This window comes from Candidatus Phytoplasma ziziphi (assembly GCF_003640545.1).
GTDB classification, from domain to species: Bacteria; Bacillota_I; Bacilli_A; order Acholeplasmatales; family Acholeplasmataceae; genus Phytoplasma; species Phytoplasma ziziphi.
Map to the genome: position 1 here is coordinate 519,043 of NZ_CP025121.1, position 57,671 is coordinate 576,713.

Here is a 57,671-nt window from a genome sequence, read left to right on the forward strand (position 1 = left end):
ATAAATAAGACATTATTGTCTTTTTTACATTTTCTAATAATTAAAATACAAGTTGCGATACTCGTACCATAAAAAATTTTTTCTGGTAAACCAATAACAGCGTCTATATATCCTTTTTCTAAAATATGTTTCCTAATTAAACCTTCTGCATTCTCTCTAAATAAAATTCCATGTGGTAAAACGACCGCGCAAACCCCTTCGTCTTTTAAACAATAAATCATATGTTGAACAAAAGCCCAATCCGCTTTATTTTTAGGCGCTAATCCTCCGTAACCTGAAAAACGTTCGTCTGTTTGAAAAAGAACACTTTGATTAACAGAGTCTTGACGCCACGTTTGGCTATAAGGAGGATTAGCGACAATAATTGAAAAACCGCCTTCTTTTTCTACAATTTCACGATGAGGATGTTCTTCAGATTGAAAAAAATTAGTCAAAGTATTTCCAAGATATAATTTGATTTCAAAATAATCAATAGCATGCATTAACATATTCATTCGAGCTAAATTATAAGTAGTATCGTTTAGCTCTTGACCACAAATGATAATAGAATTTTTGGCATTTTTAACAATATTATTTTTACTTTTGATTTTTCGAACCACTTGTAACAACAAAGATCCGCTCCCGCAAGTAGGATCATAAATTTTTAAATTACTTGTTGAAGGATTGAGAACTTGATTTGAAGTTACCATTTCAGCCATTAAAGCAGACACAGCTATTGGAGTAAAAAATTCTCCCGCTTTTTTACCTGCTGAAGCCGCAAATTCTCCAATTAAATATTCATAAATATCTCCTAAATAATCACTACAAAAACTTTCATAAGGACACAAATTATCAATTTTTCTCATTAAATTACTTAATAAATCATTTTTATCTGAAGTTGTTTTACCAATTTTATTATTATCTAAATCAATAATAGAGAATAAATTATTAAAAACATCACGATAATTAGTATTTTTAGAAGTTTCTTCAATAGAAGCAAAAGCATTCATTAATAGTTTATAATTAAAATCTTCTTTTTTATTTTGAATGAGGTAGATGAAATGAGACCACAACTCTTCTGGTTTAAGATAAAAACTTAATTTTTCTTTTAATAATTTTTGACAGTCCGAATCTTGATATTCTTTTTCATAATCTTCTATTTCTTCTTCTTTTAAATATTTTTCTAATTTTTCTGATAAAAAACGAAAACATAAAAGTCCTAAAATATAGTCTTTAAATTCAAAAGCGTCCATGTTACCGCGTAAATTACAAGCCATTTTCCATAAAGAAGTTTTTAAATTAATTAATTTATTTGTTTCATTCATAAACGGTTAATTTTCCTTTCAGAGTAATATTTTTTAATAAAATGTTTTATAAAATCATAAATTAAATCTTTTAATTTCATTTTTAATTTATATTTTGGGATATTTAGCAATTGAAGATTATTTTTTCGATAAGCATCTATCGTTTTATTACCTAAAATTTTATGAATATAACGCCTAATAGAACTCTCGTCTGCGCCAAATTGTTGGTATTCGATAATGTCTTTTAATTCTTCTAATGGTAAACCTAATTCATTCGCTTTTTCTTTTAATTCCGATTCTTGAGTTTTTTCGATAAAGTTATAATAATGTTTAATTAATTTATTATTTGATTCTTGTTTTATAGATTGAAAATAATCAAAAAAAGAATCAGAACTAAAATATTTTTGTAATAATTTTTTCTGATTAGACGTGAAATTGCATAATGATATCTGTTCTTCTATTTTAAAGAGAATTTGGGATTTATCGTTAACATCTTTTTTATACGACGATTCGGAAAGTTTAAGTGTATCACGAAGTTTAAATACATTATTAAATAAATTATATAAATTATCTAAATTATCTAAATAATCTAAATCTATAATAAATTCTCTTTCTTTCTCTTCTTCTTCTAATTGGTCTCTTTTTTGTTGATAAAGTTTTAATTCTTCCTCTGACAAAGAAAATTCATTTATATTAAAACTTGGTTTAGGACGCATTATTTCAAGTTGATTATCGATAACATTAACAAGCTTGATAAATATATCTTTGTTTTCATTTTTTAAATCATAAACATCTTCCGGCTTAGGAGTTATTTGACGTAAATCTTCAATAAATTTTCGAAATTTTTCTTTTTTTTCTTCAAAGGTTGTTGATGAGGATGTATTTATTTTTTGATGTTTTCCGTCTTTGATTTTTCTATATTTACTTTGATAATTAAAAAAATCTTCTTCGTTGATATGAAAATTATTATTCTTGACATCTTTATTAAATTCTGGTTGATATGTTTTTAAATTTTTTCTTTTTTTCTTTAAATCATTAAATTTTTTTAAATATTCATTTTCTTTTTTTGAATAACCGATAATTTCTTGATTTACCGTTTGAGGATCAGGAGCGAATTGGCGAAAATCTTCACTTGTTCGATTATATTCTTCTTTTGCTTCAGTATAACTTTTCTTAACGATAATGTTATCTTTATCATTATGGCCATTGGAAGCGAATATTTTTAAAGAATCATCAACATCTTCTTTAGTAGTTTGAAAACAATAAATATTACCATATGGTTTAAATCTATCATTGTCTTTACGAATAGTACGAGAAAAAGCTTGAAATAATTCATGTTTTTGTAAAGGACGATCTACATATAAAGCGTTTAATAAAGGAGAATCAAATCCTGTTAAAAACATACGTACTACAATTAAGATATTAATTTTGTTTTCTTTCATATCTTTTAAAATAATTTGATGATAATTTTTGATATCAGAACTAGGATCGTATTCTTTAATGATTTTGTCTAATTGTTTTTCTGAAATAGATTGTTCTTGATTTGAATTTTCTTTTAAATCAATATTATTGCTAAAAATGGCTGCTATTTTGAAGGAATGAAGATTCGGATCTTCTTTTAATTTTTTTTGAAAAAGTTCATAATATTTTAATAAATGTTTTATATCTTGAGCTATTAATATAGCGTTATATTTGCGGTTTTGTGAAATGTCATTATGATTATCTAAAATATATTGAACTTTAGAATCTAGGTCTTTGTATTTTTTTGGTAAATAACGGATACAAAAAGGTAAAATACATTTACAATTGGTTGTTTCTTTTAAAGCGTTATACATAGTATAACTATGTTTATAATCACCACCAAAAAGTTCTTCTGTACTTTTTTCATTTTTGAGGATATGATCTTTAAATAAAGGAGTTCCTGTAAAGCCAAAAAAACGAGCTTCAGGAAAAGTATTTTTCAAAGTATTATGCATGGAACCAGATTGGGTGCGATGACATTCGTCGATAATAAAAAAAATGTTTTTTTGACGCCATTTTTCTAAAAGTTTTCTATTTTGAGACATTTGAGTTAATTTATACATTTTATGAATCAAAGTAGCAACAATTTTATTAGAAGGTTCTTGAAAATATTGAATTAAAGCTTTTGTAGTTTCAATTTTTTGTATTGACTTTTCGTTAAAACTATAAAATTCTTGGAAAGTTTGGAAATCTAATTCTTTTCGATCAGTTAAAAAAAGACTTGTGCATTTGTTGTTGATTGTAGAATATCACATAAAGCGAAAGAAGTAAAAGTTTTTCCAGAACCGGTAGTATGCCAAATATAACCATTATTTCCTGTGTCTTCGGCTAATTTTAATAACGTTTCTGTAGCATGTATTTGGTGAGGACGCATGATTAATAAACTTTTTTTGTCTTCATGTGAAAAAATATAACGAGCGATAATTTGAGCTAAACGACAAGGTTTTAAAAAATCATCAATAAAAACAATAAGATTATTCATATATTGATAATCAAAATTAGTCCATTGAAAACGATATCTATTTAATAAATTAGATTTTTCTTGAGGTTGATTGGCGAAATATTCAGTTTCATTTCCGTCAGAAATAATTAAAATTTCAATATAACGAAACAAACTTTGAAAATTCGAAGAATAATCTTTAATTTGATTAAAAGCTTCTTTTAGACCTTGCCATTGTTTTTTTAATTCTATTAAGACTAAAGGTAAACCATTAATAAATAAAACTAAATCATAACGAGCGTTGTTTTGATTATTTTGAAGGTCTTCCATGACTACTTGGCGTGCTACTTGAAAAAGATTTTTACACCAATCTTTTTTATTAAATAATTCTAATAAAAAACCTTTTTTAGAATCACGCATTTTGACATTATGTTTTTCTCGAAGCGGCTCAAAAGTGTCTAAAACATTTTTTATTTTGTTATCATTAAAAAGAATATATTCTAAATCATCAAACCAATTTTTATGTAATTGATTGATATTAGTAAAATTTGAATCGATTTGATTATCTAAATTATATTTTAAAAATTGGTTTTGAAAATTCTTTGTTAAATCTTCTCGATTTTTAATTATAACTTCTTCATAACCTAAAGATATCAATTTTTGAAAAGCTTTATCTTCTAATTTTTTTTCGTATAACATTGAGATATCCTCTTTTTTAAATTTTTTTATTATTAAATTATTTTTAAGTTTATTATTATTTTTTTAATTTATAGTAATTGTTTTCAAATAAAATATTCCATTATTATTCAAATAAATTTCTTCCCGTAAATTGATAAAAAAAATACTTATAAAAATCATAATATATAATGATAATTTGTTTACCACATTTACATTTAAAATCTTTTGAATCAATTTATTTATAATATACAATTATAAAACAAAAAAAACAAAAAACAATTTTAACGTTTATTCGGAAATTTTTGAAATATTATTGAAATAAAGATAACTAAATAATATTCTTATTTTATCTCGATTTTTATTTTTTGAAAATACATGTATATTTGACAAAATAAGATATATTTTATAATTATGGCAATGACCCAAAATAAAAGTCTTTTTTTATTTCAGTCAAAAAAAGAAAAAACATCTTATAATATGAAACATGATCCAAAAGTCTAAAATTAATATTGTGAAAAAAATAATCAAAATTCTTTTTTTAATTTAGATAATTCAAATAAAATAAGATCTTAAGAAAATGAAATGCTTATTCAATTTAAATTATTTTTTTCTTAATATAATTAAGATATTTAAAATAAAAAGTATCTTTTCCATTATTGAAATCATTTTATTTTTTATGATATTTTTTTGATTATTAATTGAGGATTTCGAGTTTACAAAAAAAAGTTAAACTCATATTATAAAATATTTATAAACAAAGCTTCATTAGGGCAACTTTAACATAAAAAAAATATTTTTTTAATTAATGATAAAATAATATTTATATTAAAAAAAATAAATTTAGATTATTATTGTAACTTTATTCGTCAATACAATTGAAAATAAAATGATTCCAAGAATGATGAAAATTATAAAAATATTTTTTTACAAACAAATGCTCTTATTTATTCTTTGATTTTTGGAGAAAGTTAAAAAAATAAATTCTGGTTTGAGAATAACAATATCCGTCCTTAATAAGACGTATAAACTGTTAATTAAAAAACCCGAATATTTTTATTTAATATAAAAAAACAAGCTAATTTTCAAAAAGAGAAAGGTTTAACGAGAAATAAAGTTGGTTAAAGAAAGAAGAAAAGATATGCAAGTTAATTAAAAAAATAGTTTGTAATCGAATTATGATGGGTTTCTCTTTTTTGATGTACAAACTTAATTTCTTTTATAAATAAAAAAAATTAAAATTAAGTTGTTTTTTTGTAGAAAAAATGTGTTTTTTTATTGACATTACCAACCATAATCATCGTCAAATGAAATATAAGTCTAAAAAAATAATAACTAAATTATAACAAAAGGAGTTAAAAAAATGAATTCTTATCCCTTGTCTTTCCAAGAAGTTGTTCCACTTTTTTTAAAAGAAAAAGCTTTATATATTAAAAAATCTTCCGTTTCAATTTATTATTTCAATATTAAAAAACATTTTATCCCTGTTTTTGGTAATTCTTATCATCTTACAGAACAAGAAGTGCAAAATTTTATTTTATTAAAACATCAGAAGGGTTTAAAAAATAAAACATTGAAAGGATCTCATTGTTCTTTTAAAAATGATTTTAAAATTTGCACAAAAAAATTATCATTGGCCATTAATAGAATTTCAATTACATTTTCCTCTTTCTTCTTATAAAACGCGTATTAAAGTTTTACCACGTAAAGACCAAAGAAAATTAATGACTTATTTAAAAAAAAAATTTTACTTTTCAAAATTTAGGACTTTTAATTGTTTTATCTTCAGGAATAAGAATTGGGGAAATTTGTGCTTTAAAATGGAAAGATATTGATTTTAAACGAAAACTTTTTTGTATTTCAAAAACACTTCAAAGATCAATGATTGTTAACCCGCAAAAAGCAAAAACAGAATTAATTTTAAATGAAGCAAAAACCCCTCAATCTCATCGTGAAATCCCTTTATCATCTTTTTTGTTTCATTTATTAACACCTTTAAAAAAAAATTTATGTTCTACTTTTTTTATTCTTTCAAATAATAAAAAGCCAATTGAACCACGTGTATTTCGTAAATATTACGAAAGACTTTTAAAAAAATTAAAAATTCCATTTATTAATTTCCATGGTTTAAGACATAGTTTCGCAACTCGTTTAGTAGAAACTAAAATTGATTATAAAACAATTAGTTCTTTATTAGGGCATCGCGATATCAAAACTACCTTAAATTTATATGTTCATCCGAATTATGAAACTAAAAAAAAATCTTTAGAAAAAATGTTACAAACTTTAATTTAATACATTTTTTTATCTCATATACATTATTTTTATTAACTTAAACTAAATATTAATATGAACGTAGTTATTTTAAAATATTTATAACTTGGAAAAGAATTAAGAGAAAAATAAAATATTCCTGATAAACAATTCCTTAAGTGTCCCCATTTGAGATTTCCAGAGTTTGAAAAAGAATGGGAAGAACAATCTTATTTAAAAGAAGTTACATTAAAAGAGTTAGTTGAAATAAAAACAGGTGAACAGTTAAATCGTACTAAATTTCAAACTCATGGGAAATATTATGTCATGAATGGCGGTAATAAACCATCTGGTTATTATTCTCAATTTAATACTCCCATGAATACAATTACCATTAGTCAAGGAGGTAATTGTGGTTATGTTCACTATCATCAAGTTCCTTTTTGGTGTGGCGCTCATGCTTTTAAATTAATTAAATGTCTTCAAAAGATAAATTATAGTTATTTATTTCATTATTTAAAAAAAAATGAATTTTGTTTAAAAAAATTAGGTTATGGAACAGGATTAAAAAATATTTCTAAAAAATCTTTAGAAAGTTTTTCTATTCTGTATCCATTATCCCTTCAAGAACAAAACAAAATAGCTTCTTTTCTTTCTTTATTAGATGAAAGAATTAAAATACAAAGTGAAATTATTAAGGATATAGAATTACACCAAAAATATTATTTAAATCAATTAATAGAAAGACAATTAAGATTTCCAGAGTTTGAAAAAAAAGAATATCATTGTTATAAATTAAAAGAGTTAGTTGAAATAAAAAGAGGAAAACGTCTTCTTAAAAAACAATTATCAACACAATTGAATGAAATAAATCAATATCCAGTTATTAGTGGTGGTCAAAAACCCTTGGGATTTTATCATCAATATAATGCTGGTAAAAATACTATTACTATTATTTGTTTCGGTAGTATTGGTTATGTTTTTTATCATAATAGACCTTTTTGGTGTAGTGATAGTTCTTTTTTAATTAATATAAAAAATGAATTAAAATCCAAAAATAATACATTATTTCTTTTTTATTATTTAAAAAAATTAGAAAATCAAATTAAAAATTATAAAATAGGAACAGCAAATCCAGGTTTACAAACAAATTTTAGTGAAAAAATATTATTATATTTGCCTTCTCTCTCAGAACAAAACAAAATAGCTTCTTTTCTTTCTTTATTAGATGAAAAACAAAATTTAGAAAAGGATTTATTACAAAACTATCGATTTCGAAAAAAATATTATTTAAATCATTTATTAATTTAAATTAAAAAAATAACTAAAAGAAAACATTTCATATAAAGAAAAATCCTATATGTTTTTTTAAAAAAACATATAGGATAAGAAAAAAATAAAGAGTTTTTTATTTTTTTTCTTTAACTCGAAAAAACGAAATAATTAAAATAAAAACTAAAAATAAAACTCAAAAAACTAAAATTTGAGTTTTATTTTTTTATTGTCCAAACTTAGAAACAAAGGAGACCTAAAATTAAAAATAAATTAACAAACGCAAACATAAAAAACTTTATTTTAGAATACTGGCGAAAATTTTTAAATATACTTTTAGTTTTTAAAATTAGATTATATAAACATTAACAATAATTTTAATATTGATAAAATATATTTTGTATTTATTAAATGTTTGTTTTATAAAAAAACACTAAATTCAAAAGTTAAGGTTTTTTTATTTAAATATAAATATTAAATTATTTTTTTGTTTTAAAAATAAATTTTATAGATTGGGCAAAAATTTAATTAAATTTAAATTTATATTTTTCAAAAAAACTTTTTATTTTTTATATTCTATCAAAAAAATAAAAAATTTAAATTATATTCGAATGAATAATAAAATTTTCAAAAAATTACTAAATAAATTTAATTAAATATTTTAAACAATTGTTAATTTATCTATTTCTTCTTTATTAATAGTTTCTTTTTCTAATAATAAATTAGTTATTTTATCTAATAAAGATTTATTTTCTTTAATAATTTTTCGGCATTCTTGATAACATTCGTCTACTATTTTTTTAATTTCTATATCAATCGTTTTTTTATCAGAAAAATCAGAATCTTGAGAAACACCTAAATCACTCATTCCATATTTAGTCACCATCAAACTAGATATTTTAGTAGCTTGTTTAAAATCCTCACAAGCTCCATTAGAAACATCGTCAAAAACTAATTCTTCAGCTACTCTACCGCCTAAATAAGAAACGATATTTGCTAACATTCTTTTTTTAGAAGAAAAGAAGGTTTCTTTTTCAGGTAACATTAAGTTATAACCGCCTGCTGAACCTCTTGGAATGATAGTTATTTTTTGAACTTTTTGAGCATGTTCTAATTTTAAACCAATGACTGCGTGTCCCGCTTCATGGTAAGCGACCATTTTTCTTTCTTCTTCAGTATATTTAATGGATTTTTTAGCTGGACCCATAAGTACTCTATCAATCGCTTCTTCTAGTTCTTCCATTGTAATCATTTCTTTTTGATTTCTGACTGTTAAAATAGAAGCTTCATTTAAAACAGCTTCTAATTGAGCTCCACTCATATAAGGGGTTTGTTTCGCTAATTGATGAAAATTAATCTCTGGAGCAACTTTTTTATTACGAGCATGTAATTTTAAAATAGATTCTCGCGATTTTACATCAGGTAAACCTACTTTAAAGATTCGATCGAATCTTCCTGGTCTTAACAAAGCCGCATCTAACATATCAGCTCTATTAGTAGCTCCAATAATAATGATTCCTTGATATTGCGAGAACCCATCCATTTCAGTTAATAATTGGTTGAGGGTTTGATTTGTTTCTTGAGGCCCTCCTGAAAAACCACTTCTTTTGCCGCCTAAAACATCTATTTCATCAATAAAGAGCACACAAGGAGCGTTATTCTTAGCTTCTTTAAATAATTTTCTGACACGAGAAGCGCCAACGCCGACAAACATTTCAACAAATTCAGAACCAGATACTGCATAAAAAGGAACTCCCACTTCTCCAGCTAAAGCTTTCGCTAATAAGGTTTTTCCTGTTCCAGGAGGACCTTCTAATAAAATACCTTTAGGTATTTTAGCTCCTACAGCAACATATTTTTGAGGTCTTTTTAAGAAATCAATTAATTCTTTCATTTCCTCTTTTTCTTCTTCATTACCAGCAACATCTTTAAATGTGAATCTAGATTTTTGTTTCGAAGATATAAGAGGGTTAGAATTAAGTTTGTTTGATGTTTTTTTGATATTGTTAATAATATAGAAAATAAAAACACTAGAAGAAAAAATAGGAATAATATCAAATAAAAATCTTAAAAAATTGAAATTATAAAAATAAACAGGTTCGAATTTAATTGAAGGCCTTTCTATTAAAAGACTTATCATCCCTGAATAAAAAGTAAAATCCATTTTAGTCCAAAAAATTTCTTTATTTCTTGTATAAGCTCTTATTTTGATTCTATTTTGATTTAATAATTTATTTCCAGGTTCTTCATGAGTAATCTTTTCAATATTAGAATTTTTAATCATTTGAATAATTTGATTATTTTCGACTTTAGTTCCTTTAGTAAAAAAATCATCAATTAATTCCTTTGCAATAAAGATACTTAAAAGAATCAAAAATAAATAAATCATTAATTTTGTTTTATTTATATTCATAATAATTTTTTGTCTTTTCTTAGAAAAATATTAAAATTTTTAAAATTAATTATGCGTTTTAAGTTCTTGTAATAAGAATTTTTTGTGGTTTAATCAACAAAGGAATGTTGATTAATTCTTGATAGCATTTTTTTTCTAATTCATTAAAAATATTTAATAATTCTTTTTTATAATTGTATTTTTGTTTTAAATTTAAAATTTTGTGTTCTAATTGTTCTATCGTTAATTCATTATTTACACTTTTATCTATTTTTTGCATTGTTTTAATAATTTTTTCGCTACATTTGTCTTTTTTATTTAAAGAAGTGAAAAAAGGTAAATTTGCTATATTATATTTTAAATCATCAACTACAATAATGTTATTATTTTTTGGTAATGATTGTTGCATTGGACTTATTTGTGAATCTTTCAATTCTATTGATATTTTGTCTCCGAAAGCATTTTTTAATTGTTCTTGTAATAATTGAGCTATTTGTTTATAATCATTAACATTTGATTGATTTGGCGAAATAATATTTAATTCAATCTTATTTAAATTTGCAGAATTAAGCGCTTGTTGAAAAAAATTTTTCGCTTTTTCAAGATTATATGTATAACTTTCAACATTATTTTCAACATTTTTCGGAATATTATTCATTATAACATCAGGATGACCAGGTAAAAATAATTTATCTGGTAAAAAAGAAATTGCTTTTTTTTCATAAACAATTGTTTTATCATCATTACATTTGCTTAAATCATAAAATAATTTATCTCTATCGATTGCAAAAAATAAAGCTTTTCTAAAATTTATATTTTTGGAAATATTTTTTTGCGGATCGTTTTCTCCATAATTTAAATAAAGAGCTGTCATACGAAGAAAATCACTAGTATTTTTCAATTCATTTATGTAGTGAATTTGATAATCTTTATTTTGATATTTTTTTAATTTTCCTATTGTATTTGGGGTATCTAACGATAATTCTGTTATTTTTTCTGTATCAAATAATTGTTCTAAATTTTTTTGATTTTCACATATATAAATTTGCAATTTATTATTACTATCATTAATTTTAGAAAATGTATATAGTTGATTATCGACAAAATCATCTATTTTATAAGGTCCGTATGAAATAAAATAATTTTCTTTTGTACCATAAGAAGAAATGCTTAAATTATCACTCAAAGAATTTTTATATTCAGTAATTGGAACTAAAATAAGATTTTCATTTAATAAATTTATAATGTTTTTTAATGTTTTATTTTTTTGAAAAGAAATTTTAAATTTATTTTCATTATGGCAAGTTTTATCTTCAATCGTTAAATCTTGAAATTTACTATTTTTTTTTAATTGTTCTAAACTAAATAATATATGTTTTATAGTAATTAATTCATTATTTATGAATTTCATATTTTTATTTAAAGTAAAAGTGAATTCTGGACTCTCAAAAGAGTCTAAATTTTTTTCATTAATATTATATGTTTGTGCATCTTTTCCTATTACTTCAAGTTTGCACAATCCTTCAGTAATTTTTTGATTATTTTCATAATCAAAGTTAAAGTAGGGTGTTGTAAGATATTTAAAAATTTCTTTTTTTAATGCTTTACTAGAATTTATGTCGAAAGGGTTTAAATTTATATATTGATGTTGTATTGAATTATCTTTAACAACACCTTTTTTAATTATTTTACCATTATTTTCTTTTTCTGAATTATTTTGTATTGTGTCCGGGGCTGATTTTTGGGGACAATATCTTCTATTAATTATTTTTAGTCCTACAAAAACCAATATAACTATAGTAATTACAACGAAAACAATGATTAATATTTTTTTATTTTTGTTATAAAATTCTTTAAAATTCATTAATTAATTTTTTATCCTTTCTTTTTTTATTTGCTATTAATTAATACTAGTTATGCTTATTAAAGTTTAATTAATATTAAATATAATTATAAACAAAAAAAAAAAAAAACAATTTCAATGTTCAATTTTTTTATAAGGTATCGAATTAATTTTTATAATGATAAAATAATCTTTTTTTATAAAAAATATCTTTACCTATAATAATTAAAATTATTAGAATTGAAAGCTATTTATTTATATTTTTGTTTTGTAGCAGAAAGATATATTAATAATAATCCAAAATAACATGATTTAATTTCTATTACACTTTCTCTAAAATTACTTATTTTTAAAACCTTTTTTCGCTAAAAACAAAAAAGATTATTTTGTTTTAATTATTCTTTTTAGTATTAAAAATGCATTTATTTACAAATTTAAACTCATTTTTTATTTATATCTAATGAAAAAATATTTTTCATTAATGTTTGAATTTCTATTTTTTTGTTGATAATTTCTGAATGATAATTTTTAATTTTCTTTTTGTTATTTTGAAAAGTACTTAAGCTAATTTTTTCTTTTTTGGTTTTCATAAAAATTATTGTTAAAATTAAAACTCCTATAACGCTTATGAAAATTGTATTTATTAATTGTTGTTCTATCATAATTTTTTGATCTTTCTTTTTGTTTTTAAAATGATTTATTTTTTAAAACTCCTATTTTTTTATATATCACCATTTTTTAAGAGATGATAAAAATTTTTGTTCCTTTTGGATTTTTTTGTAAATATCTAAAAATATTTTTTGATTTAAGAATAATTTTTTTGTTTTCATATTAAACCTATAATCATATTTATCCATTTTGTCTGTAAATTCAATTTCAAAAGGTAAATTTTCTTTTGATTTTTTTATTTTTTCTAAAAGTTCCCAACATTCATAAACGGAATTATAACTTAAATAAAATGTATTCTTTTCAAAATTAAAATTATTATTATCTTGTTTATGTAATCTCATTTTAAAAATGGAACATGTTTTTAAGATTTTAAAATATTCTTTTAATATATAAATTTTTGTGTTGTCATTTATCAATTTATTTTTTGTTTTTCTACTCCTTTGTTTCTGAGTTTGGACAATAAAAAAAATCAAACTCAATTTTAGTTTTTAAGTTTGATTTTATGGTGTTATTTTGATTATTTTGTTTATTTTGGGCTTATTGGTTTATAAAACAAAATTTATGTTAAAAAATATAAATCATAATATCCAAATATTTTTTTAAAAAATACAATATTAAAACTTATAAATTTAATTTTAACTGAATTTGTTTTTAATATTTAAAAAATAAAAATTCTATTTAAAGTTTACATTTAAATCTAATTTTTTAGGTTTTTCGGGTGGTTTTGTAATATTATAATAATGATTAGTCAAAAATTGTTTAGAAAGTTCAATTTTCGAGTCATCCATCATATATGTTATTAGATTAGATGATTGATATTGTAAACGACATTCATTACCTTCTTCATCATAAACGATGATTTGTCTTTTGGTATTATGTTTTTTGAACTAATTTTTTTTTTTTTTTCCGATTTTACTTTGTATGTATGAAATTGATGGACCAGGTTTACCCTTTTGAATGAGACATTGATCCATCCATTCAATCATTTTATCGCTATATTGTCTACACAAATTTTCTTTATATTCAATATTTGTACAAATAATATGATAAATTTTCTCTTCGGTTTCGAAGATGTTTGTTAATGAAGATGTTTGTTAATTCAAATTTAGTCAAATATAATTCAATTTTATGAGATTTAATGTCTAATTTCTTTGAAATTTTATTTTCTTCATATTTCCCATCATTATTTAATTGATTTTTTCTTTTATATTCGTTAATAACTTCACGAAGGTCAAGATTATCAGTTGATAAATTAATTATTTTGGTGTCTTTTTTTGGAAAGCCTTCTATTTTTATTTCGATTGGTTTTTCGTTACTCAATTTTTGATTTTTTGGTTCGCATTTGAAGATTGTTTCATCTTCTTTTTTTTCTTCATTATTTTCTTTTGTTTTATCTTCGTTATCTTTTTCAGATTTGAATTCTAAATCAGAAGGAGATGACGGTTCTATATTTTCTTTAGTATTATTTGTATATTTATAAAACCAAATTATAGCGGCTATTGCAAAAAAAGGGATGATAAATAGTACTATTTTTTTGAAACAATTATTACTCATAAATTATATTTTCTTTTTAATAATAATAAATAAAAATTTAATATTTGAACTAAATATTTTTTTATTATATAATTTTATAATTTTTTTCTTATTTTATATAGTAATTTTAAATGAAAAAAAAAAAAAAAATTATATATACTTTTTAATTTAATTTTAGGCGATAATTTTCATTATTTCGTTTGTTTTGGGCTCTCCCAGACAATAAAAAAATCAAACTCAATTTTTAGTTTTTGAGTTTGATTTTATGGGGTTATTTTGATTATTTCGTTTATATTGGGGCTGAAGCCAAATAGATGATTTACAAACTTAATTAGCAACAAAAAAACCGAACATATTCAAAAAGTTGAACTTTTATTAAAATTTTCATGGTTTTGTATTTATATGTTTTTAATGCAAGAGACGTTTTGAATTTTTTATGGTTAATAATTTTTAACTTTGCCGTTATTATAGATAAAATAGATATGTTTGAAAAATTAAACAATCCAAATTAAAAAAAGAGAAACAATAATAATTCATATAGATATTAAAAAAATAACTCCTAAAAAAGAATTAGAAATATAAAAGTAAATAACGAAATTACAATAACACTAAATAAGTTAACATGATTTCAAATACCTAAAAATTAAAGATTTTTATTTTAACTTAATTCATGCTTATCATAAAAACCAAACTTAATTTTAATAATTAAGTTTGGTTTTTTTATTGACAGCACATAAAAATTGTTTTTTTTTTTTTTTGGTATACATATATTGTAGTAATTTTTGTTTTTTTAATTACTAATTACCATTAGTATAATAAAAAAATATTGATACTAAAGAAAGGAAATTTAAATTATGGATGAAAATACCGTTATCAAATCTAGTCCTAAACAAAATTCATTAGTGAAAAAACAACTGAATAATCAAAATCATGCTTTTTTTTCACCTATATTAAAATTATTATTATTAAATTTTTTTATTAGTCCATTATTGTTTTTATTAGTGACTTTTTTATGTCATGAAACTATCAATATTTTCTTATCTGCAGACATTATTAAAAATAATGTGATGGCTTCTCCTTTTTACGATCTCTTATTTAAACAAATTTCTTATGTTAGTGACTTTTCGTTATCTAATAACTATATCTTATTTTATAGATGGCTATTTGTAGGATATATGATTTTTGTTGTTTTCTATAATATCGAAGTTTGTGGTCATATCTCTAAATTATCAAAAGAATCTCAAAATTAATTTTTTAATATTACAATCAAAAAATAAAGAAAACTATGTTTAAAAAAATAAAAGAACGTATAAGAGATTAAAAAAATGGAAATACAAAATGTATATTTTGACAGTGACACGAAAATGGAAACAGTCAAAGAATATTTGAAAGATGAATATCAAAAAACAATAAACATTTATTTTATGGGGTATAATTCAGAAAATATTTTTACAGATGGTAAGCACATGACTAAACACCGTTTTCTTCAAATAGATAAAAAGAGTGATAACAATTATACACTCATGGGAGTTTATTTTGAAGGAATAAAAGACCCTATAAGACCGATAAACGAAAATGAAAATCTCACATTAGAAAAACTTAAAAACACAGCGAGTCATTTGGCGAATCCGCCAGAAAAAATGATTATATTTTGGAGAACAAAAAACACTTATAAACAAGTACGTAAAGCCATTTATACTCATGGAGTATTCGCGATATTTCTTGTTTGTTTTTTTAGCACGCTAATAAAATATATATTTAAATTTTGGTTCGGTTCCTTAAATTAAAAAAACGCTTAGGTTATATAAAAAAATAAAAGGCAAATAAGATATCATGGAAACATCAAAAACAATAAAAATAATAACTTATTGTATTACAAGTTTAAGTTTGGTATTAGTTAGCTTTTATTTTATTTATGCACGGCATAATTCAAAAAAAATAAATAATTTAATAACGAATTTAAATATTCAAAATACAAATTTAAATATTCAAAATGAATATTTAAAAAAAATTCTTAAAACAATAAATAAAATTAATAAAAAAATAAAAATTTTTTATTAATTAAAAAAACAAAAATAAAAAGGAAGAATGATATATCATCGAATTATCAATAAAAAAAATTAGAATATGGGCGTGTATCGCTACTAATATTATTATCGGGGTAATTATTTTTAGTATTTGTTATACATGTAATATGAACACTAAAGCTAAAGATTTAGAAAAAGCTGTCAATTCATTAAATGAAAATGTAAAAAAAGGCGGACCAAAACAAATTATTGAAAAAATAAATTTATCAAATGAAAGTGTAAAAAAACCAAGTGACAAAAAAGAAAATCAAGATGAAACAGCAACAAAATCAGATGAAGATTTAAGCGCAAAAATAACAAAATTAATTAAAACAGTAGAAGGCCAAGGCACAACATTAACTAATTTAAATACAACAGTAAACAACCAAGCATCAACATTAAATACATTAAATGCAACAGCAAACGAACAAGGTTCACAAATCAGTTCATTAACTACAAATATAAATAAACAAAACACAACATTTAATGGCGTTATAGAAAAAATAAATGAAAATATAGAAACAGAAAATCAAAATATAAACAACCAAATCAAAAAATTAAATGAAATAGAATCAACAGTGCAAGGTCAAACAACAAAATTAAATACAATAGATGCAATAAATAAAACAGTAAGTAATCAAATAACAAAATTAAATGAAATAGATTTAACAGTAAAAGGGCAAACAACCAAATTAAATGAAATAGATGGAACAGTTAAAGGGCAAGATACAAAAATCGGTTCATTTGGATTTCATTATAAAAAGTATAAAAGACAATATGGAAATAGAAGCATGGAAATAGAAGCATGGAAATAGAAGCATGGAAATAGAAGCATGGAAATAGAAGCATGGAAATAGAAGCATGGAAATAGAAGCATGGAAATAGAAGCAGAAAACACACGAATCCAAAATGATGTACAACAAGAAACAAACAAACGTATAGATTCAGTAGTTGACACGCAAAAAACACAAGAAGAAACACAAACAAACCAAGGCGGACAAATAACTGAAATAAAAGATACATTACAAGACCACAATACTCATTTAGTCAAACTTGAAGAACGAACAGTCTCAATAGGAGGAACACAAGATGATATAAAAAAAACACAAAAACAACAAGGTGAAAAATCACAAGAACAAGATGCAAAAATAGAAAAACAAGGTGAAAAAATAACTGAACAAGGTAAAGAACAAGAAAAAACAAACAAAAAAGTGGATTCAACACAAAAACAATTAAACAACGCAATAGACACAACAAATGCAAATCTAGAACGTCAAGAAGAAATTAATAATGATTTACAAGGACAAATAGTACGCAAATAACAAAAATTTAAATTGATGAATAAAATAAGAAGTTCAAAATATAGATACATTTAAATGTATCTATATTTTGAAACAAATCAAAATAAAGCCTATATAACAAAAAAACGAGACACACGCTCGTTTTAAAAAAAAAAAAAAAACAAAAAATTAAATTAGAACTTAAAACATTTATTATTTTATACAAAAATATAAAAATTTATATAAACAAAGCATAAAAAAATACAAATTAATTATATTTTTATATAAAAAAATAAAACGTAAATAAAAAAATGTATATAAATATAGGTAAAAAAGTAATAAAACACAATTAAACACAAAAATGTTATTAAGTTAATCAAAATTAAAGATTAAACCCAATTTTATGTTTAAAAAAAGAGAAATACATGTAGGAAACAAAAGAACAACTTAAAAATAAATAAAAAAGAAAATGTATAACTTAAATGAAATTATAGATTTTTTTGTTAATAAATTAAAATTTGATGGCGAAACACAAAAAAATATGTGATTCTAATAAAGGAAACAACTACAACGAAACAAAAAAACATATCTTTTTTATAATTATACAGAATACTAATAGGAATCATAGTTATCTACGATAGGTTTTACAATATATAAAAGTATAAAAATAAGTATTTAAATAAAAAAACGGCCAAATATAAAAACAAAACTCAAAAAATAAAAGCAAAACCAAGAGAACAAGCGGACAAAATAAAAATAACAACTGTAAGCAGTAATATAATAAAAATTATTATAAAATATATAACTGACTATATAAAAAAAAGTGGAGGTGCACGTAAGCAAGCTATAGTTCATCATCTTTTTACATTTTCTAAAAATTAAAAATCCACAAAACAAAAAATACTATATTTAAAAAACACAAATATAAGACATTTTTATAATAATAAAAAATAGAAAATTAACATTATAACAATAATAACCCACTCTTTATTTTAAAGGGTTATTTTTTTGTTGTCTAAAAATATAATTTTTTTAAAAAAATATAGATAATAAAAAAAACATTTTAAAAAAATTTTATCAAATTATCTTTTATATTATAAAAAAGGATTTTAAAGGAATGATCGTAATTTTTACTTGATAAAATTCTAACAACATGGTTATTTTGTATAATTAAAATAGACTAAAAAGTGATCCAATTTAGACTAACTACAGTTGATATCATAATTTAATTCTTTGATTTGATTTTTTTATATTTACTTTATTTTAGTTTTTTTAAAAAAAACTTATTCAAGTTAATTTTGTCTTATTGGACCATCATAATTATAATAAGTTGTTCTAATTTTATTTCCAGTAGATGGTTCAAATTCAGAGATGTATTTTTCGCTGCTCTGTTCGACCATCGGATTGAAAATTAGTTGATTTAATTTGTTTTCCCGTAGATGGATTAAATTCACAGATATATTTTATTGTTTGACAATTGGATTGGTAAATTATTTCTGTTTTTTTCGGTTCTTTAATTACTTCTTCTATAGCAGAAGTGTTTGGAGTTTTTGGTTTAGTGAAACGCCAATTTCCTAATATCAAAATAAAAATTAGGGCAAATTATTATAGGAATTGCCCAAAGACATATTTTTTTTGTTTGAGGTTTCATATTTGAGGTTTAATATTTGAGGTTTAATTCCTTTATTAATTTCATTTAAGTTAAAGTTAAAAAAGTTTTTTAACTTTAAAAATAATAATTTTAATCTTTTTTATTATTTCATATAAAAATTGTAGTTAAAAAAATAAATTATATATGTTTATTAAAAAATAATTTTAATTAAAAAAATTAATAAAAAAAAGACTATCAAATATTGATAATCTTTGAAATATTTTTAATAATTTTTAAAGTATTTTAAAATAAAGTGCCATATTTTGAATAAGTCCAAAAATAATAATCTTTTTATATATTTTTAATTGATTTTTAGGTTATTTCAAATAAAAGTTTCATGTTTTGTCTTTATTAGTTTTTTTTATACTCTTTTTTTAGGATATAATTTTTTTCAGATGTTTTTTTGTAAAGGGTATTTTTTTAAAATATCTTCGATATCTTTTAATAATAAAGTTTTTTTAATAAATAATTTTTCAGCAATTTTAGTTAAGGTAGTTTGATTTAATTCAATTAATTTTTGACATTCTTTATGTAAACGATCATAATCTTTTTCTGGTGTAGTAGAATGACTTTGAACTAAAAAACTTACATTAGCGTGGTCACTACCTGAACCCTTACCTACTTTATCTTTGGGAATTTGTTTTCTTTTGGCTAATAGACTTTCAGATGACGTTCCACCAAAAGAAACTAAAGATTCAGCTTGCCAATTTCTTTTTTTAATTTGAAAATCACAATGACCTAAAATAGCTCCATAAGGTTTAATAGTAACCCCTACAAATTCAAAGTATTCAGGATACAAAAGAGTTATAATAGCATGTCCTGATTCATGATAACTTGTAATTTTATCTTCAGATAAATAAATCTCGCCTTCTAAAGAATCCTCAGAATTAATATCGAATAGTTCAGAAAAAAAATTATTAATTAGAACACGATTCTCTGTATATAAAAAAATCGATAAACAAAAATTTATAGCAAATATCCATAAAAGACAGATTAAATAATTTTTATTTTTTATTATAAAATGATTATTCATTAGTAATTTACTCTATATTTGTTCCGGAGAAATATTTATTATTATATTTGGAATCGAAGTATTCATTTAACGACCAACAAAAACTAGCGTATTGAAAATAAGGAAGATACACATCAATATTTATTTGATCGGATGCATAATAAGTTGTATGATTTGAAGGATTTTGTTCATTATTAGGAAATTTCTCTTTAATCAATTTATTTAACCAATCAATAAAATTAAATTTCACTTCAACAAAAGGAAATGATTTTGCATTACTATATTTATAATTTTTAAAAACATCTTTAAATGGTTCAAATGGTTCAAAAGCATTTGTTTCATTAGTAAAATTTTTTTTAAATGAATTAGTTAATGTGTTTTTAAAAGAATTTTGTTTGCCTTCATAATTAATTGTTAAAGAAGCATATTGTTTTTTGTTAATTTCTAATTTTTGTTCTAAATCTATTTTTTCATTTTTTTTATTTCCTTTTTCTTTTTCTAATAAATCAATTAAAGTTAGTAATTTTTTTTGTCTTTCTTTCGCAATTGTCTCTTTTTGTTTTTCTTCTTGTAATTTAGTATTTAAATAATCTTTTTCTTTTGTTTTTTTTTCAATTTCATTAGTTAAAGGATCAATTTGTTTTTGTAATTGAGTTTGTGTATTTTTAACATTTATTTCATTTTGTTCTTTTTCTTTTGTTTTGTTTTGAATTTCATTAGTTAAAGGATCAATTTGTTCTTGTAATTGAGTTTGTGTATTTTTAGCATTTATTTCATTTTGTTCTTTTTCTCGTAATTTAGTATTTAAATCATCTGTTTTGTTTTGAATTTCCTTAGTTAAAGAAGCAATTTGTGTTTGTAATTGAGTTTGTGTATCTTTAGCATTTTTTTCATTTTGTTCTTTTTCTCGTAATTTAGTATTTAAATCATCTTTTTCTTTTGTTTTTTTTTCAATTTCATTAGTTAAAGAAACAATTTGTGTTTGTAATTTAGTTTGTGTATTTTTAGTATTTATTTCATTTTGTTCTTTTTCTTTTGTTTTGTTTTGAATTTCCTTAGTTAAAGGATCAATTTGTTCTTGTAATTGAGTTTGTGTATTTTTAGCATTTATTTCATTTTGTTCTTTTTCTCGTAATTTAGTATTTAAATCATCTGTTTTGTTTTGAATTTCATTAGTTAAAGAAGCAATTTGTTTTTGCAATTGAGTTTGTGTATCTTTAGTATTTATTTCATTTTGTTCTTTTTCTTGTATATTTTGATTCGAATAATATCGAATATTTTGATCTAATTTAGATAAATGTTGTTTGTTTTTTTCAATCTGTATATTAACTTCTCTTATTTGTTTTTCTTCTTTATGTTGATTTTCCACAATATTGATTAATTCTTCCATAGCTTTTTTAAACATTTGTATGTTCGAATCTAATAGATGAGGTTCTCCTATATAGTTAAACAAAATATTTAATTTTTCGTTATTTTCCGGAATTTGAAATTTTAAATAATATAATTGTGATTGTAAAAGTCGTAATTGAGATCGGAGAGAATAATCTTTAAAATTTTGTGTTTCAACTGGTGTATAAATTTTTCGTTCTAATTCATCTTTTTTATTTTTAACTTCTAGTTTCGTCATACCTTGATTAAATTCAAAATTTTTAAATTCTTCTTTTAATTCGGATAATATTTTATTCAATTCAATATTATGATCTTCATTAATATTTTGCGGTTCTTGCATTTCTTGAAAACTTTTTCGAACATAATTTTGACGTTCGTTCGAATATTGTTCTTTTAAATCAGTGCTTTCTTCCAATTTTATATTACAATTCTGATTTCGAAAATTTTCTATTAAAGCTTTTTTATAATTATTTAAAAATTGCCCAATCCATTCAATATTATGCAAAGACCAATTAAAATCTTGTGTGTCTGTACAAGATATACGAGTTAAATGTTTTTCTATTAGGTCACATTGTTCATCTATATTTTTTTTAGTTAATTCTGTTGAAGTCAATGAAAAATTTGTGTTTTGTATAAACGAGTTGCCTATTTCTTGCTCTTCTTTTTTTACATTAACATTATTTTGTTCTATATCTTTTAAAATAGACGTTACTAATCGATAATATTGAATTTGTAAATCACTAATAATATTTAAATATGGATTTAAAATTGTTTCTTCTTTAAATTTAAAATAATCTTTATAAGTTTGAATTCTTGCATCAATGATATTCCAATTATCTATAAACTCAGTCATTTTAGATAAATATATTTTGGTCAAAGTTTCTAAATTGTTTTTAAGAGGATGCGATTTATGATGAGGATTTTCTTTTAATTTTATTTCTAAATTTGTTTTCTGTTGAGTTTTATTTCTAATTTCATGTTGTAATGAAACTCGTTGTTTTTCTGATAATTGAATATTTGAATTTTTTTGTTGTTGTTTTTTATCTTCAATTTCATTAGTTAAAGAATTAATTTGTTCGTTTATTGAATTTTTTTTGTTTGAATCTAATGTGTCTTTATCCGAAACATTAATAAAATCAATTAAATTTTGAGTTTCATCAATAGTTGTTTTTATTTCATCGCCATAAAATTTAAAAGGAGCTTCAATATATTCTTCTACGATTTTATTAAGTTGAAATTGTAGTTGATCTTTTAAATCTTCGGGGTTTTGTAAATAAATAGTTTTTAAATCATCACCTAAAGAGGCTGTATCTAAAAATTGTTTGTTCTCTTGCGACGACGGATTTATAGAAGGATCTGAATATCTATGATCGATATCTTGTGTTTGATAATCTAATTCTTTCTTTAAATGCGACAAGTATTCATTAAGTTCCTCTGATTTTGATTTATATTTCCCTTCATATTTTGTTTTAATGTTTGTTAAAATATTTTTTTCAGACAAACTATCAGAAGTTAAATTTTTTTTTTTATCATTAATAATATAACCTAATTTTTTTTTTTCACTTTCTGTACAAAGACAACTAGAATGAAAAACAAAAACACTATAATCGACATACATTTGATATAAATAGTTTTTTAAGTTACAATCACATTTTAATAAATCCTTATTCATTAATTCATCGTTTCTATGGATTATATGTTCAATTAATTCTTTTTTATTCAAACCGGGACTTAATAAAATATTATTTAAACTTGTTTTAGAAGGAAATTCTTTTGGAAAATCTTGTTTTTTACGACTAGGAGAACTTAACATTTCTTTTAAAAAATTTCTTGTATTTTCTAAATTTTTATCAAAATCATTTATTAATTTTTCTTTACGTTCTACTTTTAATTTTTCATCTATCGGATCTAAATATTTAATAAATTCTTTATTATTTTCAAAAAGATTTGCTAATTTTTCTCGTCTGTTTGGTTCCTTTTCTTTCTTATATTCGTTAACCCATTGATCTATTAAATTTGAAAAATCTTCTTGCAATTTATGTGTTTCATCATGTGTGATAAAATTATATCCAGTATAATATGGGTCAAATTCCTTTAATATTTTATAAAAGTATCTTAAATATTCTATTTTAAATTGTAAATTAGTCACTTCTGGTAGATAACTAAAAAGTTGAGTTCTTTTTTTTAAATTATCCGAATCTATTTGTTCTGGATGACATAATTCATATTCATTTGGACAATCATATTTACGATTTAGTTTTGTATTTAAAATAAAATCAAAATATAAATAATAAAAAAAATTATTATATGTATTACAGTATTTTTTACTTTTATAATTTTGAAATAATCCTAATTCTCTGACATTAGGATCTAAAAAAAAATCTTTTTTTTCTAATAATTTGAAATTTTTTTTTCTTTGTTGTAATGTTTTTATTTCTTCTTCGTTGGATGTTTCGGTACACAAATGATCTATATACGATATTTCATATTCTCGATAATACTCCAAAAACTCATCAAAAATTTCTTTTCTTTGATCTTTAGGTAATTTATCATAATACTCTTTGCCTTTTTCAAAACTTTGTAACATTGGAGTTATATCTTCTTTAAAATCATAAAACATTTCAAAAAGTTTTTCTTTTCTTTGAATTGTTTCTTGAATACAGTTATCTTCTTGTTTTTGATAAAGTTTTTTGTGTGTTTGGTTAAGATCTTCTTGTTCATTTTCTGAACCGTATATCAAATGACAAAAGAAAATTAAAAAAGAAAAAGTAAAAACAAAAAGTAAAAAAGACAACAAAGACTTTTTCAAATATTTTGAAATCTTTTGTTTTTGCATTCATAACTCCTTTTATCAAAATGGACATATCTTTATTGTTTTAGATCCTCAATTTTTTTGTTTTATTGTTTGTAGTTGGATCCTAAAATTTTTTTGTTTGTTTCTCTGTAATTTCATTACAATATGTATTAATTTTTTCAAACTCTAGTTGATTTCCGAAATATTCTCTAAAAGTTTCTTCTAAATCAGTAATTTCTATTTGCATCGGTATTCTTTTATTTTCAAGTACTCCTTTATTTTTACGTTCTACACGACGAACAGCTTTTTCAGCTACATTCAACATCATGGCTTTCATTTTTCGTCCTGAAGTTAAATCATAAAAATATTTTTTAACTTTTTCTAAAGTTTCAATATCATATAAAGGTAATTTTTTATCATTCGCTTCTTTCACTTTTAATTCAAAGTTTTTCCATCCTATTGTGTCTTCAAGGATTGTTTTACATGCGTCTTCTTCATTATTAAATTTATCTAAAGCATTTTGATATAAATCATTAATTTTTATGTTATTGGCTCTAGCATTTTTGAATGCTAAATCTTGTCTTTTTAATTTATCATCTAAAGTTTCTAAATTACCACCAGGATTATCTTGGTTAGATATTCCTTTTATCTCAGTAGTCCCTAAAGCAGGAATATAATAACCATGTTTAATAGCGATAGCGAATAATTCAGGATTTCTTAAAGCTATGTTCATTTTATTAACAAACAAAGGAATATAATAATCACGAGCATATTTTTCTATTTTTAAATTACCCATATCATTGATGACCATTCGAATGTAACCAAGTCTTTGATTTTCTGATTGATTACCAACATATAAAGATTCACAACGAGAACGGATAGCTGAATCAATTTTGTCTAAATGGTTAGTAGCTGCAAGAAAAAAAACCGGTCTTTCTTTATCAGATTTAACCCCTTCAATTTCTTGTAAAAAAGTATCTGTTTTTTTACCATCTCCATCTTCTAATAAATTCGCATTTTTTTCATCTCTGGATTTCAAAATCTCTTCCGCTTCATCTACAAAAATACAAGAAGGGCTATTATTTCTAGCTTTACGCCAAATATCTTCGATTTCTTTTAATGTATGCGCACTAGTAATGGTGTAAAAATTCATTTCCGAATCTTTAGCGAAACCCTCAGCAAGTGTTGTTTTTCCTGTTCCTGGAGGTCCGTAAAAAATAATTCCCTTAGGAAAAGGAAGACCTGATTTTTTTGTAGTAATCTGATTATATTTATCTTTATTTTCCGGTTTCCATCTATGTATATAATCATTTAATCTACCTTTAATTTCGTCGGCGCCAAAAAATTTATCTAGCGAGTCAAACCCATCACTATTAAGTTCTTGAGGAGTAAATAATTCTACTAAAGAACTAACATCGCCTAAATGATTATTATTAGATAAAGGTGTAGAAATCGGTAATGGAGGCATAGATGAAGGATTTGGTAAATTAGCCGTCTCATTTTCTTTATTTGAAGAGTGTAAAAAAACAATAACAGCTAAAATAAATGATAAAGAAGTTAATAAAATTAAACATGCTAAAAAACTTATATTGACTAAACTAAATTTCGAAGATTTATTTTGACTTTGATTCTGAACTGTTTCCATAAATTTTCCTTCTTTTTTTGATTTAAAATTTTCGAATTAAAAATTAATTACAATGTAAAAATTTCTTAATGTAAAAGTTCCTTAATAAGAACTTCGCTTCTTTCTTGTCGGATTAAATTTAATAAAAATTTTGTATAATCTTTACTAATAATATATTTTAATTCTGTTAAATGATTTTTTTCTATTTCTGAAAATGATGACTTAATTAAACGTTCTATTTGTTTAACTCCGTCTAATGTTAGTTCTAATAAAAAAGCATAACCATTTAAATATTGTCTTAATTTAAGGACTTTGTCTTCTCTGTATCGTAAATCGCTTTTATTGAAACGAGTTTTATTTCCTTCTTCTAAATCTAAAATATATTTATCTCTTGTTTCACAAATTTTAAGATATTTACTCATATATTCAGCAAGTGCGTCAAAATTAGCTTTTTCATTACGATCTGATACGCTATTAGATTCATCTGTAAAATACTTTTTATATTTTTCAAAAGTATCTTTGCTTTTTTTATCTTGTTTATTTGTTTTAAAAGTGCTTTGTAATTCTTTAATTTTGTCTTCTATATTATTTAATTCTTTTAAATTACTAGATGGATATCCAATATCATTCAAAAAAAACTTTTGTTCTTTGAATTCTTGTTCAAATTTTTCTAATATTCCTTCTTTGTCTTCATTAACTTCATGTTCGCTTGGAGTATTCAATTTTTCTAATTTTATGTTTTCAATACTTTTTTGTAAATCATTAGATTTTGTTTGTAATTTAAAATAAACAAAAATTAAAATTAAAATCACTATAAAATTAAATATTGAACTGATGACTATAAATAAAAATTTTTTTTCCTTTGACATTATATTTGTTCCTTTCTTGACAAAAAAATTATTTTTAAATTAAATATTAAAGTTTGATATCGGTTAATCTTCATAATGAAGTTTTAGATGACCTTATTTTTATTTTTAATATTAGATTTCATTTCTTATAACAATTCCTGATGTACCAATTAATTCCCATAATTTATTTAATTCCTCTTTATGTTCTTGATAATCATTACTGCCTAAAATTAGGAAGATTGATCGCGATAATTCATTATATCTTTCGTCGCTGTCTAAAATTTTAAAGATTGATTGCGATAATTCATTATGTTGTGGATAATTATTACCGCCTGAAGGTAAATTAAAATAAATATTTTCATTAGTCAATTTATTTATTATTTTGATTCTAGTTATTATTTGGTTTCCGCTGATTTGATACGATAAAATATTTTCGAAATCATAATAATTTGCAATTATATTTTCGAAATATTTATTTTTGTCATGAATGCTTTTTTTTTCATGAATGTTTTCCAAATATTTTTTTTTCAACGATTCTTTTTTTTCAAAGAATTTATTTAAATATTCTTTGTTTTTTTTACTTTTTTCATCTTCTTTTGTAATTTGTCTATTCTTTTTTCGATAAATGAAAAAATCATTCCTATCAAAATCATTTAAAGCTTCAATTGCTAAACGCAAATAATATGAAATTTCATTATAAGCAATTTTTAAATCATGGTTATTTGATAAATCATCATTTTTAAATAATAAATTATTTAATTCAAGATAATTTTGTCTTAATGTTTGGCAAATGAACAAAGTTTCTTTTTGTTTTAATTTTTTTTGTATTTTCTCTTCCTGTTTTTCAATTTCTTTATTTTTTAGATTGATATCATAGATATCTGTATAAAAAGATCTTAAAAAAGGATTTCGTTGAATTGATCGGAGATCATATTCATTTGAAAAATAATTAAAACTTATTAATTCTCGTAATTTACTTAATTCATCTATTAATTTACCTAATTGTCCTGATTTTGTATCGTGATCTGTTTTTTTATCTTTTAAAAGTTTTTGAAATTCTTTTGATTCTTTTGATTCTTTTGGTTCTTGTTCTAATTCAATTATTGAATTTCCCAAATTTATTTGAGATATTTTTAATTCATCATATTGTCCTGATTTTGTATTATTTAAATTATTTAATTTACCTTTAAAATTACCCACTAAATATCTTTGAGATTCTTTTAAATTTTCTAATTTCTTAGCATCAGGTATTTCAGATATTTTTAAACTATATATCTTTTTTAATAATTCATTAAATGATTTAGAATTAAGCGAACATAAATCGGTTATTGTTTTTTCTACATCTATTTCTTCTTGTTCTGGATGTGAGTCGCATTTTTTATAAATTTTTCTATAAATAAAAATACCTAAAATAAAAAATAAAATAAAGGCACATAAAGCGCCAAAACCTAAAATAATTTTTTTCTTTTTTTGTTCCATCGACAAAATATAAACCTCTATGTTCTAGATAATAAAAAGATAAAAAATAAAATCATGCTTAATATAAGTAAAAACTTTATTTTAATTCAAAATAATTACTATTTTTAAATAAATAAGAGTTTTTATAATAAGTGTCTTGACGATAATAAATTCAAAAATAAAATAATAATTCTAAAATTTACTATTGTAATAATTTTAAATTAAAAAAAAAAAAAAACAAATTTTATGTTTCAATTATCTTATTAAAAAAACATGAATTTTAAAAATTATGTTTTCGGATTCGATACTCATAAAAATTGTTTTTTTATTATAAAAAATTTATACATTATTATTATAAAATAAGTTTTAAGATAGTTTTTTTAAAAATTTAAATAAAAATAAAAAATCATTTGTTTTAATAAATTATTATTATTTATATTTTAAACCCTTTTTGAAGAATATATTGTTTTTTTTCTAAGTTTTTTAAATAATAAAATTTATTTTTTTATGTAAAATAAATTAAATAAAGGTTAAAAAATGATAAATAAAAGCAAAAAAATCTAATATTTTGACATCTTGAACTGTGGTAATAATCTCTTTTGGTTTGATCGCTAATTGAGTTGTTAACGTTTCAATTTGACGATCTTGGTTATTAAAGCGTGAATTTAATTCTCGCATTTGCGTATGGATGTGTTCATTTTGAGATTTTAAATCACCGTTTTCGTTTTGTAATTGATCAATTTGGGTAAGTAATGATGGGTCGTTTTTGATAACTTCTTTTATAACTTCAGTTTTGATTTCAGTAGGTTTCGATTCTAATTGTGTTTGTAAAGTGCCTACTTGTCTTGTTAATTCATTTATGTTGTTTACTAATTGAGGATTATTGATGTCTTTTTTGATGTTGTCGACTTGTTGTTTTAACTCGTTAATTTCGTTTGTTAATTTAACTTTGTCATCTTTTAATTGATTGTTTTCTAAATTAACGTTTGTGTTGATGACGTTTTTTTTGATTTTAGTTTCTAAATCAGCGATTTTTGCGTTTAAATTTTGGATTTCAGTTTGTGATTTAGCATTATCAGATACTTGTTGTCTAACGTTAGTTAACTCGTTTTTTAAATAAGTTCGATTTAAAAGAAAAAACTTATTAAAGTTAATTTTCTTTTATTGAATCAACGAGATTGAAATAAATCGTTTTAACAAATACTTCGTTAGATGAATTTATATTCAATGATATAATCTATATTTTGGAAGTCATCTTCGACAATAATTGATTTGATTCACTGTTTTGTTTTTTAATAAAAATATTTTAAAATATTATTTATTAAATAATAAAGATTTATCAACATTAAGTTATTAAAGTGTAATACTATCCAATAAAAAATCAATAAAATAAATTTAATATTAAATGATCAATATTTTCATAAAAAAAGACCTTTTTATTAAGGTCTTTTTTTTATTCAAAATACCAAAAAGCAATGAAATTTAATATTTTATTTTATTTTTTAGCAGAATTAATAATTTTTTGTAAAAGAACCATGTGTTTAGGGTCTGAAATATTTTCTATTTTGAAAAATTTATTAATCGCTGTTATTCCTTCTTGAGTTAATTCTGTAGCTTGAGTATTTGAACCTTTTCTAATAAAATAATCTTTAAATTTTTCTTTCATAAAACGTTCAATTTCTTGTTTTTCTCGACAAATTATTAAAGCGTTTGAAGCACAAGTTCGAATACTATCAAAGTAATTTCGAAGATTCATTCTTGCTTTTTGTAAAATGTCTCCATTTTTGTCAGAATCATTTATGTTATAATTTTCTTGAGCTTGTTCTAAACTTTTTTCCAATTTTTCTAATGTTTGAATTAAAAGAAAATTTTCGTTGTTTCGATACATCAATATTTTATCCAATCCTTCTTGTTTTAATCGAATTTGATTATTTTGGGAATCAATAACGTATTCTTCGTTTAATCGAAAATTTTTAATTATTTTTTGAAGTTCTTCTGCAAGATTTAAAGTAAGTGGTACTCCTTTTTCATCCATTTCTTCGTTATCAATCATTGATTTATAAGATGTTTTCAAATCGTCTATATCCATAGATTTACTTCCATGACAATTTTGTAAAATTTCTGGCGGAGTTTTCTGTTTTTGTTTATTATTTGTTACAAATTGTTCGTAATTTTGTTTTTTTATGTTCGATTCTTTTACATCTTTGTAATAATTTTTTTCATATTCTTTTTTAACTTCAGTTTTTAATTCATTTAACTCTGCTTCTGCTTTATCAATTTTTACTTTGTCTTGATTTTTTTGTTCTTTTAATTGTTCGATTTCTGATTCTTTGTTTCGAATATCAACTTGACTTTTTAAATAATTTAAAACTCTTGTAATTGATTGTTGATTGGCATCGTTAATCATTTTTTCTAAAACACGATAAGCTTTTTTATAATTTTTTTCTGTCGATATCACGTTACCCTTAGCATCATTTTCCGGTGGTAACAAATCTAAAGCTAAATTAATAGTATCTAATAAATATTCTGTTGCTTCTCGAGTGATCGGAGCACGTAATGAATTTAAAATAAAGAATAATTGTCTACGACGTTCATCAAAACGGCCTGGTTTTAATTCGAACTGAATACTAAAACGAGAAAGAATCGCTTTCTCGAAACCTTCTAAGTGATTGGTCGCTCCAACAACAAAAACTGGCTTACGATTAGCTTCTTCTTCGCCGCCTGGATAAACTTCTCTAAGTAAATTATCTGATGGTTCTAATTGGATTTTAAATTCATTAACGACATTGGTAATTTCTGATCCTGATGATAAAGTAGCGATATCAGAAAAAAGATTTTCACACTCATCTAAAAAAATAATCGCTCCTTTTCCGCTTTTCATAGCCGCTTTTCTAGCTAATTTAAATAAATCTTTTACCATTTTCGGAGCGACACCGTAATAAGTTTGTGAGAAAACAGAAGCAGAAGTTTCAATAAAAGGTAAATCAGTTTCTCGAGCTAATGATTTAGCAAATGCAGTTTTACCTGTTCCTCCGACACCATACATTAACAACCCGGTAGAGGATTTTATTTTTCCTTTATTTTCAAATAAATCACGATTTTTGACATATGTAACAAAACTACTTGATGCGCTTTTAGCATCATCTAAACCAACTAATTGTTTAAAAGATAAACCGTTTTCTGGTGGTTGGACCGAAAAATGATCATCCTTTAAATCTGAATAATTACATTTATTTTCTTTTTTATCATCTTCTGTTTTGTCTTTATCTTTTTCTTTATTTTCTTTTTGACCATCTTGTAATATTTTATTTGGTTCTTGATTTTTATTTGGTTCTTGATTCGATTCTTTTTTAAACTCTTGTTTCAAATCCTCTAAAAGATACTCGAGTAGTTCTTTATATTCTTCATCTCCAAAAGGTTTATTTCTTAAATTATTGATATCTTTTCTTAAATTATCAATTTCTGAATTACGTTCTGGAGATTTTTTGATTTTTTTTTCAATCTCTTCCATTTTACTTTTGGATTGCAAAAAAGCAAAAAGACAACTTAATATAACTCCGATAGAAAGAATTAAATTGATAAAATTCCACAAAAATACACTATTATTTCCGTTTGTTGGTATTTCGGGCATATTAAACTTAACAACAATTGGATGATCTTTATTTTTTTTTATCAGTTGTTGTTTTTTTTTAGTTTTTATTGTATTTTTTTGATTTTTTTCAATTTCTTTTTTCAAAAAAAAACCTTCTTCTTTTTTTAAATTAAAAATAATAATTATACAACTTTAGGTTCGTATTCTCTAATACCTCCTTTTAAAGAAAAGTCGGAATTAGAAACAGGTCTCATAGCAATTTTTGTGACTTTAATTTTTTTTTTATTATTTCTTTCAGTTCTTAACATATCTTTCAAAGTTTTTATATCTGTATTTCCAATAGATTTCAAATTTTTATGTTTTCCTCGGTTTTTAGAATAGTCTTTGTCAACTTCACGCTTATTTTCCTCTTCTAATTCTAAATATACTTCATCAGATATTTCTGGACCTTTACTTAGTGGAATATTATCATCAAGGAATTTTTTCGCTTTTTTTTGTTCTTCTTCTGATTGTTGCAAAAATTCCCTTTCAAAACGTTTAAGTGTTTTTTTAATTAATTTTCCGAATGATTCATTTTCTTCTAACTCTTCGTATTCAATTTCATCTATATCCCATTTTTTTGTTAAATGTAAAGAAGAATAAGTATCAGAAATAGTATTGTCATAAATTTTTTTAAGAAAGTAAAGCTTTATCGCAGAAACATTATTATTATCAAATTCTTTTTTAATATTATATTCTTTGTTTTTTTTAAAATCTATATAATTTTTATAATATAATTCATATTCTACTTCTATTTTTTTTGTTTCAGATGTATTATTTATTATTCGTTGCTGTTCTAGTTCTAAAGTTTTATCTTCTCTTTCCATTTCCAGAATATTCGCTTTTACACTTGTTAATTTGTTATCGTTATCTGTTTTTGTACTAGATTTAGTAAACCACGAACTCGAATATGATTCTTTTTTTGATTCTAAAAATTTTTGAAATTCTATAGCTTTTTTATAAGCTTTTAGCCTTAAAGATTTTAAATTTGATTCGAACTTTTTTTCACTTTTGTTTTTCTTATGACAATCCATTAATTCTTGATATGTTTTGTTTTCATATTCAACTTTTTTATTAGAAATAAAGTCCCAAATAAAAAATTTATCATTTTGTTTAAAGACTAGAAAAATAGGATTATCTTCTTTATAAATATCTTTAGATGCGATGTCTTTATTCAAAATATAATCTATTGAATAGATTATATTTTGATTTAAATCTGGGCCTAACCCGAAAATATAAAAAACATCATTTGTTTTAGACATTTTTTGAAAAGATGTCTTTTCATTTTGAAACTTATCAAAACGAGAAATTAAGTCATCTTTTTTAAGTAAATCATCTTTAAGATTAAATAAATAAATAGGATAATTATCTTTGTCAGTAATATCTAATTCACATTTAATTTTAATTTTTTTATCTTGCAATTCTTTATATTTTTTGTAATGGTTAGAATTAGTTTTAACTTCTATTTTGATATCATATTCCCATTCTTTTAAATCTATTAAAGAAAATTTTCTTTTTTGTTCTGGTTTCGATTGCAAATCATACATATCGTTTTTATAAGATTTTGTGATAATTTTGAATTCAACAAAAGGGGCATTTGGTTTGTTTTTATCTCTTTGATAACATTTAATATCGAATAAATCAGTTAAATTTTTATTATCTGAACTTTCATTTAAAATACTTACATCTAAATGATAAAAAAATGATAAATCTTTTAATTCTTTGTTTTCGTTTTTTAATTTTTTCTTTAATTTGTCATCCTTAAAAATCAATTTATAATAATAATTTTTTCCCTCTTCTATTTCTTCTCTACGATATAATTCAAAACTTAATTCAACTGATGGAAGCAATTTATTAGTTGATTCAGGATTTATTGTAAAAGAGGGGATTTTTTTACGAGGTATTTTAATAGTTATAGCTTGAACAAAATATAAAGGGGTAAAACAAAAAAGAATAATTATAAAAATGAAAAAAAAGAGGTTTCGAAATTTTCTTTTAAAAAACATTTCAAAAAAACCTCCTTTTTTTATATGTTATAAATATTTTGTTGATAATTTATTATTCGAAATTAATTAAATATTATGGTCTTGTTATTGTGTTTTTGATTGATCTATCACGTTTAACATTAATACTTCTTTTTGGAGCGGATTTACCTTCACTAGCCTTAGTAGGTCTATCAAGATTCATATTAGGCAACTTAGGACCCTTAGTTTCCGTAGTAAAAGAGTGAAGTTCGCCCGTGTCATCAACTAAATTATAATTAACTTGTACAAATAAAGTCAAATCATGATCATTATCCATAAAATCATCCTTATTTACTCCAGCTTGTTCTGATCCAAAAAAAGATTCATCTAAAGCCATTTCATTCCAAAAATTAATTAAAATAAGAGCTTTTGTTTTGATATAATCATTTGAATTTGTACCCTTTGGACGGATTAATTTTGGATAACATACGTTTGAATTATTTTTGTCATATGGTTTATAAATATAAAATTTTTTTGTATCACTTGAAATATTTTCAAATATATTATCAGGGGTAGGAATTTTGTGTTTTCCTATTATTTTCTGCTGGGGAGCTACCATTTCCACTGAACTTGAAGAATATGCTGAATAAAAATTATTCGCATTCTCACTCAATTCATTTTGTAAAGAAGTAGAGTTTTTTAATTTTTCTGATGTAAAAACATTATCTTTTGGTAGATAATATTGTCTTGATGAATTACTATATAATGCATTAACTTTGACTTTGTCTTCTGAGACTTTGTCTTCTTCTAACCAATTATATTGATATTTAAAACTCGATCCATTCTTTACTTCATTATCAAAAACAACATAAGAACCGAAATATTTTTTCTGATCTTCTGGTTTTCCTGAAAATGTTCCTTGATCATTTGCTACTTCATATGTAAATTCACTGAAATCTAAAAGTTTTGCCCTGTCTGCTTCATCAAATTTTTTTGGATCTTTATCTTGCAATTCCTTCGGAACTAAAAAAAACTTTACTCCGACCTCGACATTAGCTTGTTTTTTGATGTCTTCATGAAAACTACTATTAACATCAATAATTTTGCCATTTTCATATTTATCTTTGACAAATAATTCATGTAAAAATTGAGATATATAGCTTTCCTCTGGTTTTGTTGGATTAGGTATATCATTACTATTTTTAGCTATTAAAACAGATTTATGTAAATCGTGTGATTCTGTCAAATCATTACCATCGATATATTCATCCATAGTCACCGAAAGTTTTAATTTAGAATTTCTTCCTTTTACACCAAACTTTTTCCAAGACAAGAACTGAAAAGGATTCTTATCATTTATTACTGCCACAGTAAAACCAATCAAAGAAGCAGCTACTAAAACTAAAACAAATAAAATTCCTTTTTGCAACTTAGAAAAAGAATTTGATCTTTTTTTTGATTTTTTCAATTTTTTTCACTTCCTCTTTCTTTTTAAAATTCAAATATTAAATATTAAATAATAATATTTTCAAATAATTTAATAATTTTTCTAAAAAGAAATATTTTAAGTCAAAAATTAACTCAAAAAATTAAATTAATTATATAACTTAATATATATTAAAAAAAAAAAAAAAACAACTATTTAGTTACCGCATCAAAATAAAAAAAGAAAACTAACTATGATAATTAGTTTTCCTAATCTAAACAAACTTCAAAAAATTAAATGAACAAGATTTTTATATTATTTTAAAAAATAAATTTTCTTTTTTTATGAAATTAAAAAATCTAATAAAATTCATGACCATATAAAGAAATAAATATTTTCTCATTTAATTAATGAATATTAATATAAAAAATTATTATCATTAATTTAGTAATAAAAAAAGAAACAATAATAAAAATAAATCTTTTACATTTTATAAATAAAAAATCACTTAATAAATTTATTTTATTCATGAATTCACTTTTCAGGAAATAAATCTTTTGATTCAAAAACTTTTAATTCTAAAAAATCCTTAAAATCTTTTAAAAAATAACAAGTATGAAATCAAAAGTTCTTTTTTGAAAATCCATAAGTGTATTTTATTTAATTTCTAAATATTTTTCTAATAAATTTTTTTCTTTTAAAATATAAATATCATTTTAAACAACTTTTTTATATTTAGTTCCATATATAAACAACTCATTAATTTAGGTAAAAAATAGAGTTTAACTTCAAAAGTTAAACTCTTACAAATAAAAAATGTTGAAATTACCTATGACAGTGCGATTTATTAGAAACTTTAGCTTCATAACGAACTGCTTTTTTTATGAAATTTAAAATTATAAAATTTAAAATTATTTAAATTTTCTAGAATTAAAACCCTTTATATCTTTAAATTATTAATCCTTTTTGCAAATTAAATATTTTTCGTGTAAGATTTTCTTTTAGCATTTCTTGATAACATTTATTGATGGTATCAGTTATATATTTTCTAAATCCATTATTTAAAGGATTAAAATAAAAACGGCGTGTATAGTTATCATTTAATTTATTAAATTTGTCGATAAAAGGACATACAAAATAAGGTTCTGGTGTGTCAGCTTTAAAATGAAGGCCTCTTAATATTAAAAGACTATCAAAAACAATATCACAATGGATTTTCCCGTTTAGTTTTTTAAAAATGGCTACTTGTGTAATTGTCATTATTTTTTAATTCCTTTGTTTTATTTCTTTTCTTTTAATGGTTAATTAAATATTAACATTAACAAAATTAACACGATGTTTGAATCATCGGAAAGTATTTTGTTTTAAATCAATTTCCATTTTGATATCTTTTTTATTTCTTTTTTTAGGTTTTTATGAATTTCAATGTTTTTGTTCATTGTCATATTAGTTAATAGTACTTCTTTTTGAAATTCTTTTGAGTCTTGGATCCCAAAAAAATCTTTAATCTCTTTTTTATTCAATTTTGATTCTTTATTTAATGTTTTATTATTTTATTTTAAAGCATTATTAAGATTATCTAATTCCAAAAGTTCTTTATGTGTATTTTGGTTTCGAGTTGTATAAAAATTTAGGTAATGCTTTTCACTGCTTTATTAAATTAATACTTTTTAAAACAATTAATTTTGGAAAACCAAATTATTTATTTTATGTTTTAATGCTAACACAAAAAAATAAAATATCAAATATAAAATAAAAAAATTTTTAATTTTGAAAAAGTTCTAAATTATCAAAGTAGTTACCTTTTGTTAATATTCTAATAAGTGTTTTCGAATCAACAAAATATTCATTTTCAATAATAAATATTATTTTGTCATAAATTAACATCTCTTGAAAAAATTCACTTATTGTTCTTGTGTCTTTTTTTGCCTATTTCTTTTTCGTATTCATGTTGTGATTTCATTATTACGTCCTCCCACGATTGGGTTCGTTCTTTATTGATTGTTATTTTATAATTTGCGTTTTTTTATTATGCGTTTATAAATCTAAAAGGGAGGTCGCTTTCTTTTGATTCCACTCCGTATTTTTTACAATTAACATACGTGTATGTTTATGTATTTTACTTATTTCCTCGTCTTCGCAGTTAAACAATGCTGTTATGTTTTCTATATTCTATTTCTCGGACTTACCTGTTATAATAAAACATTTCTATTTCATTCGATCTTGCGCTTTCCATATTTTCCTTATCTCTTGTTTATTTAATTTATTTTTAACGCGTTTTTTTATTTTCCTACGCATTTTTACTTTTTTTATATATAAAATCTTATTTTTTCATATTTACCCTGGATTTGTACTGGTTTTGTCCCATTTTTTTATAAAAAACCGCTTTTTTTAACTTTTTTTGTCAAAATTTATGTTTTTTTACACTTTTTTATCAAAATTTACATTTTTTTATGTTTTTTTTATATATTTTTGCTTTTTTTATATTTTCTATATATTTTCTATATATTTTTATGTTTTGTATATGTTTTGTTAAAAAAATTAACTTTTTTTATATAAATTTTTATATATTTTTAACTTTTTTTATATAAAATTTTATGTTTCGAATATATTTTTTTACATAATTCATTTTTTTTCTTAATATTTTTTTATTTTCCTACACGTTGTTTATCTTTTTTTAAACATAAAAATAGGTTTAATCTTTGTTTTTAAACAATTTATAAACTTTTTTTGTATTAAATTCTTATTTTTTTGTTATTTTATAAACGTATTTTATACTAAACCTTTAAGTTTTAATAATTTAGGACTTTTTTTATATTAAATATTTATTTTCTTGTTATTTTATAAACATATTTTATGTTAAACCTTTAATTTTTAACAATTTATAAAGATTTTTTATGTTAAAAAGCGTTTTTTTAACAAAAAACCGCTTTTTATTTATGTTTGAGATAAAAACTAGATAAATTTTATATATTTTAACCTTTTTAAAGATTTTTTATGTTAAAAAGCGTTTTTTTAACAAAAAACCGCTTTTTATTTATGTTTGAGATAAAAACTAGATAAATTTTATATATTTTAACCTTTTTTTATAAATCGCCAAAGCCCAAAATAAACGAAATAATCAAAATTACCCCCTAAAATCAAACTCAAAAACTAAAAATTGAGTTTGATTTTTTTTATATCAAAACTCGGAAACAAAAAAGGCCTAAAATTAAAAACAAATTAACAAACGCGAACATAAAAGACTTTATTTTCGAAGACCGATTAAAATTTTAAATATATTTTCAGTTTTTAAAATTAGATTATATAAAGAAACTGAAAATAATTTTAATCTTGATCAAATATATTTTTTGTATTTATTAAACGTTTTTTTTATTAAACGTTTGTTTTATAAAAAAATACTAAATTCAAAAGTTAAGGTTTTTTTATTTAAATTAAACATTAAATTATTTTTTTGTTTTAAAAACAAATTGTATATATAAAATTACGTTTAAAAACTGTAGATTGTTAAAAAAATTAATTGAATTTAAATTTATATCTTTTAAAAGAACTTTTTATTTTTTTACATTTGATCAAAAAACTAAAAAATTTAAATTATATTTGAATGAATAATAAAATTTTCAAAAAAATTACTACATAAATTTAATTAAAAATTTAAAAATATTATCCATATAATAAAAAAAGACTTTAAAAAAGTCTTTTTTTATTATACATTAAACTAATAAATCTATCTCTTCTTTAGTAATGGTTTCTTGTTCTAATAATTTTAAAGCTATTTTATCAAGTAAATCTTTATTTTTTTTCATAATTTTTTGACATTCTTGATAACATTGATCTATTATTTTTTTAATTTCTGTATCAATCGCTTTTTTATCAGAAAAATCAGAATCTTGAGAAACACCTAAATCACTCATTCCATATTTAGTCACCATTAAACTAGCTATTTTAGTAGCTTGTTTAAAATCCTCACAAGCTCCATTAGAAACATCGTCAAAAACTAATTCTTCAGCTACTCTACCGCCTAAATAAGAAATAATATTCGCTAACATTCTTTTTTTAGAAGAAAAGAAAGTTTCTTTTTCAGGTAACATTAAATTATAACCACCAGCTGAACCTCTTGGGATAATAGTAATCTTTTGAACTTTTTGAGCGTGTTCTAATTTTAAACCAATAACGGCGTGTCCAGCTTCATGGTAAGCCACCATTTTTCTTTCTTCTTCTGTATATTTAATTGATTTTTTGGCTGGACCCATTAAAACGCGATCAATCGCTTCTTCTAAATCTTCCATAGTAATCATTTCTTTTTGATTTCTTACTGTTAAAATAGAAGCTTCATTTAAAACTGCTTCTAATTGAGCGCCACTCATACCTGGAGTTTGTTTCGCTAATTGATTAAAATTAATATCAGGAGAAATATTTTTATTACGAACATGAACTTTTAAAATAGCTTCTCTAGCTTTAACATCAGGCAAACCAACTAAAACTTTACGATCGAATCTTCCTGTTCTTAATAAAGCTGAATCTAACATATCCGCTCTATTAGTAGCTCCAACAACAATAATTCCTTTTGATTTAGTAAAACCATCCATTTCAGTTAAAAGTTGGTTAAGAGTTTGATCTGTTTCTTGAGATCCTCCTGAAAAACCACCTCTTTTACTACCTAAAACATCTATTTCATCAATAAAAAGAATGCAAGGAGAATGATCTTTAGCTTCTTTAAATAATTCTCTGACACGAGAAGCACCGACACCGACATATTTTTCAACAAATTCAGAACCTGAAACCGCATAAAAAGGAACTCCTGCTTCTCCAGCTAAAGCTTTCGCTAATAAAGTTTTACCTGTTCCAGGAGGGCCTTCTAATAAAATACCTTTAGGTATTTTAGCTCCTACAGCAACATATTTTTGAGGTCTTTTTAAGAAATCAATTAATTCCTTCATCTCTTCTTTTTCTTCTTCATTACCCGCTACATCTTCGAAAGTAACAATTTTTTTCGAAGAAGTTAAAGAATAAGGTTGTTTTTTGTCTCGTTTCATATTTATAATAATATGACACATAAAAATAACAGAAGAAATATGAGAGATAATATGAAGTAATGGGTTCAAAACAGAAGTAATAGGTTTTAATTTAAATAATTCATAATTAGAAGGATACTCAAATAATTTAGCATTATTATTTTTTTTATCAAAAGTCATAATAAAATTATGATAAACAACTCCATCCATTTGAGAGTACCAAGTATTTTTTTCTTTATCAGTTATAATAATTTTGATATAAGGATCAGATCGTAAAATACTTCCTTGTAAATGAATAATTTGGATAGATTCTAAATTTGTATCATTATTAATTTTATCAAATAATTCCTGATGTCTAAGTTTATTTTTTCCTTCGGACCATTGTTCATTCAATTCATAAAATAAAGCTGTTAATAATATGAACAATAAACCTAAAATAAAAATAATTTTAGGTTTAATTAATGATTTTAATATTTTTTTCATTTACTATCACCTAATAATATTTTATTTTTTTGTTTACGAAGATATCGAAGATAACGACAATAAATTAAACCTATTAACCCCATGGTTAACAAAATGATACCGCTATATAATAAGAAATTCTGAGCAAAGGAAAAAGATTTATTCGAAAGATCTTTAGGTTTAGGAATTTTCATAGCTCTTTCTTGTTGTATTTTTTCTAAAACTGTTTCTAAATCTTTTATTTCTACATTCTCTTTGTCTTTTTTAACCGCTTCTAAAGCTGCGTCATTAACTAAACGTTTATAATCGCTTCCACTTAATTTACTTTCATAACATTTTTGAGCAAAATTTGTTAAAAAATCAGTGTTAATTTGATCATTTGTTTTTAAACTAGGGGTTAATTTAACATTTTTGAGATACATTTCTAAAATTAATTCACTATCTTTTTTATTTGGTAAATCAATTAAAATTTTTTTTTCTAATCTTCCAGAACGGGTTATCGCTTCATCTAATGATTCTAATCTATTGGTAGCTCCAACGACTATAATAGGATTCGGAGATTCTGTAAAACCATCTAATTCTGTTAAAAATTGGTTTACAGCAGATTGGGTTTCAGCTTTTCCCCCTCCTGTATCTTCCTTTAAAGAACCTCTTTTTCCAGCTAAAGAATCAATTTCATCAATAAAAATAATACATGCTGTTTTACAATTCCGAGCTTTTGCAAAAAGTTGTCTTATGTTTGCAGCACTTGAACCTAACGCAGCAGATATATATTCTGGACCTGATCCATAAAAAAAAGGAATACCTAATTCTTGGGTTAATTGTTTAACAAAATAAGTTTTTCCTGTTCCAGGAGGACCATGTAAAATAAAACCTTTTGGCACAGAAGCTCCTATTTTTTGATATTTTTCGTAATTATCAACAAAATCAGCAATATGTTTGAGTTCACTTTTAACCTCATCGTAACCTTTAACATTATTTAAAAAAGGAAGAGGTTCTATACGTTGAACAGTTGCTTCTCCTTTCAATAGAATATTATTCTTTGAAGCAATTATTTTAATTTTATCTGTGCCTTCTAATTTAACTGTTAATCCGTTTAAATCAAAACTAGGATTATTTAAAGCTTTTTGAATAGCTTTTTTTATTTTATTTACATTAGATACATCTTCTGATTTAATAGCTATTTTGATGTTTTCATTGAAAACATTTTTAAGTTCTTTTTGAATTCTATTTTTGGTTTGTTTTCCTTGTTCATCGTAAATTGCATCGAAAGTACCTGTATGATCTACATCAATAATACCTTCTTTATTATAAAATCTGGATGATATTTTTCTTATTTTGTGATCGTATACAATATCAAAAGTAAAACGATGTTTGTAATCGATGTTATGACCATCCGAATGATATTGTCTTGAAATACATTTAATTTGACCGTTATCAAATTCATATATTAATTCTCTTTCTTTTGTTTTTTTAGTTAAATCAGTAAAATATGTTACAAATAATTTTTTTGTTGATTCATATATTTGATTAATTCTATCTTTTGAATTTGTATAATTAGGTTCAATTTCATCTGATATTTGGGATGTAATCATTATTTTTATAATATCACTATTTTTATTCCAAATTATTTTCCAATTTTCAGAAAAATAAACTGTTTTTGTTAATATCCTTCCTTCATTGTCATATGTTTTATCATAAGTGTCGAAACTATCCCATTTAATTGTACCTTCAGAAGTATAAGCTCTTGATGTTAATATATTTCCTTGATTGTCATATGTTCGATCATAAGTGATGAAACTATCCCATTTAATTGTACCTTCAGAAGTATAAGCTCTTGATGTTAATATCCTTCCTTGATTGTCATATGTTCGATCATAAGTGTTGAAACTATCCCATTTAATTGTACCTTCAGAAGTATAAGCTCTTGATGTTAATATATTTCCTTTATCATTATATGTTCGATCATAAGTGTTGAAACTATCCCATTTAATTGTACCTTCAGAAGTATAAGCTCTTGATGTTAATATTTTGCTTTCATCATCATATGTTATATCATAAGTGATGAAACTATCCCATTTAATTGTACCTTCAGAAGTATAAGCTCTTGATGTTAATATCCTTCCTTGATTGTCATATGTTCGATTATAAGTGTTGAAATGATCCCATTTAATTGTACCTTCAGAAGTATAAGCTCTTGATGTTAATATATTTCCTTCATTGTCATATGTTTTATCATAAGTGTCGAAACTATCCCATTTAATTGTACCTTCAGAAGTATAAGCTCTTGATGTTAATATATTTCCTTTATCATTATATGTTCGATTATAAGTGTTGAAATGATCCCATTTAATTGTACCTTCAGAAGTATAAGCTCTTGATGTTAATATATTTCCTTTATCATTATATGTTCGATTATAAGTGTTGAACGCATCCCATTTAATTGTATTTTCAGAAGTATAATCTCTTGATGTTAATATATTTCCTTCATCATCATATGTTATATCATAAGTGTTGAAACTATCCCATTTAATTGTATTTTCAGAAGTATAAGCTCTTGATGTTAATATTTTTCCTTTATCATTATATGTTTGATCGTAAGTGTTGAACGCATCCCATTTAATTGTATTTTCTTGATCTTGATCCGTATTATAAAATCTAGAACTACATTTTATTTCATCATTATTTTTTTCATATATAAATTCTCTTTGTTTTTTTGTTTTCATTTGATCTATAAAATATGTTCTGATTAATCTATTATTTTCTTGAGTTTTGTTTATATTATATTGTATATTTAGGTAATAAAAAAATTCTTGCTGTTCAATTATTTCTTGTGGTATGGTTATATTATCGCCATTTCCTCTAATATTATTTAAAGTAAAATATAAAAACAATACAATACTCAAAATAAAAAATAAATTCTTTCTGTGTATTCGTTTTCTATTCATTTATTTGTTTTGCCTTTCTTTATTTTCTTTATTTGGGTATTTTAATAGTATTATTGAAAAAGAAAAATTACTATTAATTTTAATTATAATACAAAAAAAAAAAAAAAGTATAATAAGGGTATAAAAAAAATAAAAAAAGAAAATAATAAAAAAATTCTTTTTAAAATATTTTATAAAAATATCTTTTATATTAAAATAAAACCGATTTTAAAGGAATACCACTTTTTTTACTTGAAAGCTGTATACGATGCAAGTTGTTTGTATACAGTTCGGACGGAGGCGAATTTGTAAATAAAACAGGACTAGATAGCATTAATAAACGCATTTTATCTATTTGTATTTATATAATAATTTCTTTGAAATAATTAATAAATATAAAAATTGGTTATAAAAACTTGTTTTTAATTTATAAACATAATATAATAGTAAGTAATTAATTAAAAATAAAAGAGGTGCTTTATTATATGAAACAAAACAAAATAACTATTATTGGTGGAGGAAATGTCGGATCAGCGATTGGATTAATTTTATCTCTTAATAAAATTGTTTCCGAAATTGTTATTTTAGATGTTAATCCGACTAAAGCACAAGGCGAAGCTACAGATATCAGTCAAGGTGTTAATTCTTTACATCCTATTCAAATTACAGCTACTAGCGATTACAAAGATACTAAGGATTCTGATATTGTAATTATTACTGCTTCTATTCCATCAAAAAATTTGAATAATCGATTAGATTTAATTAAAAGTAATTTGACGCTTTTTCAAAAAATCATTACTCCTATTACTTTATATAGTCCTGAATCTTTTTTATTAGTTGTTTCAAATCCTTGTGATATTTTGACATATATTGCTTATAAATTATCAGGTTTTCCATCTCATCGAGTATTAGGATCTGGAACAACTTTAGATACAGTTCGTTTAAGATTTTTATTATCACAAGAAATGAATATTGATGCTCGTGATATTGACGGTAATATTATTGGAGAACATGGCGATAGTCAAATAGCGACATGGTCATGTTTAAATGTTCATGGAGTTGCTTTTGAAGAAAATTTTGAAAAATTATTGCCTAAAAAAACTCTCGAAAAACATAACATAAATGATTTTAAAGAAATGATTGCTAATAAAGTTCAAAAATCAGCTTACGAAATTATTAGTCAAAAAGGTTATACTAACTATGGTATCGCAATTTCCGTTTTACATATCGTAGAAGCTATTATTAAAGATGAGAAAAAAGTTTTAAATACTTCATCTTATTTACAAGGTGAATATGGTATTAAAGATATTTATCTAGGTGTTCCTAGTGTTATCGGAAAATCAGGTGTAGAAAAAATTTTAGAAATTTCATTAAATAATAAAGAAAAAGAGCAATTGTTGAGTTCTGCTAAATTATTAAAAGGGATTATCGATGAATCCGCTTTATAATGATGTTTTTTCTGATAAAAAAATTAAATAAAAAAAGATTAACTTTTGTTAATCTTTTTTTATTAATATTCAGGTTGTTTCATAGTTATTTATTTAATGTCCGATTTATTTTTACGATAAAAGTTATAATTACTAAAGATAGAATAAAAAGAAAAGTTCAATATAATAATTGAATAAAATAATAATTAATTTTTTAGATAAATTAAATTTTTTTTAAAAAAGGATATATTACTTATCTTCTCATGAGTTATATTTTTTTATATTAACATATTTATTTAGGTTAAATATAATAAAAGACCTTTTGAAAGGTCTGAAAATTTATATGAAGATAAAATCAATGATTTATTTTATATGTTTCAATAAAATGTTTTAATCTAGCTTCTTTTTGGTTTACACAACTTACTTGTCTATTTATTTTTATAAGTTCTTTGATGTTTTCGGCAAAATTATCGCCTTCAGAAGTTATTATTTGAATAATTAAATTATTACGTATATTAATAAAATTATTCATTCTTTCGTCAATTATACGTCTTTCGCTTAAAACATGAATACGCGTCCTTAGCTCATCAATAGAATTACTATTTAAACGAACTTTGTTATCAAAAGCTTCTGTCATTATTTCGTCATGAAATTCAGGATTTACAACTTTAGCTATAATTTGCGATTGTTCTTCTAATGATTCATTTAATTTTTTATTTAATTCAATAAGTTCATTTAATATATTATCATTATTTTTCATCGCCATAATTTTATGATTAGTAGTAATTAAGAATAATAAATACAAACAAATAAATAAAATAATATTCAATATTTTAAATTGTTTTTTTGATTTAATTATCAATTGATATCACTCCTTTTATTTTATCTCTTGTTTTAAAAAAGATAAAGATTTATTTGTTTTTTTCATAATCATTTTGTAATAAATCTTTTTAATTAAACGACGTTATATAACATAACTTAAAACAAAAAAAGATTTTTAAAATTATAAAAATCTTTTTTTGTTTATCTAAATTATAAATCTTTTTGTAATAAAATTGACAAAAAAATTAAGATAAAAAATATATTAAAAATTATCTTTTGTTTTTATTTTTTTGTTTTTTATAAAAATTTTTTTTATATATTTGAAACACATAATTAAATTATTTAAGATATTTTTTCCATAATTGAATATGTATAAATTTTAAATAATTTAAAGAGATATTAAATTTTTTTTAAAGTAGAATGAGTAATAAGAATTTTTTTTATCCCATGAGGTTTAGGAAAAATTATTGACAAGATATCTTTGTTAACAGCGATAATAAAACCTTTCCCAAATATATCGTGCATAACCTTCTCTCCTGCTTTGTAAGATACTTTATTTGCGACTTTTTTTATGATAATAGGTTCATATTTATTAGGTTCCGATATTATTATATTTTCTTTTGGTTTAGAAAATTTCATTTCTTCTAAAAAAGATACAGGTCTTGCAAATCTATTTTTTTTATTATGAAATAAGAATTTTCTAGAATTTGCGCTTGTAAGAAAAAGTAATTCTTTTGCTCTTGTTATCGCCACATAAGCAATTCTTCTATCTTCTTGGACATTTTTTTTGCCATATTTTTCTGTATCATCTATAAAAATATTATCTTCCCAACCTATAACAAAAACAATTTTAAATTCTAAACCTTTAACTTTATGTATCGAGGATAAAAGAACTTGGCTTTTATCATTATCATCTTTTTCGCTATGCAAAGTTATTGTATTTAATAATTCATTTAATTTTTCTACAAAAGTACCTTTTTGTTTTTTATTTTCTGAATCGAAAAATTTTTGTAAATTATCTAAATTATTTTTGATTTTGTTTTCGTTTTCTTTATTATAATTATTTTTATCTTTTTCTTTTTGATCTAAAATTTCAGAATATTTAATTTCTTCATTGATTAAATGTATACAATTTGATAAATTGCATTTTGATTCATCGTGGAAAATTTTTAAAAGTTTTTGAAATGTTTTTTTTAAATTATTAATTTTTAAATTTATTGTATCTGTTTCGGGAACATAATCCATAGCTTCGAATAAAGAAATTTGTTTTTCATTAGCTATTTGTTCTAATTTATTTATAGTTGTTTTTCCTATTTGACGTGGAGGAGTATTAATAATTCTTTTAAAATCAAAATCATTTTTAGGAAAAAGAAGGACTTTGAGATAAGCTAAAAAATCTTTAATTTCTTTTTTTTGATAGAAAGAAATAGAATTTTTAATTATATAAGGAATGTGTTGAATAATTAAATTGTTTTCTATTTCTTTGTATAATTGATTTATTCTGTATAAAATAGCTATATCTTTATAATTATATTTGGAACTTTTTATTAATTTTTTGATTTTTTTAGCAATAAATTCGGATTCTTTTTTATCATTTTGGAAATTTTTATAAATAATTTCTCCATGATTCATATTACTTTTGAGATCGTTTTTAAAATGATTTTGTTTTTCATCATAATTATATTCAATTAATAAATTAGCTTTATCTAAAATATTTTGAGTAGAACGATAATTTTGATCTAAATACAAAACATCGGCCTGAAAATCTTTTATAAATAAATCATTACATAAAGGATCTGCTCCTCTAAAACTATATATATTTTGGTTCGGATCTCCTACAGCGAAAATAAAATTATTTTGACTTATCATTTTAATCATTTGATATTGAATTAAATCAATATCTTGGAATTCATCAATTAAAATATGCGAGAATTTTTTTTGATAAAAAGAAGTTAAAGAAGGATTATTTTTTAATATTTGATAAGTATAAATGATTAAATCATCAAAATCTAGAAAATTATTGTTTTTTAAATATTCTTCGTAAAGATCAAAAACTTTTTGTTCTTCAGAAGAATGAAATTTTGTATTTATTTTTTTTGGTATTTCTAATTCTTCAAAAATTTGTTTTTTTATTTTATTGTTTTTTATATAAGATATTTTTTTTATTAAATCTTTGACTTTATATTTATCTTTATCTAATTTTAAAATATCCATTTTTTCTTTGATAATTTTTTTATTTTCTTTTTCGTCGATAATAAAAAAAGAAGAAGTTAAATTCGAATTAAGATAATTAATATTCTGTTTTAAAAACGAATACCCAAAAGCATGAAAAGTACAAATTGTTAAATAAGAAAAATCATGATAAGGAATAAATTCTTTTAAACGTTTTCGCATTTCTTTAGCTGCGTTATTAGTAAAAGTTATCGCTAAAATATTATTTCCATCTATATTTAAATTATTGATTAAATGAACTATTTTATTAGTTAAAGTAGTTGTTTTTCCTGTGCCTGCACCAGCATGAAGATAAATAGCTTTTTTATCTGAAATGATAGCTTCTTTTTGTTTTTCATTTAAATTATTTAAATATTTTTGTTTTTCCATTTTTATTTTAAAAAACTTTCTTTTTTTTTTTTTTTATATAAAAATTATTCTAAATTGTCAGAATATTTTTCATTATATATTTTAAGTCCCGTTTCAGCGAAAGATAAGAAACTTGATACTTGTAAAGAACTATTTCCTATTAAAACACCATCAATTTCTTTTTGTTTTAAAATAATTTCTATATTAGATTCATTAGTAGAACCGCCATAAATAATTCTTATTTTTTGAGCTAATTCTTCAGAAAATAAAGAAGCTACTTTTTGACGGATATTTTTTATAATTTCGTTGGCATCTTCAGGTTGAAGACTTTTTCCTGTTCCGATCGCCCAAAAAGGTTCATAAGCTAATATAATTTTTTCTATAGAATCCTGTGAAACGTTTTGGAAAATATTTTCTAATTGTTTTTCTAAGAATATTTTAGTTTTGTTTTCGTTTTTAGTTGTAATATCTTCTCCTATACAAACAATAGGATAAATATTTATGTTTAAAAGAGCTAGAAGTTTTAAATTAACTGTTTGGTCTGTTTCACCAAAAAGTGTTCTTCTTTCGCAATGTCCGATTAAAGCATATTTAACACCTAAAGAATGTATATTTTTAGGAGAAATTTCTCCTGTATAAGCGCCTTCATTTTTGTAAAAAACATTTTGAGCGCCTATTCTCAAATTTTTTCCTTCTATTTGAGTTAAAACATCTAATAAAGTTATTTGCGGAAAAATAATAGTTTCTATTTTTTTTCTATCAGGCATTTTATTATTGATTTGATAAATGAAATTCAAAGCTGAATCTTTGCATTTATTCATTTTCCAATTACCAGCTATAACGATTTTTCTCATTTTAATTATATCCTTTATATTTATTTCGAAGACGAAATGATTTTTAATATTTTGGTTTTTTCTTCATTTTGATTTAATAAATAATATTTCTTATCTGTTGATAAGTAAAAAGTATCTCCTTTATTTAAAAAATACCTTAATTTATCTAAAACTAAAACAACTTCTCCTTCCAGTACAAAACCAAAAACATCTTCATTTTTCGGAGTATTAATTTTAGTTTGTCCTTTGGGTTCGATTTCTATAATTATTGGTTCTATTCGATATCTTGTTAGATAAGGGAAAAGATAATAAATAGTATTTTTAAGATTAGGTTCTTTGACAATTAAGAAATCTTCTCTTTTATGAATTGATTCTATATTTTGTTCTTCTTGAAAAAATTCTGAAGCTGATTTTTTAAAAATTTTTAATAAAGAAAATAAAATTTTTAAAGAAGGAGAAATTAAATTATTTTCTATTTGAGAAATATATCCGCTAGTTACGTTTATTTTCTTAGCTAAATCTTTTTGAGTTATTTTTTTTTCTAATCTTAAATTTCTAATTTGTTGCCCTATGTTCAATTTTAAGTTCCTTTTTTAAATTAAATAATGTAAATAATTAAAAAGAAATATATTTGAAATAATATTTCAAAAAAATAATAAAAATATAAAAATTTTATTTTTTTATATATACTTAATATTATATAATATTTGAAAAAATTATTGTTAATTTATAAAAAGAGAATAAATTCGTTGTATAAAAATAATTGTATTTTTATTTTATGATTTAGTTTTTTTTTATTTTGGGAATAAGTTTTTTTTAATTCTAATTTGTTTTTTATATTTTTTAAATAAACAAATATTTTTATTTTCAATATATTAATTTTTTTTATTAAAGAAAAATAAGAATTTTTTTTTTTAAAATTTTTTTTCTTTTTGTTTCTTTGTTTTGATAAAAACAAATCATTTGACTTATATTTTTTTTGTATTTTTGTTTTTATAATAAGAATATTTTTTTCTTCTTTTTCTTGCATTTTTGTTATTAAATCATTTTTTTCTTTTTCTATTTTTTGTTTTTTTAAGAATAATTGTTTTTGGATATTCAATTTTTGGATTAAGTCGTTTTCTTTATTTACTTTTTCTATTTCTATTTGATTTAATCTTTTGTGAAAATGGTTTTGAATTTCAATTAAAATATCTTTAAAATTTTCTTTAATAAGAATATCTTCTTTTCTTCTTGGATGTAATTTATTTTCGAATATTTTTTTTTCATTTAGAAAATGATTATCAAGATGATATTTTTCTTTTATTTGTATTTTTTTTGTTTTTTGGATATTTATTTTATGTATTTCTTGAGTTATTTTTAAAAAATTTTCAGATAGCCATATCATTTTTTGATATGCTTGGTTAAGTAATTCTTCTTTTTCTAATTTTATATCTTTATTAAAATTATTTTTAATTTTTGATAAATAAATGTATTCTTTATTTAGAAATTTATTTAGAAATTGGATATTTTTCAACTCTTTTAAATAATAAGAAATGATTTTTTTTATACAAAATTTCAAATAAATTTTTTTGATTAAAGATGGATTTGTTTTTAAATTAGTTATTTTATTTAAATAAAAAGAGATTTTATTTTGATATAAAATATGTTTGTTTACGTGTTTTTCTTGAATTTTTTTGATTTTTTGAATATATTTTTCTTTTTGTAATTGTTTTTGTTGTTTTTTTTCTTTTAATAAAATAGTGGTTCTTTTTAATAAGATATAATTTTTTTCATAAATTTTAATTTCATTTTCTATTGAAAGGTAATCTTTTTTATTTTTATTAATTAAATCATGAATATAAAAAATATTTTTTTTGGTATATTTACAAATATTATTATACAAATCAATTTGTTTTTGAATATTTAATTGTTCTAAATGATCGATTTTTTCTCTTAATATATTAAGAAAATCAAATTGTTTATTTTGTAAATTATGGAAAAATAATTTACATAAATTTTGTATTCTTATTAATTCTTTTGTTTGATATTTTTTTTGTTTTAAATATTTTTTTAATTGATTTTTAAGGTTATGAAATAAATTGTTTTGTATTTGATTTTTAGAATCCATATAATCGATGAATAAAATCAAATTCTCTAAAATATTTTTTTTATACAAAAAATATTTTTCGATATCGTATTCTATTTCTAATGTTTCCATATTAGTTCTTTTATGGAAAAATTCTGTTTGTTGTTCGAAATTTATTTTTTTGCAAATATTATTTTTGTAATGTATTTGTTCTAAATCTATTATTTTTTTATTTAAATTTATTATTTGGTTAATATTTTGAATTATATTTTCTAAATATCGGAAATCGAATTTTATAAGTTCGATTTTTGATTGAATTTGAATTAAAGTTTCTTTTTTTTCTTTTTCTTGTTGAGCGGTTATTGTTTTTTTATGATGTTCTAAGCGGTTTAATTCGATATCTACTTTATATTTGTTATGTTCATAAGAATATTTTATTTCGTTTTGTTCTTTGTTTTCTATTAATTCTTTATTTATATTTTTATATTTTTTTATTATTTCAGCAATTTTAAAATTTAATTCTAAAAATTTAATTTCTTTTAGAAAATGATTATCGATCATTTCTTTTTCTTTTTGACAAGAAAATTTATTTTGTTGTATTTTTAAATTATTATTTTTTTCTCTCAAATTATGTTCGATATTAATAATTTTGATGTTTTTTTGGCTTAATGATTTTAAAAATATATATTTTAATTGCCAAAGATATAGATTTTTAAGATTCTCTATTTTATTTCGCTTATTTGTTTTCAATAATATAATAAAATTTTTATTTTTTGTATTGTTTGTAAATTCCGGAATAAAAAACATTTTTAATTTATTTGTTTGAATTAGTTTTTTGGTTTTTTCTTTTAAGTTATTTTCTTTTTGAAAAAAATTTTGCTGTATTTCGTTTAAAATTTTATTATGTTGATTTAATTTTTTTTGAAAAAAAATATTATTTTTTTGAATTGTTTTCGCAAAATTTTCTTCTTCTTCTTTTTGTTCTTTTTGTATTTGGTTCAAATAGGAATTATATTTTATTTCGATATTTAATATTTGCTTTTTATGTTTTTGTTTTATTTGGTTAATTTGATTATTAGAATGGATATGTTTTTGTTCAAAATCTTTTATAATATCATAAGTAATATTTTTGATTTTTTCTGATAATATTTGGTTCTTTTCTACAAAAATTTTGTTTAATTTTTCTTTTTGTAAAATTTTTTCTTTTTCGATTTTAAGGGTATTTTCGAAACATTGTTCATTATTTTTTTTTGTTTTTTCTTGTTTTACTTTGAATTTTTGATAAATTTTTTCTTTTTCTATTTTTTTTTGTTCTATTTTATTTTTTATTTTTCGAATTATAAAGTCATAATCTTCGTAATTTATTTTATCTTTTTTTGGATATGCTTTTGTTTGATTTATAATTTTGGATATATTATCTTTGTGTTTGATATTTAATTTGTTTATTTTAAATAAAAAATTTTGCTTTAAATTACTGTTATCCTTAAATTGTTCTTGCTTAAGTTTTTGATAAAATAATAATTGTTTTTTAAAGTCTTCGAAAAAATTATTTTTTTCCAAAAAGATTTCTAATTCTTTTATTTCTAGCGACAAGTTATATTCTGGGATATCTTTATCATTATTGGGCACTTTTAAAGGTGATATAAATTGTTTTGATAAAGTCATATTAAATTAAAATCAACTTTCATTTATTTTAAAGAATTTAAATTTATTTCGTTATTAATGTATATTAAATATATTATTATATATTATAATATTATAACATAACTAAATTTTAAGAAAATGATATTTTCGGAAATAAATTAATAAAAAGGATTATATATTTTTAATATGTATTTTTATATTAAAGGTAAAGTAACATCTATTCAAAATGATAGTGTTGTCTTAGATAATAATGGTATTGGTTATCACATTGGTTTTTCTAATCCATATGTTTTTTCTATAAATCAAGAAGTAAAATTGTTTACTTATTTTTATATTAAAGAAAATATTCATTTTTTATATGGTTTTTTAAATACTCAAATTTTATTTTTTTTTAAAAAATTAATCGCTATTCCAGGTATTGGGCCGAAAAGCGCTATTTTACTTACTAATCAAGATTTTTTTCAAGAAATTCAAAAAGCCATATCCGAAAATAATGTTTCTTATTTATTGAAATTTCCAGGAATCGGTCAAAAAACAGCACAACAAATTATTTTTCATTTACAAAATAATGACTTTTTTCAAATTAATAAAATTTTATTAAATCCGAAACAAAGAGATGTTAAAGAAGTATTGATTAATTTAGGATTCAAAAATAAAGAAATTGATAAAGTTATCAATAAATTAGATTTTAATAAAGAAATAGAAATTATTGTTAAAGAAGCTTTATCATTAATGATGAAATAATTTTTAAGGATATTAAATTATGAAAGATTTAAAAACATGGGACGATAAAAAAGAACAAACCGAAGAAAATAAAAAATTTTTGAGACCTCAAAGATTACACGAATATATAGGTCAAACTCAAATTAAAAAAATTTTATTCGTTTATTTGAAAGCGGCTCAAAAAAGAAAAGAATCAATAGATCATCTTTTGTTTTATGGGCCTCCTGGTTTAGGCAAAACTACTTTAGCTAAAATTATCGCCAATGAATTAGGAGTTAATTTTCAAGTTACCAGTGGTTCTAATATTGAAAAAATTGGCGATATAGCCATTCTTTTGAGTAATTTGCAAACAGGAGATATTTTATTTATTGATGAAATTCATAGTCTGCCTAAAAACGTTGAAGAAATTTTATATTCAGCGATGGAGGATTATGTTTTAGATGTTGTCATTGGTAAAAATGATGAAAAAAGAACAATTAGGATCGATTTGCCTCCTTTTTCTTTAATTGGAGCGACTACTAAATTTGGAAATATCGCTTTTCCTTTAAGAGATCGTTTTGGTTTGATTTTAAAGTTGGATTATTATCAAAAAGATGAGTTGGAGTTAATTATTAAAAGAACAGCTTCTGTTTATGGCAACGAGATAGAAGAAAAAGCCTTAGAAGAACTAGCTAAAAGAAGTAGAGGAACTCCAAGGATAGCTAATCGTTTATTTCGAAGAGTTAGAGATTTTGCTGAAATTTATTCAAAAAAAAATATTACTTATGATATAACTTTACATACTTTAGAAAAGTTACAAATAGATGAAAATGGTTTAGATGCTACAGATTTTAATTATTTACAAAATTTAATTTCTAAATTTAATGGTGGTCCAGTAGGTATTAAAAATATTGCAGCAACAATTGGAGAAGAAATTTTTACTATTGAAGAAGTTTATGAACCTTATTTGATCAAAGAAGGATATATTAAAAGAACTGCTCGGGGCAGGATAGCGACAGATTTGGCTTTTGAATTATTAAAACAAAAAAATAAGAAATAATTTTTTTAAATAAATAGAAAATTTGCAATTAATTAATAGTTGTTAATTTTTTCAATTTTTTTTATACATTTACTGATTGATTTGCATATATTAATTTTATTATTTTTTAATTTATGTTAATATATAAAATGTAGGTTTATTTAATCAAGAGTAAACTTTTTAAATTGAAAATATATAGATAATATAATTATTATATGATACTTTGGCAATTTATTTATTTAGGAACAAATTATAAATTTAAATATTTTTTTGTGAAGAAAGACAATTTTTATTTTAAAAGTTATATAATATTCTTTTAATAAATATAAAAAGATATTTTAATGAATAAAGAAAATTCAGTTATAAATATTAGATAGGAAAAAATAATATGAAATATAGAGTCGGATTAGCAACTAAAATTGGATGTGTTTTATGTATAATACCTAGTTGTGTTTTGTGTATTATTTTCGGACTTGGAATACCTTTTGTTATTTTATTTTTAAATGTATTTAATGGTAAGGTAAGAAAAGACACAAAAATGTTAGCAGGTATTTTGGGTCTTGTGTTTTTTGGATTTTTAATACCTCTTGCAAGTGTATGTGGTAGCGAGGTAACACAAGAAACAGAAATATCATCAGGTATTTTTTCTCTTTGTTTTGGGATTTTTCCAGGAATTTTAATTTTAATAGGCAAATATAAAAAAATTAAAAAAAAATTAGTAAATTGAAATGCCATTCCTCCAATATTAAAATAATACATCCATAAGACAAAAATAATTAGAATTAACACTCAAAATAAAATTCAAAAATTAAAATTTAATTTTGATTTTTTTGATTTTATGTTAGCAAATTGAAAAAAATAGTTTAAACTACTAGTAATTAGTTTTTAATAAATTTTTTTAGTATTTTTTTGATAAAAATGTTTGTCGTATTCGTATTTAAAAAATATTTTTAAAAAAAATTTAATTATACCAAATTATATATTGTTATAGAGATTTTTGTTTTATTAAAAAATAAAAAAATTAAATTTTTATAAATGGTTTAAAATAAAAAAAGATTATCATTTGATAATCTTTTTTTATTTTATTTGTTTCTAAAAATTTAATTTTTTTTATAAAAATTATAATTAATTAATAATCTTTATCTTCATCGTCATCATCTTCGTTATCATCGTCGTCATCTTCATATTCATCATCGTCATCATTGTCGTCATCGTCATCTTCTTCATCGTCATCTTCTTCATCGTCATCTTCATATTCATCATCATCGTCATCATCTTCTTCATCGTCATCTTCATATTCATCATCATCGTCATCATCTTCTTCATCGTCATCTTCATATTCATCGTCATCTTCATATTCATCATCGTCGTCGTCTTCATATTCATCGTCGTCGTTGTTTTCATAATATTCATGATTTAAATTATGATTATCATTTTTATATTCTAATTCTTTTATTTCTTCCATTAATGGTTCTTTATATTCAATTTCTTTTTCTAATTTAATTTTGAATTCTTTTATTTTTTTTCTTAATAATTCTTCTTGTTCGTTTGATATTTTTTTTCTTTTATTTAAAAGTTCTTTTCTGTTTCCCATTTTCTTATTACTTTCTTAATTTTTGAAATTTTTTATATATTTTTATATTATTTTAATATAAGTTATTTATCTTTAAAAATAACTTTTCAGAAAAACAAAAGAATCAAACAAGATCATAATTTAATTATCTTAAATAATTAGTTTTTAGAAATGATTTTTTGTATTTTTTAGTTTTTTTTTTAATATTCTTCTTATTTTTAAATTATCATAAAAAAATTTTTTTGTCAAGTTAAATAAAAAAAATCACACTGTCATAACTAATTTAAACAATTTTTATTTTAAAAGTTTAACTTTTAAAATTAAATTTTATTTTTTACTTAAATTAAGTATTTGTTGGACATTGATGTGGTTAAAAGGTACTGATCAGGAATAAACGTAATAATCAAAATAACCCCTTAAAATAAAACTAAAGAACTAAAATTTGATTTTTATTTTTTTTAGAAAATATATCGTCTCAGGAGAAAATAAAAGTGGTATCAAGGGATAAAATTAAAAATTTTTTATTTCTTTTCGGTTATTTTTTATTGTTATTTAATATTGCTTTTATTTTTAATATAATTGCTATTCGTAAAAAAACCAATTTAAAAGAAGAACCTTTTCAATTAACAATAGACGAATTCAAAGACGCTAAAGAATATTTCAAAAATTCTAAAAAAAAGGTTAAAATTACTTTTTGGCATAATTTATATGCGGAAGAAAGAAAAGTATTAAACAAGATTATTCAAGATTTTGAAAAAGATTATCCTGGTATCGAAGTTTTAGAAGATAATAAAGGAAATTGGGGACAAATATTTAAACATGTTTCTAACGCTTTAACTGTTGATAAACAACCTAATTTAGTTGTTTCTTATCCTGATCATGTGGGATTTTATCATAAATCTAATAAAGTACTTCCTTTAGATGCTTTTATAGATAAAGATGAAGATTTTAAAAACAATAAACAAAATGATTTTTTACCATATTATTTCGCACCGATTCAAATAGAAGACAAAATAAAACATTATTATTATTTACCTTTTTTAAAAACAACAGAA

General features: G+C 22.1%; 39 protein-coding genes and 1 pseudogene (2 of these 40 only partly in view). 12 read left to right on the plus strand and 28 right to left on the minus strand.

The window, feature by feature from the left end; all coding sequences use genetic code 11:
* From CWO85_RS02595 to CWO85_RS02605, 3 genes and pseudogenes are all read right to left on the minus strand, one after another.
* Nucleotides 1-1,304, minus strand: partial view of a type I restriction-modification system subunit M gene (locus tag CWO85_RS02595; protein ID WP_121464088.1) — the 5' portion only. Its footprint begins 301 nt before the window's first position; 1,304 of the gene's 1,605 nt are visible here — the first part of the coding sequence; it begins with the start codon at nucleotides 1,302-1,304; its stop codon lies beyond the left edge, outside the window.
* Nucleotides 1,301-2,503, minus strand: a complete 1,203-nt coding sequence (locus CWO85_RS03850; protein WP_420885404.1) for a type I restriction endonuclease subunit R, EcoR124 family — start codon at nucleotides 2,501-2,503, stop codon at nucleotides 1,301-1,303. Before CWO85_RS03850 ends, CWO85_RS02595 begins: the two co-directional genes overlap by 4 nt.
* A gap of 2 nt (nucleotides 2,504-2,505) precedes the next feature.
* Nucleotides 2,506-4,443 (minus strand): annotated as a pseudogene (locus CWO85_RS02605) (type I restriction endonuclease).
* Between the two features lie 1,339 nt (nucleotides 4,444-5,782).
* Between CWO85_RS02605 and CWO85_RS02610 the strand changes: the two are divergent.
* From CWO85_RS02610 to CWO85_RS02620, 3 genes are all read left to right on the plus strand, one after another.
* On the plus strand, nucleotides 5,783-6,100 hold the full coding sequence (locus CWO85_RS02610) for a hypothetical protein (RefSeq protein WP_121464091.1): 318 nt from the start codon (nucleotides 5,783-5,785) through the stop codon (nucleotides 6,098-6,100).
* Between the two features lie 125 nt (nucleotides 6,101-6,225).
* Nucleotides 6,226-6,714, plus strand: a complete 489-nt coding sequence (locus CWO85_RS02615; protein ID WP_236628368.1) for a site-specific integrase — start codon at nucleotides 6,226-6,228, stop codon at nucleotides 6,712-6,714.
* A 147-nt stretch (nucleotides 6,715-6,861) separates the two neighbouring features.
* Nucleotides 6,862-7,983: a restriction endonuclease subunit S gene (locus CWO85_RS02620; RefSeq protein WP_121464093.1), complete on the plus strand. Its 1,122-nt coding sequence runs from the start codon at nucleotides 6,862-6,864 to the stop codon at nucleotides 7,981-7,983.
* 622 nt (nucleotides 7,984-8,605) lie between these two features.
* Here CWO85_RS02620 and ftsH (CWO85_RS02625) read toward each other — a convergent pair.
* The 5 genes from ftsH (CWO85_RS02625) to CWO85_RS03645 all read right to left on the minus strand — a co-directional run bounded on the left by ftsH (CWO85_RS02625) (nucleotide 8,606) and on the right by CWO85_RS03645 (nucleotide 14,402).
* Entirely contained in the window at nucleotides 8,606-10,357 is a 1,752-nt protein-coding gene (gene ftsH, locus CWO85_RS02625; protein WP_121464094.1) for an ATP-dependent zinc metalloprotease FtsH, read from the minus strand.
* Nucleotides 10,358-10,415: 58 nt separating this feature from the next.
* Nucleotides 10,416-12,200, minus strand: a complete 1,785-nt coding sequence (locus CWO85_RS02630; RefSeq protein ID WP_121464095.1) for an ABC transporter substrate-binding protein — start codon at nucleotides 12,198-12,200, stop codon at nucleotides 10,416-10,418.
* Between the two features lie 419 nt (nucleotides 12,201-12,619).
* The gene (locus tag CWO85_RS02635; protein WP_121464096.1) at nucleotides 12,620-12,841 is read right to left on the minus strand and encodes a hypothetical protein; all 222 of its coding nucleotides are present in this window, start codon (nucleotides 12,839-12,841) and stop codon (nucleotides 12,620-12,622) included.
* A gap of 66 nt (nucleotides 12,842-12,907) precedes the next feature.
* A complete protein-coding gene (locus CWO85_RS02640) occupies nucleotides 12,908-13,189 on the minus strand; it encodes a hypothetical protein (protein WP_152031106.1) in 282 nt (93 codons plus the stop codon).
* 682 nt (nucleotides 13,190-13,871) lie between these two features.
* On the minus strand, nucleotides 13,872-14,402 hold the full coding sequence (locus CWO85_RS03645) for a hypothetical protein (RefSeq protein ID WP_161554986.1): 531 nt from the start codon (nucleotides 14,400-14,402) through the stop codon (nucleotides 13,872-13,874).
* Between the two features lie 833 nt (nucleotides 14,403-15,235).
* On the opposite strand from CWO85_RS03645, the gene CWO85_RS02655 reads away from it, so the two are divergent.
* The 4 genes from CWO85_RS02655 to CWO85_RS02675 all read left to right on the plus strand — a co-directional run bounded on the left by CWO85_RS02655 (nucleotide 15,236) and on the right by CWO85_RS02675 (nucleotide 17,769).
* The gene (locus CWO85_RS02655) at nucleotides 15,236-15,631 is read left to right on the plus strand and encodes a hypothetical protein (protein ID WP_121464100.1); all 396 of its coding nucleotides are present in this window, start codon (nucleotides 15,236-15,238) and stop codon (nucleotides 15,629-15,631) included.
* A gap of 75 nt (nucleotides 15,632-15,706) precedes the next feature.
* Entirely contained in the window at nucleotides 15,707-16,168 is a 462-nt protein-coding gene (locus CWO85_RS02660; RefSeq protein WP_121464101.1) for a hypothetical protein, read from the plus strand.
* 407 nt (nucleotides 16,169-16,575) lie between these two features.
* Nucleotides 16,576-17,262, plus strand: a complete 687-nt coding sequence (locus tag CWO85_RS02670) for a hypothetical protein (RefSeq protein WP_121464103.1) — start codon at nucleotides 16,576-16,578, stop codon at nucleotides 17,260-17,262.
* Between the two features lie 60 nt (nucleotides 17,263-17,322).
* Nucleotides 17,323-17,769: a hypothetical protein gene (locus tag CWO85_RS02675; RefSeq protein WP_121464104.1), complete on the plus strand. Its 447-nt coding sequence runs from the start codon at nucleotides 17,323-17,325 to the stop codon at nucleotides 17,767-17,769.
* 1,250 nt (nucleotides 17,770-19,019) lie between these two features.
* Here the strand turns inward: CWO85_RS02675 and CWO85_RS03885 are convergent.
* From CWO85_RS03885 to CWO85_RS02740, 14 genes are all read right to left on the minus strand, one after another.
* Complete coding sequence (locus tag CWO85_RS03885) at nucleotides 19,020-19,127, minus strand: DUF2963 domain-containing protein (protein ID WP_121464105.1); 108 nt, start codon at nucleotides 19,125-19,127, stop codon at nucleotides 19,020-19,022.
* Nucleotides 19,093-19,311: a DUF2963 domain-containing protein gene (locus tag CWO85_RS02685; RefSeq protein ID WP_161554987.1), complete on the minus strand. Its 219-nt coding sequence runs from the start codon at nucleotides 19,309-19,311 to the stop codon at nucleotides 19,093-19,095. Before CWO85_RS02685 ends, CWO85_RS03885 begins: the two co-directional genes overlap by 35 nt.
* A 458-nt stretch (nucleotides 19,312-19,769) precedes the next feature.
* Nucleotides 19,770-20,411: a M41 family metallopeptidase gene (locus CWO85_RS02690; protein ID WP_121464107.1), complete on the minus strand. Its 642-nt coding sequence runs from the start codon at nucleotides 20,409-20,411 to the stop codon at nucleotides 19,770-19,772.
* Nucleotides 20,412-20,418: 7 nt separating this feature from the next.
* Nucleotides 20,419-24,615, minus strand: a complete 4,197-nt coding sequence (locus CWO85_RS02695; protein ID WP_121464108.1) for a hypothetical protein — start codon at nucleotides 24,613-24,615, stop codon at nucleotides 20,419-20,421.
* Between the two features lie 82 nt (nucleotides 24,616-24,697).
* Complete coding sequence (locus tag CWO85_RS02700; RefSeq protein WP_121464109.1) at nucleotides 24,698-26,218, minus strand: ATP-binding protein; 1,521 nt, start codon at nucleotides 26,216-26,218, stop codon at nucleotides 24,698-24,700.
* A 65-nt stretch (nucleotides 26,219-26,283) separates the two neighbouring features.
* Nucleotides 26,284-27,066, minus strand: coding sequence for a hypothetical protein (locus CWO85_RS02705; protein WP_121464110.1), 783 nt, complete (start codon nucleotides 27,064-27,066; stop codon nucleotides 26,284-26,286).
* A gap of 111 nt (nucleotides 27,067-27,177) precedes the next feature.
* Nucleotides 27,178-28,524: a hypothetical protein gene (locus CWO85_RS02710; protein WP_121464111.1), complete on the minus strand. Its 1,347-nt coding sequence runs from the start codon at nucleotides 28,522-28,524 to the stop codon at nucleotides 27,178-27,180.
* A 498-nt stretch (nucleotides 28,525-29,022) separates the two neighbouring features.
* Nucleotides 29,023-29,181: a hypothetical protein gene (locus tag CWO85_RS03650; protein ID WP_161554988.1), complete on the minus strand. Its 159-nt coding sequence runs from the start codon at nucleotides 29,179-29,181 to the stop codon at nucleotides 29,023-29,025.
* Between the two features lie 817 nt (nucleotides 29,182-29,998).
* Nucleotides 29,999-32,239, minus strand: a complete 2,241-nt coding sequence (locus CWO85_RS02715) for an AAA family ATPase (RefSeq protein ID WP_121464112.1) — start codon at nucleotides 32,237-32,239, stop codon at nucleotides 29,999-30,001.
* Nucleotides 32,240-32,277: 38 nt separating this feature from the next.
* Nucleotides 32,278-34,140 (minus strand): hypothetical protein, encoded by a 1,863-nt coding sequence (locus CWO85_RS02720; RefSeq protein WP_121464113.1) that lies wholly within the window; start codon nucleotides 34,138-34,140, stop codon nucleotides 32,278-32,280.
* 73 nt (nucleotides 34,141-34,213) lie between these two features.
* Nucleotides 34,214-35,566, minus strand: coding sequence for a hypothetical protein (locus CWO85_RS02725; RefSeq protein ID WP_121464114.1), 1,353 nt, complete (start codon nucleotides 35,564-35,566; stop codon nucleotides 34,214-34,216).
* 906 nt (nucleotides 35,567-36,472) lie between these two features.
* Entirely contained in the window at nucleotides 36,473-36,784 is a 312-nt protein-coding gene (locus CWO85_RS02730) for a hypothetical protein (protein ID WP_121464115.1), read from the minus strand.
* A 2,453-nt stretch (nucleotides 36,785-39,237) separates the two neighbouring features.
* Entirely contained in the window at nucleotides 39,238-41,022 is a 1,785-nt protein-coding gene (gene ftsH, locus CWO85_RS02735; protein ID WP_201736609.1) for an ATP-dependent zinc metalloprotease FtsH, read from the minus strand.
* Complete coding sequence (locus tag CWO85_RS02740; protein WP_121464116.1) at nucleotides 41,019-43,949, minus strand: AAA family ATPase; 2,931 nt, start codon at nucleotides 43,947-43,949, stop codon at nucleotides 41,019-41,021. The genes ftsH (CWO85_RS02735) and CWO85_RS02740 overlap by 4 nt, the downstream gene beginning before the upstream one ends.
* A gap of 464 nt (nucleotides 43,950-44,413) precedes the next feature.
* Here CWO85_RS02740 and CWO85_RS02745 point away from each other — a divergent pair, with 464 nt between their 5' ends.
* Nucleotides 44,414-45,376 carry an L-lactate dehydrogenase gene (locus CWO85_RS02745; RefSeq protein WP_121464117.1) on the plus strand — a complete coding sequence of 321 codons (963 nt, stop codon included), beginning with the start codon at nucleotides 44,414-44,416 and terminating at the stop codon, nucleotides 45,374-45,376.
* 334 nt (nucleotides 45,377-45,710) lie between these two features.
* Here CWO85_RS02745 and CWO85_RS02750 read toward each other — a convergent pair whose 3' ends face one another.
* The 5 genes from CWO85_RS02750 to CWO85_RS02770 form a co-directional block, all read right to left on the minus strand.
* A complete protein-coding gene (locus tag CWO85_RS02750; protein WP_121464118.1) occupies nucleotides 45,711-46,217 on the minus strand; it encodes an SVM family protein in 507 nt (168 codons plus the stop codon).
* 359 nt (nucleotides 46,218-46,576) lie between these two features.
* Nucleotides 46,577-48,778, minus strand: a complete 2,202-nt coding sequence (locus tag CWO85_RS02755; RefSeq protein ID WP_121464119.1) for an ATP-dependent helicase — start codon at nucleotides 48,776-48,778, stop codon at nucleotides 46,577-46,579.
* 44 nt (nucleotides 48,779-48,822) lie between these two features.
* Complete coding sequence (tpiA, locus tag CWO85_RS02760) at nucleotides 48,823-49,620, minus strand: triose-phosphate isomerase (protein ID WP_201736619.1); 798 nt, start codon at nucleotides 49,618-49,620, stop codon at nucleotides 48,823-48,825.
* A gap of 11 nt (nucleotides 49,621-49,631) precedes the next feature.
* Nucleotides 49,632-50,168, minus strand: coding sequence for a helix-turn-helix domain-containing protein (locus tag CWO85_RS02765; RefSeq protein ID WP_121464121.1), 537 nt, complete (start codon nucleotides 50,166-50,168; stop codon nucleotides 49,632-49,634).
* Nucleotides 50,169-50,317: 149 nt separating this feature from the next.
* A complete protein-coding gene (locus CWO85_RS02770) occupies nucleotides 50,318-53,323 on the minus strand; it encodes a hypothetical protein (protein WP_121464122.1) in 3,006 nt (1,001 codons plus the stop codon).
* A gap of 165 nt (nucleotides 53,324-53,488) precedes the next feature.
* Between CWO85_RS02770 and ruvA the strand changes: the two genes are divergently transcribed.
* The 3 genes from ruvA to CWO85_RS02785 all read left to right on the plus strand — a co-directional run bounded on the left by ruvA (nucleotide 53,489) and on the right by CWO85_RS02785 (nucleotide 55,770).
* Nucleotides 53,489-54,046 carry a Holliday junction branch migration protein RuvA gene (gene ruvA, locus CWO85_RS02775; RefSeq protein ID WP_121464123.1) on the plus strand — a complete coding sequence of 186 codons (558 nt, stop codon included), beginning with the start codon at nucleotides 53,489-53,491 and terminating at the stop codon, nucleotides 54,044-54,046.
* Between the two features lie 19 nt (nucleotides 54,047-54,065).
* A complete protein-coding gene (gene ruvB, locus CWO85_RS02780) occupies nucleotides 54,066-55,064 on the plus strand; it encodes a Holliday junction branch migration DNA helicase RuvB (RefSeq protein WP_121464124.1) in 999 nt (332 codons plus the stop codon).
* Nucleotides 55,065-55,431: 367 nt separating this feature from the next.
* A complete protein-coding gene (locus CWO85_RS02785; RefSeq protein ID WP_121464125.1) occupies nucleotides 55,432-55,770 on the plus strand; it encodes a hypothetical protein in 339 nt (112 codons plus the stop codon).
* Between the two features lie 402 nt (nucleotides 55,771-56,172).
* Here CWO85_RS02785 and CWO85_RS03735 read toward each other — a convergent pair whose 3' ends face one another.
* Nucleotides 56,173-56,637: a hypothetical protein gene (locus CWO85_RS03735; RefSeq protein ID WP_201736610.1), complete on the minus strand. Its 465-nt coding sequence runs from the start codon at nucleotides 56,635-56,637 to the stop codon at nucleotides 56,173-56,175.
* A gap of 470 nt (nucleotides 56,638-57,107) precedes the next feature.
* On the opposite strand from CWO85_RS03735, the gene CWO85_RS02795 reads away from it, so the two are divergent.
* A protein-coding gene (locus CWO85_RS02795; RefSeq protein ID WP_161554989.1) for an ABC transporter substrate-binding protein crosses the window boundary here: on the plus strand, nucleotides 57,108-57,671 show its beginning. 963 nt of this gene lie beyond the right edge of the window; the window shows 564 of its 1,527 coding nt (coding positions 1-564); its start codon is at nucleotides 57,108-57,110; the stop codon falls past the right edge of the window.

Coding starts and splice junctions, on each gene's coding strand:
- CWO85_RS03645 (WP_161554986.1), bottom strand. CDS start 14,402: ATGAGTAATAATTGTTTCAAAAAAATAGTACTATTTATCATCCCTTTT.
- CWO85_RS02675 (WP_121464104.1), top strand. CDS start 17,323: ATGGAAATAGAAGCAGAAAACACACGAATCCAAAATGATGTACAACAA.
- CWO85_RS02670 (WP_121464103.1), top strand. CDS start 16,576: ATGAACACTAAAGCTAAAGATTTAGAAAAAGCTGTCAATTCATTAAAT.
- CWO85_RS02720 (WP_121464113.1), bottom strand. CDS start 34,140: ATGTTTTTTAAAAGAAAATTTCGAAACCTCTTTTTTTTCATTTTTATA.
- CWO85_RS02610 (WP_121464091.1), top strand. CDS start 5,783: ATGAATTCTTATCCCTTGTCTTTCCAAGAAGTTGTTCCACTTTTTTTA.
- CWO85_RS02695 (WP_121464108.1), bottom strand. CDS start 24,615: ATGCAAAAACAAAAGATTTCAAAATATTTGAAAAAGTCTTTGTTGTCT.
- CWO85_RS03885 (WP_121464105.1), bottom strand. CDS start 19,127: ATGGTCGAACAGAGCAGCGAAAAATACATCTCTGAATTTGAACCATCT.
- ruvA (WP_121464123.1), top strand. CDS start 53,489: ATGTATTTTTATATTAAAGGTAAAGTAACATCTATTCAAAATGATAGT.
- CWO85_RS02640 (WP_152031106.1), bottom strand. CDS start 13,189: ATGAGATTACATAAACAAGATAATAATAATTTTAATTTTGAAAAGAAT.
- CWO85_RS02740 (WP_121464116.1), bottom strand. CDS start 43,949: ATGAATAGAAAACGAATACACAGAAAGAATTTATTTTTTATTTTGAGT.
- CWO85_RS03735 (WP_201736610.1), bottom strand. CDS start 56,637: ATGGGAAACAGAAAAGAACTTTTAAATAAAAGAAAAAAAATATCAAAC.
- CWO85_RS02630 (WP_121464095.1), bottom strand. CDS start 12,200: ATGAATTTTAAAGAATTTTATAACAAAAATAAAAAAATATTAATCATT.
- CWO85_RS02705 (WP_121464110.1), bottom strand. CDS start 27,066: ATGTCAAAGGAAAAAAAATTTTTATTTATAGTCATCAGTTCAATATTT.
- CWO85_RS03650 (WP_161554988.1), bottom strand. CDS start 29,181: ATGCGAGAATTAAATTCACGCTTTAATAACCAAGATCGTCAAATTGAA.
- CWO85_RS02730 (WP_121464115.1), bottom strand. CDS start 36,784: ATGACAATTACACAAGTAGCCATTTTTAAAAAACTAAACGGGAAAATC.
- CWO85_RS02655 (WP_121464100.1), top strand. CDS start 15,236: ATGGATGAAAATACCGTTATCAAATCTAGTCCTAAACAAAATTCATTA.
- CWO85_RS02745 (WP_121464117.1), top strand. CDS start 44,414: ATGAAACAAAACAAAATAACTATTATTGGTGGAGGAAATGTCGGATCA.
- CWO85_RS02785 (WP_121464125.1), top strand. CDS start 55,432: ATGAAATATAGAGTCGGATTAGCAACTAAAATTGGATGTGTTTTATGT.
- CWO85_RS02700 (WP_121464109.1), bottom strand. CDS start 26,218: ATGGAAACAGTTCAGAATCAAAGTCAAAATAAATCTTCGAAATTTAGT.
- CWO85_RS02770 (WP_121464122.1), bottom strand. CDS start 53,323: ATGACTTTATCAAAACAATTTATATCACCTTTAAAAGTGCCCAATAAT.
- ftsH (WP_201736609.1), bottom strand. CDS start 41,022: ATGAAAAAAATATTAAAATCATTAATTAAACCTAAAATTATTTTTATT.
- ftsH (WP_121464094.1), bottom strand. CDS start 10,357: ATGAATATAAATAAAACAAAATTAATGATTTATTTATTTTTGATTCTT.
- CWO85_RS02635 (WP_121464096.1), bottom strand. CDS start 12,841: ATGATAGAACAACAATTAATAAATACAATTTTCATAAGCGTTATAGGA.
- CWO85_RS02755 (WP_121464119.1), bottom strand. CDS start 48,778: ATGGAAAAACAAAAATATTTAAATAATTTAAATGAAAAACAAAAAGAA.
- CWO85_RS02710 (WP_121464111.1), bottom strand. CDS start 28,524: ATGGAACAAAAAAAGAAAAAAATTATTTTAGGTTTTGGCGCTTTATGT.
- CWO85_RS02660 (WP_121464101.1), top strand. CDS start 15,707: ATGGAAATACAAAATGTATATTTTGACAGTGACACGAAAATGGAAACA.
- CWO85_RS02690 (WP_121464107.1), bottom strand. CDS start 20,411: ATGAATAATCATTTTATAATAAAAAATAAAAATTATTTAATCTGTCTT.
- ruvB (WP_121464124.1), top strand. CDS start 54,066: ATGAAAGATTTAAAAACATGGGACGATAAAAAAGAACAAACCGAAGAA.